The 57,671-nt window shown below is 49.3% G+C and carries 50 protein-coding genes and 2 tRNA genes (1 of these 52 running past the window's edge); 35 read left to right on the top strand and 17 right to left on the bottom strand.

Features of this window, described 5'->3' with window-relative positions; translation table 11 throughout:
• Both fadJ and fadI read right to left on the bottom strand, forming a co-directional pair.
• Nucleotides 1-1,171, bottom strand: the 5' portion of a protein-coding gene (gene fadJ / locus C6Y40_RS23260; protein ID WP_105936774.1) for a fatty acid oxidation complex subunit alpha FadJ. Its footprint begins 959 nt before the window's first position; only the first 1,171 of its 2,130 coding nucleotides appear in the window; it begins with the start codon at nucleotides 1,169-1,171; the stop codon falls past the left edge of the window.
• Nucleotides 1,171-2,481: an acetyl-CoA C-acyltransferase FadI gene (gene fadI, locus C6Y40_RS23255; RefSeq protein WP_105936773.1), complete on the bottom strand. Its 1,311-nt coding sequence runs from the start codon at nucleotides 2,479-2,481 to the stop codon at nucleotides 1,171-1,173. The genes fadJ and fadI overlap by 1 nt, the downstream gene beginning before the upstream one ends.
• Nucleotides 2,482-2,617: 136 nt before the next feature.
• On the opposite strand from fadI, the gene C6Y40_RS23250 reads away from it, so the two are divergent.
• The 15 genes from C6Y40_RS23250 (at nucleotide 2,618) to C6Y40_RS23175 (ending at nucleotide 19,145) form a co-directional block, all read left to right on the top strand.
• Complete coding sequence (locus tag C6Y40_RS23250) at nucleotides 2,618-2,806, top strand: hypothetical protein (RefSeq protein ID WP_105936772.1); 189 nt, start codon at nucleotides 2,618-2,620, stop codon at nucleotides 2,804-2,806.
• 18 nt (nucleotides 2,807-2,824) lie between these two features.
• Nucleotides 2,825-3,781, top strand: a complete 957-nt coding sequence (locus tag C6Y40_RS23245; RefSeq protein WP_105936771.1) for an AAA family ATPase — start codon at nucleotides 2,825-2,827, stop codon at nucleotides 3,779-3,781.
• On the top strand, nucleotides 3,782-4,747 hold the full coding sequence (locus tag C6Y40_RS23240; protein ID WP_170308572.1) for a DUF58 domain-containing protein: 966 nt from the start codon (nucleotides 3,782-3,784) through the stop codon (nucleotides 4,745-4,747). It abuts the gene before it with no gap.
• A complete protein-coding gene (locus C6Y40_RS23235; protein WP_105936769.1) occupies nucleotides 4,735-5,241 on the top strand; it encodes a DUF4381 domain-containing protein in 507 nt (168 codons plus the stop codon). Before C6Y40_RS23240 ends, C6Y40_RS23235 begins: the two co-directional genes overlap by 13 nt.
• Complete coding sequence (locus C6Y40_RS23230) at nucleotides 5,234-6,247, top strand: vWA domain-containing protein (RefSeq protein WP_105936768.1); 1,014 nt, start codon at nucleotides 5,234-5,236, stop codon at nucleotides 6,245-6,247. Before C6Y40_RS23235 ends, C6Y40_RS23230 begins: the two co-directional genes overlap by 8 nt.
• On the top strand, nucleotides 6,244-8,163 hold the full coding sequence (locus tag C6Y40_RS23225; protein ID WP_105936767.1) for a vWA domain-containing protein: 1,920 nt from the start codon (nucleotides 6,244-6,246) through the stop codon (nucleotides 8,161-8,163). The genes C6Y40_RS23230 and C6Y40_RS23225 overlap by 4 nt, the downstream gene beginning before the upstream one ends.
• Complete coding sequence (locus C6Y40_RS23220; protein WP_105936766.1) at nucleotides 8,163-9,830, top strand: BatD family protein; 1,668 nt, start codon at nucleotides 8,163-8,165, stop codon at nucleotides 9,828-9,830. The genes C6Y40_RS23225 and C6Y40_RS23220 overlap by 1 nt, the downstream gene beginning before the upstream one ends.
• A 140-nt stretch (nucleotides 9,831-9,970) precedes the next feature.
• The gene (locus C6Y40_RS23215) at nucleotides 9,971-10,480 is read left to right on the top strand and encodes a sigma-70 family RNA polymerase sigma factor (RefSeq protein WP_105936765.1); all 510 of its coding nucleotides are present in this window, start codon (nucleotides 9,971-9,973) and stop codon (nucleotides 10,478-10,480) included.
• Nucleotides 10,473-11,174 carry a DUF3379 family protein gene (locus C6Y40_RS23210; RefSeq protein WP_170308570.1) on the top strand — a complete coding sequence of 234 codons (702 nt, stop codon included), beginning with the start codon at nucleotides 10,473-10,475 and terminating at the stop codon, nucleotides 11,172-11,174. The genes C6Y40_RS23215 and C6Y40_RS23210 overlap by 8 nt, the downstream gene beginning before the upstream one ends.
• Before the next feature lie 668 nt (nucleotides 11,175-11,842).
• Nucleotides 11,843-13,363 carry a sodium/proline symporter PutP gene (putP, locus tag C6Y40_RS23200; RefSeq protein ID WP_105936762.1) on the top strand — a complete coding sequence of 507 codons (1,521 nt, stop codon included), beginning with the start codon at nucleotides 11,843-11,845 and terminating at the stop codon, nucleotides 13,361-13,363.
• A gap of 326 nt (nucleotides 13,364-13,689) precedes the next feature.
• Nucleotides 13,690-14,604 (top strand): sulfate adenylyltransferase subunit CysD, encoded by a 915-nt coding sequence (gene cysD, locus C6Y40_RS23195; protein WP_105936761.1) that lies wholly within the window; start codon nucleotides 13,690-13,692, stop codon nucleotides 14,602-14,604.
• The gene (cysC, locus tag C6Y40_RS23190) at nucleotides 14,604-15,197 is read left to right on the top strand and encodes an adenylyl-sulfate kinase (RefSeq protein ID WP_105936760.1); all 594 of its coding nucleotides are present in this window, start codon (nucleotides 14,604-14,606) and stop codon (nucleotides 15,195-15,197) included. The genes cysD and cysC overlap by 1 nt, the downstream gene beginning before the upstream one ends.
• Nucleotides 15,197-15,985: a 3'(2'),5'-bisphosphate nucleotidase CysQ gene (gene cysQ / locus C6Y40_RS23185; protein ID WP_105936759.1), complete on the top strand. Its 789-nt coding sequence runs from the start codon at nucleotides 15,197-15,199 to the stop codon at nucleotides 15,983-15,985. Before cysC ends, cysQ begins: the two co-directional genes overlap by 1 nt.
• 2 nt (nucleotides 15,986-15,987) lie before the next feature.
• Nucleotides 15,988-17,403 (top strand): sulfate adenylyltransferase subunit CysN, encoded by a 1,416-nt coding sequence (gene cysN, locus C6Y40_RS23180; RefSeq protein WP_105936758.1) that lies wholly within the window; start codon nucleotides 15,988-15,990, stop codon nucleotides 17,401-17,403.
• 17 nt (nucleotides 17,404-17,420) lie between these two features.
• Nucleotides 17,421-19,145 carry an SLC13 family permease gene (locus C6Y40_RS23175; protein WP_105936757.1) on the top strand — a complete coding sequence of 575 codons (1,725 nt, stop codon included), beginning with the start codon at nucleotides 17,421-17,423 and terminating at the stop codon, nucleotides 19,143-19,145.
• Between the two features lie 159 nt (nucleotides 19,146-19,304).
• On the opposite strand, the gene C6Y40_RS23170 is transcribed toward C6Y40_RS23175, so the two are convergent.
• Together C6Y40_RS23170 and C6Y40_RS23165 are read right to left on the bottom strand one after the other, a co-directional pair.
• On the bottom strand, nucleotides 19,305-20,498 hold the full coding sequence (locus C6Y40_RS23170) for an ABC transporter permease (RefSeq protein WP_105936756.1): 1,194 nt from the start codon (nucleotides 20,496-20,498) through the stop codon (nucleotides 19,305-19,307).
• Nucleotides 20,499-20,500: 2 nt separating this feature from the next.
• Entirely contained in the window at nucleotides 20,501-21,280 is a 780-nt protein-coding gene (locus C6Y40_RS23165; RefSeq protein WP_105936755.1) for an ATP-binding cassette domain-containing protein, read from the bottom strand.
• A gap of 147 nt (nucleotides 21,281-21,427) precedes the next feature.
• Here C6Y40_RS23165 and C6Y40_RS23160 point away from each other — a divergent pair, with 147 nt between their 5' ends.
• A complete protein-coding gene (locus tag C6Y40_RS23160; RefSeq protein ID WP_105936754.1) occupies nucleotides 21,428-22,132 on the top strand; it encodes a Yip1 family protein in 705 nt (234 codons plus the stop codon).
• On the opposite strand, the gene C6Y40_RS23155 is transcribed toward C6Y40_RS23160, so the two are convergent.
• Complete coding sequence (locus C6Y40_RS23155; RefSeq protein WP_170308569.1) at nucleotides 22,129-22,929, bottom strand: DUF3025 domain-containing protein; 801 nt, start codon at nucleotides 22,927-22,929, stop codon at nucleotides 22,129-22,131. The genes C6Y40_RS23160 and C6Y40_RS23155 overlap by 4 nt on opposite strands.
• A 122-nt stretch (nucleotides 22,930-23,051) precedes the next feature.
• Between C6Y40_RS23155 and C6Y40_RS23150 the strand changes: the two genes are divergently transcribed.
• Both C6Y40_RS23150 and asnB read left to right on the top strand, forming a co-directional pair.
• Nucleotides 23,052-24,695, top strand: coding sequence for a M28 family metallopeptidase (locus C6Y40_RS23150; protein WP_105936752.1), 1,644 nt, complete (start codon nucleotides 23,052-23,054; stop codon nucleotides 24,693-24,695).
• Between the two features lie 218 nt (nucleotides 24,696-24,913).
• Nucleotides 24,914-26,581, top strand: a complete 1,668-nt coding sequence (gene asnB, locus C6Y40_RS23145; RefSeq protein WP_105936751.1) for an asparagine synthase B — start codon at nucleotides 24,914-24,916, stop codon at nucleotides 26,579-26,581.
• A gap of 56 nt (nucleotides 26,582-26,637) precedes the next feature.
• Here the strand turns inward: asnB and C6Y40_RS23140 are convergent, their stop codons facing one another.
• Together C6Y40_RS23140 and queE are read right to left on the bottom strand one after the other, a co-directional pair.
• Nucleotides 26,638-27,561, bottom strand: coding sequence for a type 2 periplasmic-binding domain-containing protein (locus C6Y40_RS23140; protein WP_105936750.1), 924 nt, complete (start codon nucleotides 27,559-27,561; stop codon nucleotides 26,638-26,640).
• Between the two features lie 10 nt (nucleotides 27,562-27,571).
• A complete protein-coding gene (queE, locus tag C6Y40_RS23135) occupies nucleotides 27,572-28,219 on the bottom strand; it encodes a 7-carboxy-7-deazaguanine synthase QueE (RefSeq protein ID WP_105936779.1) in 648 nt (215 codons plus the stop codon).
• A 114-nt stretch (nucleotides 28,220-28,333) separates the two neighbouring features.
• On the opposite strand from queE, the gene queC reads away from it, so the two are divergent.
• Both queC and C6Y40_RS23125 read left to right on the top strand, forming a co-directional pair.
• The gene (queC, locus tag C6Y40_RS23130; RefSeq protein ID WP_105936749.1) at nucleotides 28,334-28,990 is read left to right on the top strand and encodes a 7-cyano-7-deazaguanine synthase QueC; all 657 of its coding nucleotides are present in this window, start codon (nucleotides 28,334-28,336) and stop codon (nucleotides 28,988-28,990) included.
• Between the two features lie 45 nt (nucleotides 28,991-29,035).
• Nucleotides 29,036-29,737 (top strand): hypothetical protein, encoded by a 702-nt coding sequence (locus tag C6Y40_RS23125; protein WP_105936748.1) that lies wholly within the window; start codon nucleotides 29,036-29,038, stop codon nucleotides 29,735-29,737.
• A gap of 46 nt (nucleotides 29,738-29,783) precedes the next feature.
• Here C6Y40_RS23125 and C6Y40_RS23120 read toward each other — a convergent pair whose 3' ends face one another.
• The 3 genes from C6Y40_RS23120 to C6Y40_RS23110 all read right to left on the bottom strand — a co-directional run bounded on the left by C6Y40_RS23120 (nucleotide 29,784) and on the right by C6Y40_RS23110 (nucleotide 34,186).
• On the bottom strand, nucleotides 29,784-30,713 hold the full coding sequence (locus tag C6Y40_RS23120) for a LysR family transcriptional regulator (protein ID WP_105936747.1): 930 nt from the start codon (nucleotides 30,711-30,713) through the stop codon (nucleotides 29,784-29,786).
• 143 nt (nucleotides 30,714-30,856) lie between these two features.
• Nucleotides 30,857-32,875: an excinuclease ABC subunit UvrB gene (uvrB, locus tag C6Y40_RS23115; protein ID WP_105936746.1), complete on the bottom strand. Its 2,019-nt coding sequence runs from the start codon at nucleotides 32,873-32,875 to the stop codon at nucleotides 30,857-30,859.
• 12 nt (nucleotides 32,876-32,887) lie between these two features.
• Nucleotides 32,888-34,186, bottom strand: a complete 1,299-nt coding sequence (locus C6Y40_RS23110) for an MATE family efflux transporter (RefSeq protein WP_105936778.1) — start codon at nucleotides 34,184-34,186, stop codon at nucleotides 32,888-32,890.
• A gap of 1,135 nt (nucleotides 34,187-35,321) precedes the next feature.
• Between C6Y40_RS23110 and C6Y40_RS23105 the strand changes: the two genes are divergently transcribed.
• The 11 genes from C6Y40_RS23105 to C6Y40_RS24860 all read left to right on the top strand — a co-directional run bounded on the left by C6Y40_RS23105 (nucleotide 35,322) and on the right by C6Y40_RS24860 (nucleotide 43,924).
• Nucleotides 35,322-35,398, top strand: a tRNA-Asn gene (locus tag C6Y40_RS23105).
• A gap of 31 nt (nucleotides 35,399-35,429) precedes the next feature.
• A tRNA-Asn gene (locus C6Y40_RS23100) sits at nucleotides 35,430-35,506 on the top strand.
• Nucleotides 35,507-35,625: 119 nt separating this feature from the next.
• Nucleotides 35,626-36,741 (top strand): M28 family metallopeptidase, encoded by a 1,116-nt coding sequence (locus C6Y40_RS23095; RefSeq protein ID WP_105936745.1) that lies wholly within the window; start codon nucleotides 35,626-35,628, stop codon nucleotides 36,739-36,741.
• Between the two features lie 220 nt (nucleotides 36,742-36,961).
• Complete coding sequence (rsxA, locus tag C6Y40_RS23090) at nucleotides 36,962-37,543, top strand: electron transport complex subunit RsxA (RefSeq protein WP_105936744.1); 582 nt, start codon at nucleotides 36,962-36,964, stop codon at nucleotides 37,541-37,543.
• Complete coding sequence (rsxB, locus tag C6Y40_RS23085; RefSeq protein WP_105936743.1) at nucleotides 37,543-38,109, top strand: electron transport complex subunit RsxB; 567 nt, start codon at nucleotides 37,543-37,545, stop codon at nucleotides 38,107-38,109. Before rsxA ends, rsxB begins: the two co-directional genes overlap by 1 nt.
• A 1-nt stretch (nucleotide 38,110) precedes the next feature.
• The gene (rsxC, locus tag C6Y40_RS23080) at nucleotides 38,111-40,579 is read left to right on the top strand and encodes an electron transport complex subunit RsxC (protein ID WP_105936742.1); all 2,469 of its coding nucleotides are present in this window, start codon (nucleotides 38,111-38,113) and stop codon (nucleotides 40,577-40,579) included.
• A 2-nt stretch (nucleotides 40,580-40,581) separates the two neighbouring features.
• Nucleotides 40,582-41,673: an electron transport complex subunit RsxD gene (rsxD, locus tag C6Y40_RS23075; RefSeq protein WP_105936741.1), complete on the top strand. Its 1,092-nt coding sequence runs from the start codon at nucleotides 40,582-40,584 to the stop codon at nucleotides 41,671-41,673.
• Complete coding sequence (gene rsxG / locus C6Y40_RS23070) at nucleotides 41,673-42,323, top strand: electron transport complex subunit RsxG (protein ID WP_105936740.1); 651 nt, start codon at nucleotides 41,673-41,675, stop codon at nucleotides 42,321-42,323. The genes rsxD and rsxG overlap by 1 nt, the downstream gene beginning before the upstream one ends.
• The gene (locus C6Y40_RS23065) at nucleotides 42,319-43,014 is read left to right on the top strand and encodes an electron transport complex subunit E (RefSeq protein WP_105936777.1); all 696 of its coding nucleotides are present in this window, start codon (nucleotides 42,319-42,321) and stop codon (nucleotides 43,012-43,014) included. Before rsxG ends, C6Y40_RS23065 begins: the two co-directional genes overlap by 5 nt.
• A 5-nt stretch (nucleotides 43,015-43,019) precedes the next feature.
• Nucleotides 43,020-43,655 (top strand): endonuclease III, encoded by a 636-nt coding sequence (nth, locus tag C6Y40_RS23060; protein ID WP_105936739.1) that lies wholly within the window; start codon nucleotides 43,020-43,022, stop codon nucleotides 43,653-43,655.
• A gap of 119 nt (nucleotides 43,656-43,774) precedes the next feature.
• Complete coding sequence (locus C6Y40_RS24860) at nucleotides 43,775-43,924, top strand: hypothetical protein (RefSeq protein WP_170308568.1); 150 nt, start codon at nucleotides 43,775-43,777, stop codon at nucleotides 43,922-43,924.
• Between the two features lie 64 nt (nucleotides 43,925-43,988).
• Here C6Y40_RS24860 and C6Y40_RS23055 read toward each other — a convergent pair whose 3' ends face one another.
• Complete coding sequence (locus C6Y40_RS23055; RefSeq protein ID WP_170308567.1) at nucleotides 43,989-45,107, bottom strand: RNA polymerase sigma factor; 1,119 nt, start codon at nucleotides 45,105-45,107, stop codon at nucleotides 43,989-43,991.
• Nucleotides 45,108-45,513: 406 nt separating this feature from the next.
• Here C6Y40_RS23055 and gloA point away from each other — a divergent pair, with 406 nt between their 5' ends.
• A complete protein-coding gene (gene gloA, locus C6Y40_RS23050; RefSeq protein ID WP_105936737.1) occupies nucleotides 45,514-45,897 on the top strand; it encodes a lactoylglutathione lyase in 384 nt (127 codons plus the stop codon).
• A 6-nt stretch (nucleotides 45,898-45,903) separates the two neighbouring features.
• Complete coding sequence (glpQ, locus tag C6Y40_RS23045) at nucleotides 45,904-46,905, top strand: glycerophosphodiester phosphodiesterase (RefSeq protein WP_276309533.1); 1,002 nt, start codon at nucleotides 45,904-45,906, stop codon at nucleotides 46,903-46,905.
• A 60-nt stretch (nucleotides 46,906-46,965) separates the two neighbouring features.
• Here glpQ and C6Y40_RS23040 read toward each other — a convergent pair whose 3' ends face one another.
• A complete protein-coding gene (locus tag C6Y40_RS23040; protein WP_105936736.1) occupies nucleotides 46,966-47,847 on the bottom strand; it encodes a flagellar protein MotY in 882 nt (293 codons plus the stop codon).
• A 206-nt stretch (nucleotides 47,848-48,053) separates the two neighbouring features.
• Between C6Y40_RS23040 and rnt the strand changes: the two genes are divergently transcribed.
• Nucleotides 48,054-48,695: a ribonuclease T gene (gene rnt / locus C6Y40_RS23035; RefSeq protein WP_105936735.1), complete on the top strand. Its 642-nt coding sequence runs from the start codon at nucleotides 48,054-48,056 to the stop codon at nucleotides 48,693-48,695.
• A 106-nt stretch (nucleotides 48,696-48,801) separates the two neighbouring features.
• Here the strand turns inward: rnt and C6Y40_RS23030 are convergent, their stop codons facing one another.
• Complete coding sequence (locus C6Y40_RS23030; RefSeq protein ID WP_105936734.1) at nucleotides 48,802-49,407, bottom strand: peroxiredoxin; 606 nt, start codon at nucleotides 49,405-49,407, stop codon at nucleotides 48,802-48,804.
• Nucleotides 49,408-49,664: 257 nt separating this feature from the next.
• Between C6Y40_RS23030 and C6Y40_RS23025 the strand changes: the two genes are divergently transcribed.
• Nucleotides 49,665-49,859 (top strand): (2Fe-2S)-binding protein, encoded by a 195-nt coding sequence (locus tag C6Y40_RS23025; protein WP_105936733.1) that lies wholly within the window; start codon nucleotides 49,665-49,667, stop codon nucleotides 49,857-49,859.
• A 22-nt stretch (nucleotides 49,860-49,881) separates the two neighbouring features.
• Here the strand turns inward: C6Y40_RS23025 and C6Y40_RS23020 are convergent, their stop codons facing one another.
• The 4 genes from C6Y40_RS23020 to C6Y40_RS23005 form a co-directional block, all read right to left on the bottom strand.
• Nucleotides 49,882-52,704 carry a TonB-dependent receptor plug domain-containing protein gene (locus tag C6Y40_RS23020; RefSeq protein WP_170308566.1) on the bottom strand — a complete coding sequence of 941 codons (2,823 nt, stop codon included), beginning with the start codon at nucleotides 52,702-52,704 and terminating at the stop codon, nucleotides 49,882-49,884.
• Nucleotides 52,705-52,845: 141 nt separating this feature from the next.
• The gene (locus C6Y40_RS23015; protein ID WP_105936731.1) at nucleotides 52,846-53,880 is read right to left on the bottom strand and encodes a FecR family protein; all 1,035 of its coding nucleotides are present in this window, start codon (nucleotides 53,878-53,880) and stop codon (nucleotides 52,846-52,848) included.
• Between the two features lie 13 nt (nucleotides 53,881-53,893).
• Nucleotides 53,894-54,436: an RNA polymerase sigma factor gene (locus C6Y40_RS23010; protein WP_105936730.1), complete on the bottom strand. Its 543-nt coding sequence runs from the start codon at nucleotides 54,434-54,436 to the stop codon at nucleotides 53,894-53,896.
• 86 nt (nucleotides 54,437-54,522) lie between these two features.
• The gene (locus tag C6Y40_RS23005; protein WP_105936729.1) at nucleotides 54,523-57,102 is read right to left on the bottom strand and encodes a TonB-dependent receptor plug domain-containing protein; all 2,580 of its coding nucleotides are present in this window, start codon (nucleotides 57,100-57,102) and stop codon (nucleotides 54,523-54,525) included.
• Between the last annotated feature and the right edge of the window lie 569 nt (nucleotides 57,103-57,671).

Raw genomic sequence — 57,671 nt, 5'->3', positions numbered from 1 at the left:
CTGAGTAATCCAGCGTACCGGTTAACAAGGCCATCTGCTTTTGCATCTCAGACTTACGCATAAAGCGGCGCTTAACCTTTTTATTGAGTAAGTCGTAACTGTACTTCATTGCATTGGCAATACCGGCCGGCTGAATATCTTTAATCCGCACCGGAACGCCAGCTTTAGTGGCAGTGACGTATGCGATACCGCCGCCCATTAAACCGCCGCCAAGCACACCTACTTTATTTACTTTCTCCGGAGCTACGTCAGCAACGCCCGACTCTTTTTTCATCGCGGTGGTAGCAAAGAATATTTGCCGCAGCTGTTTTGACTCAGGCGTCATCACCAACTGGCCAAAAGCTTTAGCTTCCGCTTCCAGACCCGCCTGCATGCCCTTATTAATGCCAATAGCCACCACGTCGAGTATCTGTTGTGGCGCCGGGTAATTACCGCGTGTTTTGGCCTGTGTTTGCTCACCCGCTTTTTTAAATACGATATTGCGACCCGGAGCGGTGCCCTCAAGAAATTTATTGACCAGCCCTTTAGGTTCAGCCTTGCGAGAAGGTTTCGACTTGCCCGCAAATTGAGAGGCTACATCTACTAGTACAGAACGAGGCACCACATCATCAACGATGCCGTATTTTTTAGCTTGTTTGGCGCGTACAGAAGAACCTGTCAGCATCATTTTTATAGCTTGCTGAATGCCCGCCAGTTTGGGTAAACGTTGCGTGCCACCACTGCCCGGCAACAGCCCGAGCTGCACTTCCGGCAGGCCCAGCTGAGTCGCTGAGCTTTCGGTACAAATTCGGTAATGGCACGCCATGGCCAATTCCAGGCCGCCGCCCAGCGCAGGCCCGTGAATGGCCGCTACAAACGTCTGGCGCATATTTTCAATGCGGTTAAAGATATCCTGCCCGCCTTTGGCCAGTGCCATGGCTTCGTCTGCCGTAGAGCAAGCATCCAGCATGGTGATATCGGCACCGGCAACGAATGAATTATCCTTACCGCTTACCAACACAACGCCCTTAATACTGCTGTCATTTTCAATTTCATCCAGCAGGACGGTCATTTCTTCGCCAAACGCAGCCTTCAGGGTGTTCATCGACTCCCCCGGCACGTCCATGGTTAATATGGCAATACCGTTATCCTGCTTGGTCAGCGTAAATGCGCTTTGAGTTTGTTCTGTCATTATGCTGTCTCCACAATCATCGCTGCACCTAATCCACCTGCCGCACAGGCAGTTAACAGGCCGGTTCCACCGCCCCGGCGGTTCAGTTCGTTAAGCATTTGAGTGATCATTCGGGTGCCGGTAGCCGCAAACGGGTGACCGTAAGCTATAGAGCTCCCCATGACATTAAACTTATCCATATCGATTTCGCCGGTAGCTTTACTACGACCCAGTTTTTCCTGAGCAAACTTATCACTGGCGAACATTTTAATATTGGCCAGCGTTTGCGCAGCAAAGGCTTCGTGCATTTCGATTAAGGTTAAATCGTTCAGCGTCATACCCGCTTTATCCAGCGCCATCGGCGTTGCGTAAGATGGCCCCATCAGCATGTCTTCCCACACGTCGATAGCGGCAAATGCATAACTCTTAATGTAACCCAGTGGCGTATAGCCCAGTGCTTTTGCTTTGCTTTCGGTCATCATCAGTACGGCAGAAGCACCATCGGTAAGCGGCGTGGCATTCGCAGCCGTCACTGAGCCGTACTTTTTATCGAACACCGGGCGCAGCTTTGCATACCCTTCGATTTTAGAGTCAAAACGAATGTTGTTATCCTGCTCCAGCGCCCCTTTGTAAGGTTCGGCATAGGCAGTCATTACTTCGTTGGCCAGCTTACCCGCCTGCCAGCTTTCAGCCGCCAGGCTATGAGAACGGTGCGCCAGTTCATCCTGAGCCTTGCGGCTGATGCCATGGCTTTTAGCCATTTGCTCTGCCGTCTGCCCCATGGATAAGCCGGTTGAGTATTCTGCTACTGCTGGAGGTACCGGCAGCAGGTCTTTCAAACCCAGCTTTTTAAGCACTGCCCATTTTTGCCCCAGCGTTTTAGTTTTCTGCAAATCCACCAGCGCTCTGGCCAGCTTTTTCGATACCCCGATGGGCGAAACAGACGTTGAATCGGCACCACCGGCAACGCCCACTTCGATATTGCCCGCCATCATCGACTCGGCAATATTCACAGTAGACTGAAAACTGGTAGCACAGGCGCGGGAGACGCTGTAGGCATCGGTGTGTACGTTCATACCAGTACCCAGCACAATTTCGCGGGCAATATTGGGCGCTTCAGGCATTTGTACAACCTGGCCATACACCAGTTGTTCAACCAGCTTAGGATCCACCGCATTGCGAACCAGTAGTTCGTTTACCACCATTTTGCCCAAATCAACCGCGGGCACACCGTGAAAATAGGTCGCCATTTTTGCGAACGGCGTTCTAAGGCCGGCAACGATAGCGATCCTGTCGCCGTTGCGCGTTGTGACTGATTGTTGTTTAGCCATGCAATTCAACCTGTATTTGCGACCATCAAGTGGTCTGACCTGTAGTTAGTGGGCAGATTTTTACAAACTATTAAACAAATAGCAAATGTGCGGCGGAATATTTTGCAACATTTATTCACTTGAGGACGGACATCTCTTGAAACAAAATAAAGCGACCCTATTACAGATTGTTGATATAACAACAATTGAACACGCAAAAAATGGCTTTCTGCCCATTTTAGCGGGAACCTTTAAGACCCTGAAAAGTCATATCGGTTCAGTGCCGGTACCGGCCAACGGATATCGCGCAATTTTTACCCATTATTTTGCATTTTCAATAACATAAAGAAGGTAAGATTCTCCTATGGCAGCTGAGCAGTTTAGACAGTTACACGCATACCTCGACTCACAGATAATTGGTCAGTCTCAACTTACGCTCAACATGTTAATTGCATTACTTGCTGATGGTCACCTGTTGGTAGAGGGGCCTCCGGGGCTGGCAAAAACCCGCGCTATCAATGCGCTGGCAAAAGGCATTGATGGTGATTTTCACCGCGTGCAGTTTACTCCTGACTTACTGCCTGCCGACCTCACAGGTACGGATATCTACCGCCCGGAGACCGGTGAATTTGTTTTCCAGCAAGGGCCACTGTTCCATAACCTGGTGTTAGCCGATGAGATTAACCGGGCGCCAGCCAAAGTGCAGTCGGCACTGCTTGAAGCCATGGCAGAACATCAGATTACCGTGGGAAACAAAACCTACAAGCTGCCAGAGCTGTTTTTGGTGATGGCTACCCAAAACCCGTTGGAGCAGGAAGGCACTTATCCGTTGCCGGAAGCCCAGTTAGACCGTTTTTTAATGCACCTGGAAATTGATTACCCGGATGCTGATACTGAACTGCAAATCTTGCAGCTTACCCGCAACGAGGAACTGAGTGCACCGCAGGCGGTACCGCCTAGTCTCAGCCAGGCCGATATTTTTGCGGCCCGTAAAGCCGCCCTGGCATTGCATATGGCCCCGGCTCTGGAAACTTATCTGGTGCAGCTGATCATGGCTACCCGGCGCCCGGAAAACTATGCGCCGGAACTGGCCGAATGGATTGAGTTTGGTGCCAGCCCCCGTGCCACCATTGCGCTTGACCGCTGTGCCCGGGCACACGCCTGGTTGGCTGGACGTGATTTTGTAGGGCCGGATGATATTCAGGCGGTATTCCACAATGCCCTGCGCCATCGTATTATTTTGTCTTATCAGGCAGAAGCCGAGGGCGTAAACACCAATCAGGTGCTCGATAAAATTTTAAATCTGGTGGCCGTACCTTAAATCATGACTGCGCAATCCTATTTAGCACGATTGCAGTCGGATGGCATTCACTTGGGTGTCAAAGAACTACTGCAGTACCGACAGTTTGCCAATCTGCTGGACTTAACCCCGCGGCGCACGCCACAGGCGCGTTTGGCGGGCAGTTACCTGACCAAGCATAAAGGCCGGGGGATGGAGTTCGACGAAGCCAGGCATTACCAGCCCGGCGACGACATCCGCGCTATTGATTGGCGGGTAACAGCGCGCACCGGTAAAACCCATACCAAGGTTTATCGGGAGGAGCGCGAACGCCCGGTGTTTATTTTGTGCGACATGTCTTCTTCCATGCAGTTTGGCACTCAATTGTTACTAAAGTCGGTCCAGGCGGCACATTTAACGGCGTTAATCAGCTGGGCCGCGGCTCAGCGCGGCGATAAAGTGGGGGCGCTGGTCTATTCCGATTATATGCACGCCGAGTGTAAACCGCTTAGCCGAAAACGCGCTGTGCTGTCAATTTGCCATGAACTCATGCGCTGTCAGAATGATGCCCGTAGTCAGCAATCTGCTCAGCCTGATACCAATATGGAAAGCGCCCTGGCCCGCCTGCGTCGTCTGGCAAAACCGGGAAGCCTGGTATATGTGATCAGTGACTTTCTGCAATTAGAAGAGCGTGCTTTGCAGCATTTAATGCAAATCAGCCGTCATTGCGAAGTGAGTGCGCTGGCTATTACCGATCCGCTGGAACGGGAACTACCAGTAACGCATCGCTTACAGCCGGTGAATGTTACCAATGGCACGCAGCAACAAACCTGGCTGTTAGGCGACAGCAACCTGGCTCGTCATTATTCATCCAGTCAGCAGGCTCGCTGGCAGGCGGTTGAGTCGCACCTCAAGCAATGTAAAACCTCTTTGAGTTTCATTGATGCCGGCCTGCCGCTTACTGAACAGTTTGAACGCTTACGGAGGTTGTCACAGTGGACCCGTTAGCTCAGTTAAAAGATATTCATACACCGCAAGGCGTAGACTGGTGGCCACTCGCCTGGGGATGGTGGGTTGCTGCACTGCTTGTGGTAGTGCTACTGTGTGGCCTGGTTTATAGGATTGTCCGCCACATCAGATTTAACCGGGCCCGCCGTGAGGCCATCGCGTTACACAAAAATTTGAGTGTAGATGCCCACTACCCTGCAAAAGCCAATCAATTGCTCAAGCGGGTCACCCTGCATTATTTTGATGCCGGATATTCCGCTGCAGCCTACGGTAGCGCCTGGCAACATTTACTTTTGAACTGCCTGGCCGACAAGCATCAGGCTAAAGCAAAGCCGGGTCTTGAAGCCCTGTGCCAGAGCCCTTATCAGCCGGCTGCACCGGATAGTGAACAACTATCTGAAATGCATCAGGCTGTGAGCCTCTGGCTGCAACAAGCCAGGTTAAAGCATGTGCCTGAATCTGTGAGCACGGCGGAGGTAAACCACAATGTTTGAGTTTGCCTGGTGGTGGATACTTTGTATTTTACCTTTGCCGTGGATAATCCGGCTACTCAGCCGCAGAACCCAGAGTGCAGAAGTGGCCTTACGCGTGCCAACGCTGTTGAACAACTTACCAGAAACGCGGTCCTCAAAAGGCTCAACGGTGTGGCTACACTTATTGGCAGCCGTTATCTGGGTATGCCTGGTATTGGCGGCTGCACGTCCTCAATGGCTGGGTGAGCCGGTGAGTATTCCCAGCGAAGGCCGGGAGATGATGCTAGCGGTGGACCTTTCCGGCAGTATGAAAATTGAAGACATGCTGGTTAATGGCCGTCAGGTAAACCGCCTGACCATGATTAAATCAGTGCTGCATGATTTTATTCAGCGGCGCGTCGGCGATCGCCTTGGCCTTATACTGTTTGCGGATACCGCTTATCTGCAGGCCCCCCTGACTTACGATAGAGAAACCGTTGCCACCTTACTCGATGAGGCCGTTATTGGCCTGGTGGGCGAGCAAACCGCCATCGGCGATGCCATCGGTTTAGGGGTAAAGCGTTTTGAGCTTAAAACCGACTCAAACCGGGTGCTGATATTACTCACCGACGGACAAAATACCGCGGGTAACATCTCGCCGGAACAGGCCAAAGAACTGGCTGTGGATGCTGGTGTTACGGTGTATACCATTGGTGTGGGTGCCGATGTTATGACGGTGAACAGCTTTTTTGGCAGTCGCCAGGTCAATCCTTCACAGGAACTGGATGAAACCATGCTGACCGATATCGCCAAAGCCACCGGTGGTCAGTACTTCCGGGCCCGGGATGCCGCCGAGCTGGAACAAATTTACGCCATGCTCGACCAACTGCAACCTATTGCCGGTGATGAACGCAAAATGCGTCCACTCACCGCCCTGTATTATTATCCGCTGGCGCTGGCACTGATTTTAAGCCTATTGCCGGTTATTGGCCTGCTGTTTAGTCTGCTCTGGCGCCGACTCTTTGCAATGAGGATGTCAGCCGAATGATGTTACTGCCTGCTGATTTTCATTTTTTACGTCCGGAATGGTTCTATGCGCTCATTCCCCTGCTAATAGCAGTGTGGTTTGTTAAACGCTGGCGCGCAAAAGCCACTGGCTGGCAGGGCGTGATTGCCAGTCACCTTTACCAGCATTTAATTACCGGAAAACAACAATCTGTTACTTCGCTGTTTGTGCCGTTTCTGGCGCTTACCTGGCTGTTAGGCGTTATTGCCCTGGCCGGGCCTACCTGGGAGCGCATCCCGCAACCGGTATATCAGGTTAAAACCGGTCATGTGCTAGTGCTGGATATGTCGCTTTCCATGCGCGCTACCGACATAGCGCCCGACCGCCTGTCCCGCGCTAAATACAAAGCTATCGATCTGGTTAACCTAATCGATGAGGGCGATATGGGCCTGGTGGCTTATGCCGGTGATGCCTTTGTGATCAGCCCGCTTACCGAGGATGCCAATACCCTCAACGCGCTGCTACCGGGTTTGAGTCCGGAAATTATGCCGGTTGCTGGCAGCGATCCGGTACAGGGGTTACGCCTGGCTGAAACCCTGCTAACCAATGCCGGCTTTCAGAATGGCATGCTCTACTGGATCACCGATGGCGTGGAAATTTCACAAATGAAAGAGTTAAGCGACTTTCTTTCTGAAACCCCGTTTAAGGTGAACATTCTGGGTGTCGGCACCGCAGAAGGTGCACCTATCAAGCAGCTCAACGGCGAATTGCTTAAACGGAATAATGGCTCGATTGTGGTACCCAAACTGAATGCTGGCGCACTACAACAGCTTAGCCGGCAAGGTGGTGGCACCTTTGCCGAGTTAACTGCCAATGATGCCGATATTCGCCAGCTCTCAGCAACGGGCCGCTTTGAAAATCGCGAAACCGAGGATAATGACAATAACAACCAGGGTGATGAGTGGCGCGAGGCCGGCCCTTATTTATTACTACTGTTATTACCCATTGCCGCCTTTGCGTTTAAGCGTGGTTTGATCTTTGCTCTGTTAGTCTCAGTCACACTGACCCTACCCACGCCGCCAGCCAGCGCTCAGGAACAACAAAACCAGCCGGCAGAAGCACCCGAAGGTGCACCACAAAACGACATGCCTGGCCTGCCATGGTGGAAGAAGCCCTTCTTAAATGCCGATCAGCAAGGTTTGGAGGCATACAACGCGTCGCAGTTTGACGCCGCAAGCAGTAATTTTGAGGACCCAGCCTGGAAAGGCGCAGCCCAGTACCGTGAAGGTGATTATGCCGCAGCTGCCGAGACCTATGCTCAGTTTGACACTGCCGACGGTTATTACAATCAGGGCAATGCACTGGCCAGGGCTGGTCAATTGGATGCCGCAATAGCCGCTTATAATAAAGCGCTGGAAAAACGCCCGACATTCCCTGATGCCAAAGACAACAAAGCGTTGATCGAAAAGCTCAAGGAACAGCAGGACCAACAACAGCAGAATCAACAAAACCAACAGGACCAGAATCAACAGGATCAGTCGCAGCAAGACCAGCAACAGTCTGACCAGCAGGAGGGTGAATCCGGGCAGGATCAACAAAACGCTGAACAGCAAAATGGTCAGAATCAGCAGGATTCACAGCAAAACTCGCAACAAGATCAGCAAAATGCCGATCAACAGTCTGAGCAGGAGCAACAGGAAGGCGAGCAACAGGACGACCAGGATGCACAGTCCGAAGAACAACAACAGCAGCAAGGTGAGCAAGAGGAACAACACGCTCAGGCCCAACAAGGTCAACAGGAACAAAGCGAGCGGGATAAGGAAACCCAGCAGCGGTTGAACAATTTGTTGCGCCGGGTTCCTGATGATCCTGCTTTCTTACTTAAACGCAAAATGCAACTGGAAGCCCAGAAGCGGCAGTATCGCCGCCCACCAGATTCAAACCGGAGTGATTGGTAATGCTTAAACAACGCCATTGGTTTATATGGTTACTGTTACTGACTTTTTCTGCCCACGCTGAAGTAACCAGCGTCACTGCGACCGTGGATAAAAACCCGGTGATGCTCGATGAAGCCATCACCCTGACCGTTACCGCCGAAGGCGATGCCGAAAGAGAAGCTTTCGACAGCTCAGTGTTGCTCAGTGACTTTGTTGTGGGGCGCACTTCGGTAAGCTCGCAAACCTCCATTATCAATTTCGATACCCGGCGTACAACTACCTGGAGCACCACCTTGTTTCCGCGTAAGGTCGGAACATTTACCATCCCTGCCTTTACCATTGAAGGACAAAAAAGTGCGCCGGTGGAGGTAAGAGTTATTCCGGTTCAGCAAGGGGATAATGCCCCTGCACGGGATTATTACGTGAGTACCGAAGTAAACAATGATTCGGTGTATTTACAGCAGCAGTTGCGTTATACAGTAAAGCTATATCTGTCTTCGCAAATTGAGCGCGGCAGTCTGCAAGCACCAGAACTGGAAAACGCGCAAATCCAACAGCTCGGTGATGACAAGCAATACACTGAGCTGGTGAATGGCCGTCGCTACCAGGTAGTGGAGCGTAACTTTGCCGTATTACCCCAGCAATCCGGTACCTTTACCATTCGTGGCCCAGTGTTCTCCGGCGAGGTAATTGCCCCTAACACCAATCAGCGCTTTGGCTTTTTTAACCGTACCCAAACTATCAACCGGGTAGGGCCGGATGTGCAGGTAGAGGTGAAACCCATCCCCGCTGAAGTGAATTATCATTGGTTACCCAGCGATTTTGTACAACTGGATGAAGAATGGCAAAGCGATACTTTTACGGTGGGTGAGCCGGTCACCCGCACTCTTACGCTTACCGCGGTAGGCGTGGTAGAGGAGCAACTGCCGGAGATAGAACAAATCTATCCGCCGGATTTTAAACTGTATCCGGACCAGGCCAACAGTGCATCGGCAGAAAAGGATAATCGCCTGATTGTGCAGCGCACCGAATCGGTTGCCATGATCCCAACCAAAGCAGGCAGCTATATTATTCCTGAAGTGAGAGTGCCCTGGTTTAACGTGTCTACCGGTAAAACCGAATACGCAAAGCTGCCCAGTCGCACGGTAAACGTGATAGCCGCAGCCGGACAATCAACGCCAGCGCTAACTCCGGCCCCAATGCAAACAGAACAGCCACAACCGGCAGAAGAAGAACAAACACCAGCTCAGCCAGGAACAGCTGAGACCGCACAAAACGAATGGGATAATCTGCACACCATCATGTTAGCGCTGTGGCTGCTGACACTTATTGGCTGGCTTTTTACCTACGTTCAGCTTAAAAAACGAGGCCCGCGCAACCTTCCCTCTTCGCAAGCAGAAGCGGTCCAACCCACAGCGTCAGTCAATCAGTTACAGCAAATTGTTCGTCAGGGCGATATCCGGAAAATCCAACCGGCCCTTACCCAGTGGCTTAGTCAGTTCTCTGCGGCTAAGCGCTGGCAAATAGAGCAACAGATAAAGCCTGAGGTTGACGCGATGATGGCCGCAGGCTACGCGTCGCAGCCAGGAAAGTGGGATCCATCTGCCCTGCTTAATAAGCTGAAGAGCCTGCCAAACCGGCAAAGCGCTTCCGGGCAGGGACTATCCCCCCTCTACCCTGCCAGTTAATGCTAATTTGGTCGCTGGTTAACTGACTTTGGATAAATGGATAAATGGATAAATAAAGGAGCGTTTTAGCTCCTTTATTTTTTTTGAAAAATTTTATTCTTTTGTGAAATTAATTTATTTAATGTCAGGTCTGGTTAATCATGAAAGAAAAAACGCTCCGCTACGAAGCTTTGGTACGTGCTCTTCACGGTGATATTTATCGCTATGCGTACTGGCTCACAAACGACAAGAGTACTGCCGAAGATATTGTGCAGGAGACTTTCCTGCGCGCCTGGCGGGCATTGGATAGTTTACAGGACGAAAAGGCCGCAAAATCCTGGTTGATCACCATTCTGAGACGGGAAAACGCCCGGCGTTTTGAACGCAAGCAATTCGATTTAGTCGACTTCGACGAAGTGTCCGTTGCTGGCAATGAGGATCAGGACAGTGACGCAGAAGTTCGTCAGGTCCGACGGGCAATCGGTAAGCTGGCACCGGATTATCGCGAGCCTTTGATGTTGCAAATCATCTTTGGCTTTAGTGGCGATGAAATCGCCCAGCAACTGGAACTCAATAAAAATACCGTTATGACAAGGCTGTTCAGAGCGAGAGCGCAATTAAAGGATGCACTGACATCATCGTCGCAACAAAGAGGTTTTCATAGTGGATGAATTAGAATTTCGCCGTCGGGTCTATACCAACCCCGCGGATAACGAGAAAGATTTACTCGAAGCTGCTGCGCAAAATCCAGACAACGATGCATTTTGGCAGGACATCAAGCAACTTGATGAGAAGCTCAAAACTGCAGCTAGCGTGCCCGTGCCTGACGACTTAGCTAACCGATTGATCCTCAAGCAAACGATGCGGGAGTTTAATCAGCAAAAACGCCGCAACCGCTGGTATATTGGCCTTGCAGCCAGTGTTGCCTTTACCTTTGGTATTGCCCTCACTGCCTGGCAGCAACAACACGTACAGCTGGATCAGGCCGCGTTGGCGCATATGTACTATGCAGAGACTGAACAACCTCACGCGAATACAGAAGTAACACCACAGTTAGTTAATGCAAAGCTGGCTCAGTTTGGTGCCGAGCTTGATACATCCATTGGTCATATCGCTTCGGCGAATTACTGCATACTTGATGCGATCCGTAGTTTGCACCTGATTATCGAAACCCCAGAAGGGCGTATGTCGGTTTTCCTGGTGCCAGATCACGATAAGCCTATGAGCAACGACTTTGCTGACGAAGTGTATCAGGGCAGCAGTTATGCCCTACATAAAACCAACATTCTGGTTGTAGGTGATAAAGATGCCAATATCCCGGCATTTAAAACAGAACTTAAGCAATATTTAAAATTCTCGGCTTAAACGCCCCCTAATGTAAAACGCCGGGCAGGAATTGCCCGGCTTGTCCACCCATTCCTGTAAATCACAAAACTGTTTTGACGTTCAGTTAAACTGAAATGCGATTAAGGCCAAAATAGGTTTAAGACACAAAGGTGCACTGAATACCAAGTGCATGTGCACTATGAATATATGGCCAGGTAGCGGCCCGGATATACAGGAGTTTGATATGAGACTCAGCAAAGAAATACTGTTCGTTTTTATAAGTTTGCTATCAGGAGTCGCTCTGATCATTACCGTGGAGCAAGTAATCAGTGCCGAGGGACAGATAGTGATAATTGCGAAAAATTTTAGTGCGGGCGCGACTACAGCCGCCGTTTATCTCACTCTTAAATGGCTCAGCAGAACACGTCTACACCCCTGATTTATTATGCCAGACGCTATCGATTACAACTCAGTATGCCACCACAACCTTGTTGAACTTACATATCTGATAGAGCTTATCGTTATAAACGATTAACTTGCATAAATTCCTCAGCTTCACTTAAGGGCTTTCAAGCCCTCGCCTTACCTATTGGCTGTCATCCTGTTATAGTGGACCAACACGAGATGCTTTAGGGGCAAACCGGCTTAAGCAACGCATCCCCGTAAAAAGCACACTTAAATCAAACAATAATGAGAAGGGAACGCTAATGGCAGTTGGCACAATGATTTCTTTGGGACTGTATTTTCTGGTTATGCTGGGTATAGGCTGGTATAGCTTTAAAGAGTCCGATACCAGTGTAGAAGGCTATATGCTGGGCGGGCGTAAACTTGGCCCTGCCGTAACGGCGCTATCGGCCGGCGCCTCGGATATGAGTGGCTGGATGTTAATGGGCTTACCCGGTGCCATGTACGTAGCGGGAATATCGGCCATGTGGATAGCGGTAGGCCTGACCATCGGTGCGTTTGCCAATTACATTCTGGTAGCGCCGCGCTTGCGGGTATACACCGAGATTGCCAATAACGCTATCACCCTGCCCGATTACTTTGAAAACCGCTTTGCCGATAACTCGCGCATGCTGCGGGTGATTGCTTCGGTAGTGATTGTTATCTTTTTTACCCTTTATACCTCTTCTGGTGTGGTGGCCGGCGGCAAGCTGTTTGAGTCATCTTTTAACCTGAGTTACGAATTAGGCCTTTATGTTACCGCTGGCGTGGTGGTTGCCTACACCTTAATTGGTGGCTTTATGGCGGTGAGCATGACCGACTTTGTCCAAGGCTGCATTATGTTTCTGTCTCTGATTCTGGTGCCTATTGTGGTGATCATGAACCTCGGCGGTTTATCGGATGCCAATGCCATTATCACCGATATTAACCCCAATTTGTTCGCCCTGTTTACCGACGCCTCTACCAACACAGCGCTTTCGACTATCGGGATTATTTCTCTGCTGGCCTGGGGCTTAGGCTACTTTGGTCAACCCCATATCATTGTGCGCTTTATGGCCATTCGTTCGGTAAAAGATGTACCGGTTGCCCGCCGTATCGGCATGAGCTGGATGATCATGTCCATCATTGGTGCTTTGTTTACCGGCTTGTACGGGATGGCTTATGTGAGTCAACAGGATGGCGTTAGCATCGACCCGGAAACCATTTTTATTTACTTGTCGCAACTGCTGTTCCACCCGTTAATCGGCGGCTTTTTACTGGCTGCCATTCTGGCGGCAATTATGAGTACCATTTCCTCTCAGTTACTGGTGACCTCCAGCTCGTTAACCAGCGACTTCTATCAGGTATTCCTGCGTAAGGATGCATCAGAGAAAGAACTGGTTATCGCCGGGCGGATATCCGTCATTGTGGTAGCGGCAGTAGCCATCGCGCTGGCTTATGACCGTGACAGCACAATATTGTCGCTGGTCAGTAATGCCTGGGCAGGTTTTGGCGCGGCCTTCGGTCCACTCGTAATATTCAGCCTGTTCGACCGTCATATGACCCGGGCGGCGGCATTTGCCGGCATGATCACCGGCGCAGTAACGGTACTGCTATGGATTTACCTGCCAATTACCATTGGTGGACAGTCACTCAGTGCCTGGATGTATGAAATTGTGCCGGGCTTTATTTTATCGAGTATTGCTATTGTGGTGGTGTCTAAACTCACCCAACCACGGGAAAGCGTTAAACAGACCTTTGAAAAGTTTGAAGACGCGTTACACCACCAGCAAAAAGTGATTTAACTAACACATCGGAGCAGCAATGCGGGGTTCGTTCTCACCCTGTGTTGCTGTATATTTTTAAAGCAACTTGGCCTGATGACTTCTTGTTTTACCCTTCCCTTTCCTCGCAGGTCCATACAAATCAACGGCTCATCGCTGGTTCATCTATGCACCTTCTTATTCCCATTAAACGATAATCAACCCGCTTTTATGACGGCTGAATTACAGTGGAATAAAAACGTAATTTCAAATAGCAAAATAACATAGCACTTTTGTTTCTAAATATGTTAGGGTTCTATGCATATAATCATTTCGTATATAAACCAAAACAACTTCGGACTCGATAAATGACTGATAGTATCCCGTCAACCACCCACTTGAAACAACTCGAAGCCGAGAGTATCCATATCTTTCGTGAAGTCGCCGCAGAATTTGAAAATCCGGTGATGCTTTATTCCGTAGGCAAGGACTCTTCGGTGTTACTTCATTTGGCGCGTAAGGCATTTGCTCCTGGCAAAATCCCTTTCCCATTACTTCACGTTGATACAACGTGGAAGTTTAAAGAAATGATAGAGTTTCGTGACCAGCAGGCCAAAAAGCACGGCTTTGATCTGCTGGTACACATCAATCAGGAAGGCGTTGACATGGGCATGGGCCCATTCTCTCACGGTAGTGCCAAGCACACTGATGTGATGAAAACTGCCGCTCTCAAACAAGCGCTGAACAAATATAAGTTCGACGCCGCTTTCGGTGGCGCTCGTCGTGACGAAGAGAAATCACGCGCCAAAGAGCGTGTTTACTCATTCCGTGACAGCAACCACCGCTGGGATCCAAAGAATCAACGCCCGGAGTTATGGAATATTTATAACTCACAGGTAAACCGCGGCGAAAGCATTCGGGTATTCCCTATGTCGAACTGGACTGAGCTGGATATCTGGCAATACATCTACAAAGAAAACATCGACATTCCACAACTGTACCTGGCGAAGCCTCGTCCGGTTGTTAAGCGTGATGGCGTGCTGATTATGGTTGATGATGACCGTATGCCACTGGAAGAAGGCGAAGTACCAGAAATGAAATCGGTGCGCTTCCGTACTCTGGGTTGTTACCCGCTTACCGGCGCGGTGGAATCGACTGCTGCAACCCTGCCTGAAGTTATTCAGGAAATGCTGCTGACCAAAACGTCAGAGCGTCAGGGCCGGGTTATCGACCATGACAGCGCAGGCTCCATGGAGAAGAAGAAAATGGAAGGTTACTTCTAATGGCTACCAATATCGTTTGGCATCAACACGAGATCAATAAAGATACTCGCGGCGAAAGCCTTGGCCAAAAGCCGCGCGTATTGTGGTTAACCGGTTTAAGTGGCTCGGGTAAATCAACCCTGGCTAACCTGCTGGAGAAGAAACTGCACGAACAAGGTAAGCATACTTACCTGCTCGATGGCGACAACGTACGCCACGGTCTATGCGGCGATCTGGGTTTCAGTGATAAAGACCGGGTAGAAAATATCCGTCGTATCAGCGAAGTGGCAAAATTATTTGTCGATTCTGGCATGGTGGTATTAACCGCGTTTATTTCACCGTTTCAGGCTGACCGCGACTTTTGTCGCAACCTGTTAGCCGACGGCGAATTTATCGAAGTATTTGTTGATACCCCACTGGAAGTATGCGAACAGCGCGATCCGAAAGGTCTTTATAAAAAGGCCCGTAGCGGTGAAATTAAGCATTTCACCGGTATCGACTCTACCTATGAAGCACCGCAGTCTCCGGAAGTACATTTGCAGTATCAGGATGAACCAGCGGAACAAACCGCAGAGCGACTGTTCAACCTGCTTGAAGAAAAAGGATTATTATAATGGCGATTACGGATCCACTGGCGCTTCAGGTGCTGGCCATCGCAAAAGAAGCTGGCGACAAGATCATGGACATTTACGACCGTGACTTTGCCATCTACGAAAAACAAGACACCAGCCCGTTAACCGAAGCCGACTTAGCCGCCCACAAATCCATTGTGGCCGGTCTTGAAGCAATGTCAGAGCTGCCTATCCTGTCTGAAGAGTCTGCCGATATCAGCTGGGACGAGCGTAAGACCTGGGATAAATACTGGTTGGTAGACCCACTCGATGGCACCAAGGAATTTATCAAGAAAAACGGTGAATTCACGGTAAATATCGCCCTGATTGACGGCGGCAAGCCAATCATGGGGGTGGTATATGCCCCCGCGCTTGGCAAGTCTTATGTGGGTGTGGTTGGCCAGGGTGCCTGGACAGAAACCGCTGCAGGTGTAAACCCCATCAGCGCTCAGCCGCATCAACCCGGCGAACTTTGGAAAGTGGTAGGCAGTCGCTCACACCAAAGCCCTGAAATTCAAAATCTACTGGCTCAGCTTGAAGGCGAAACCGAACTGGTTGCCATGGGAAGCTCATTAAAATTATGTCTGGTTGCTGAAGGTGAAGCCCACCTTTACCCACGCTTAGGCCCAACGTCTGAATGGGATACCGGCGCGGCGCACGCGGTAGCATTAGCTGCCGGGGCCGACGTTACCGTACTGGACGCAGCTGACCCGCTGAACTCTGACGCCGAGGCTCTTACTTATAACCAGAAAGAGTCTGTGTTGAACCCTTATTTCCTCGTGAGTGCATAAGCATGAATAACGAAAACGCATTATTAAAAGAAGACATTCTGTCTTACCTAGAACAACACGAACAAAAAGATCTGCTCCGCTTCTTAACCTGCGGTAGCGTAGATGATGGTAAAAGCACCCTGATTGGTCGCCTGTTACATGACTCAAAAATGATTTTTGAAGATCAGTTAGCCGCTATTACTCAGGACAGTAAAAAAGTCGGTACTACCGGTGACAAAGTCGACCTGGCTCTGTTGGTAGACGGCCTGCAATCTGAGCGTGAGCAAGGTATTACCATTGACGTAGCCTATCGCTACTTCTCTACCGACAAGCGTAAGTTTATTATTGCGGATACCCCGGGACACGAGCAGTACACCCGTAACATGGTAACCGGTGCTTCTACCTGTGACCTGGCGATCCTGATGGTTGATGCCCGTGCCGGCGTAAAAACACAGACTCGTCGTCACTCATTCCTGGCTTCGCTGTTAGGTATCAAGCACGTGATCGTTGCGGTAAACAAAATGGACCTGATGGAGTATTCCGAACAGGTTTACAAAGATATCCAGGCTGACTTCCTGGAGTTTTCTAAGCAGCTTAATATCACTGACATCCAGTTTGTGCCCATTTCGGCGCTCGAAGGTGATAACGTGGTGAACGTAAGCGAACATACTCCGTGGTATACCGGTGAAACGCTGATGACCATGCTGGAAAATATCGAAATCCAGAAAGATGCTAACACCGAAGACTTCCGCTTCCCGGTGCAATACGTTAACCGCCCTAACCTCGATTTCCGTGGTTTTGCCGGTACCGTGGTATCTGGCTCGGTTAAGCCTGGTGATGAAATCACTGCGCTGCCGTCTGGCAAGAAATCCAAAGTAAAATCGATCGTCACCTTCGACGGTGACTTAGACGTTGCGTATCCACCACTGGCTGTAACGCTGACACTGGAAGATGAGATTGATATCTCACGTGGTGATATGATTGTAAAATCTGACAACCTGCCACTGTTAAGCACTCAGTACAAATCGCACCTGGTATGGATGGCCGATGAGCCAATGATGCCTAACAAGCAGTACCTGTTTAAATTTGCCAGCCAGATGACCTCGGGGTCAGTGGCAGAAGTTGATCACCTGATCGACGTAAATACCCTTGAGAAAACTCAGGGTGTGCACATGAACTTAAACGAAATTGCGGTGGTAGACCTTAAGTTTACCCAACCTGTGCCTTGCGACAATTACCAAAAGAACCGGGCCACCGGTGCGTTTATCGTGATTGATCGCCTGACCAACGGTACCGTTGGTGCCGGTATGATCATTGACGAAATCGCCAAAGATGCCCAACACAAAACCCAGGAATTCTCAGCGTTTGAGCTGGAATTTAACGAGCTGGTACGCAAGCACTTCCCGCACTGGAATGCGCTCGATATTAGCAAGCTGTAGGAGCAGGTTCTCGCAAGATGGAACTTAACCAGCTACTGGTACTAATGTTTTTCTTTGGTACCATCGGGGCGCTGATTTTTACAAATCAGCGCCCTTCTACTGTATTTGCATTAACGGTGCTGGGGTTACTGACTACCCAGCAGATTACCTTTGATCAAATTCTCGATAACCTCACCAATAAGGGATTAATCACGCTTATTTTGCTGCTATTGGTTAGCAGCGCCATTGATAAAACCGCGTTTATTAAGCGCCTGGGTCGTAAACTGGTCACGGCCAGTTTCACCAAATCTTACTGGCGATTGTTCGGTCTCACTTTTTTCTCTTCGGCGTTACTGAATAACACGGCTATTGTGGCGAGTCTTATCGGCCCGGTAAAACAAAACCAATACCACCCCGCTTCCCGATTACTGATCCCGTTGTCCTACGCGGCCATATTAGGCGGCACCGTTACTTTAATTGGTACGTCAACCAACCTTATCGTTGACAGCTTCTTACAGGAACATGGTCATCCTGGCTTTGGCTTTTTAGACTTTACCTTGTTTGGCTTAATCGCTGGATTAAGCTGTGGTCTGCTGATGTTTACGCTCTCACCGCTGCTACCCGACATTGCCAGCAAACAACGGGATTACCGTGAGTACATCGTCGAAGCCGAAGTGAGTGAAGACTCAGAATTGGTGGGTAAAACCGTTGAGCAGAATCATTTACGTAATCTGCCGGAATTGTTTCTGGTGGAGGTTGTTCGCCAGGGTAAGCTCATTACGCCGGTCAGTCCTGATTTAAGTATCCAGGCGGATGATAAGCTTATTTTCTCTGGCAATGTAAAGAACCTGGACACGCTGAGCCACATCAAAGGGCTTAAAACCTTTGCTGAGACAGACGGCATTTTGCGTGAAAACCTCACCGAGGTTATCGTTTCCAACCGCGCACAAATTATTGGCCAGACGATAAAAGCACTGGGCTTCAGAGCGCTGTTTGATGCTGCCGTGGTGGCTATTCGCCGTGACGGAGAGCAGCTTTCTGGCAAACTGGGAGAAATTAAACTGCAGGCAGGTGACTTTTTATTACTCGCAGCAGGCCCGGACTTCCACTGTCGGCACAATATCTCGAAAAACTTTTTTATTCTTTCTGAGCAGCGCATCGCGCGCCCGCTTTCCACGCCTCAGGAATGGATCACCGTAGGTGGCTTTTTGCTCACTGTATTTCTTGCTGCCACCGACATGGTGCCGCTCGGCATCGGCTTACTGTTTTTTGCCGCTGTTCTGCTTGGCGCAAGAGTCACCACAAACGGGGAAATAAAGCGTAACCTGCCATTAAACCTGATTGTGGTAATAGTGGGGGCATTATCGCTGGCGACCGGGCTGGAACAGTCTGGCGTCATCGATTTAAGCACCGAACTGCTGCTGCCCTATCTGGCCGATACCAACTGGCTTATGGCACTCATTGTCGTATATGTACTTACTCTGCTACTCACCGAGTTTGTTACCAATAACGCGGCTGCTGCATTAATGTTCCCCTTTGCCTATGGCCTGGTTGAAATCATTGGTGCGCCGTTACTGCCATTTGCTCTGGCGGTTGCCTTTGCAGCCAGTGCCAGCTTTATATCGCCCTATGGATACCAAACGAACCTGTTGGTGTTTAACGCGGCCAATTATAAATTCAGTCATTTTATTCGGTTTGGTTTACCCATTTCGATAGTGTACTCATCTATCGTTATTGCATTACTCAACTGGGTCTATTTTTAAGTTAGCTGTGGCGAATTTATTCTATAACGTTGTTGCGCCCGGTTCAGGGCGCAATTTATTGGTAAGAGTTAGCCCATCCACTACTAGATTTATTAAGTGAGCCAGCCTGATAAGGAGGGCCCCGATACCACCTCTCGGGCACTACCGGGGTATCATTTGCTATCGGAATAACACTTTTTCTTTATTAAACCAGTACACGCAGAAGTACAGCAGTGCACCGGCAATAACTGCGGTGGAAGAGAAGATGGCGAACAGTTGGAAGTAATCCATGGTGCCTTTAATCAGCTCTTTGATGGCCAGGGCTACATTCGTTAATGGTACCCAGGCCCAACCACCTTTGAGTTCGACGCCGGGTAGCATTGCCAGCATAACCGGTACGATAACGGCAAACACCAGCGGCGTCATATAGCCTTGCGCTTCTTTAAAGCTGCGAGCGTAAATAGACAGACTCAATAATACCGCGGAGAAAATCGCCACCACGGGTACCAGCATTAAGAACATCAGCACAAAGTCGATAGCGTTGATGGCGCTCATAAACTCGCTAACCATTTTAATTGCCATTCCCTGACTGATTACCAGCCCCCACACAGCCATACTTGATACCGTAATCAAAGCCGAAGTGGCTCCTGCCAGCGCAATGGTGAGGAATTTACCTAACACTAATTTGTGGCGTTCAATAGGCGAAATAAGCAGGGTTTCCAGTGTGCCGCGCTCTTTCTCACCGGCGCCTAAATCAGTTGCCGGGATCATGGCGCCTTGTAAACACAACATAAAGATAAAATACGGGATCATGCCGCCAATCTTTTCACCCCAGTTCTCGCGTTTGTCAGCCACATCGACTTTCTTAATCACAATTGGCTCAATCAATGCCTGTTGTTGTGATTCATCAAGCTCCAGTAAGGCGAAGGCTTTCTGCTGACTGCGCTCGGCATACACATCAACGATTTTGTCGAGTCGGCGGCGCACCATGTTAAGGCCAGCATCATTTAAGTAAAGGCTCAGTTCAATCTGGCCACTTTGCAGCGCGTCCTCACTAAAGTTGTCCGGAATAACCAACACGAAATCAGCCTGTTCAGATTTTACAAAAGCCGCGATATCCTCCCCTTCATCAATCATAACCTGATTGAACAAATCAGATGCAGCTAAGTCTTCAACCAAAGCAGGTGCATATTGAGCCCCCACTACGGCATAATCGAGGACTTTATTTTCGGCTTTATCCACCGCCTTACCGGCAAAAAACATCACCACACCAATCAATAGCGGAAACACCAGGATTGGCAATGCCACCATGAAAAATAACGTTTTTCTGTCGCGCAGCAGTTCTTTTATTTCTTTCAGCATGACTTTCCACATAACTACGCTCCCTGATTGATGACATGCATAAATGATTTATGAAGTGACCCTTCCGCCTGCGCTTTAAACGCATCAAAGGAGTCAGAGAAATGGGTCTTGCCATGATGAATAACGGTTACCCGATCACACAATTCCGCCACCTCATCCAGGTGATGGGTAGAAAAAATTACCGGCACGCCCTGATCTTTAAGGCGACGGATAAAATCCAGCACCGTTTGCGCGGCCATAATATCCAGGCCAGTTGTGGGTTCATCCAGAATAACCACTTTCGGGTCGTGCACCACCGCACGGGCAATCGCGGTTTTTTGTTTCATACCGGTCGAGAAATTCTCACTGCGACGGTCCAGAAAGGTGTGCATATCCAGAATATCCGCCAGCTCGCTGATTTTCGCATCTATCTGTTCTTCACTCATGCCATGCAGTTGACCAAAGTAGGCTATGTTTTCGCGACCAGTCAAACGCCCGTATAATCCGGTGGAGCCTGACAAAAAGCCAATCATCTGGCGAGCAACAACGGGTTTGGTTACCACATTGGTGCCATTAATAATGATTTCGCCACTGTCGGGAGTGAGTGCAGTGGATAACATCCGCAGCGTGGTGGTTTTACCGGCGCCATTCGGGCCTAACAACCCCAGCACCTCACCGGATTCACAGTAAAAGGATACGTCCTGTACAGAATGGAAAAACCGACCTTTCAACCGGGGATCCTTTTTTTCCTGATCGCTGAGTTTTTTAGGATTCTCAACGGCGAATTTTTTTGCCAGATTTGAGATTTCTATCATTATCCTTCCCTAAGTTATTGTTATTGGTCCGTTTGGCTTGTGAAACTTCGTTACATTTTTTCACGCAAACCGATGGTAATTATGAGTATACTGGCATGACTAAAAATAATAATCTGCAGAAATGTTACAAAATATAAGGAGTCAGGGATGTCGGAAGTCACCAATCCGTTCCAGGCATGCAATAACATCTTTTTTAAACCTAACGGCGTGTTCAAAGCCATCGACGAAAAAAACAACTGGTCCTGGATACCATTTTTCGTTGTCATTTTGATGAGTGTGTTACCCGCTTACCTGTATATCAACTTTGTTGACTTCGAGTGGTATAAAAATATGTTGGTAGACACTCAGTATGGCGAGTTGAGCCCTGCTGAACAGGATAACATCCGCGGTAACATGGCCCAGCCCCAGGTCATGGTAGCCATGATAATGTTCGGAATTCTGGGCCCTATTGTGTTTAACGCTATTCTGGCACTCTATCTGAACCTGACAACGAAGTCCGACGAAGAAAATCTAAACGGTTACACCGACTGGTATGGCTTTACCTGGTGGGCAGGCATGCCGGTTGTGGTTAGCACTTTACTGGGTATTGCACTAATCTCCATTGAAGATAACCATCAGATATTACCCACTATACTCAGCCCTTTATCCGTAGCCTATGTCTTTAATGTGAGTATGGAATCAGACTGGTTCGGTTTCGCTCAGGCATTGCGGCTGGAAACGTTATGGTCGGTCTATCTGATAACGGTTGGAATTACCCAGTGGACCAGTTTCGACACCAAAAAGTCTGCTATTATCGCAGCCGCGCCCTTTGTGATTATCATGGGCGTCTGGGCGCTGATGAAGCTTTTCTAAGTTCGCCGAAGCGGCAATTGAACGGTAGCTGGCGCGTTAGGCGCCAGTGGCCGAAAATATCCTGTATCGGCATAAAATGCCTCGGTCTGTTCAGAATACCAGCCTGGTATCCCCAGCAATGGAATGGGTTTTAAGGTGTTTTTTGCCGCCAACCCGTCAAGTTTAGTAAGCCGCTCAGACAATGCCACATCTATCATCTTATAGCGGGTTTTCTCATCCATTTTCTCAAACCCTGCAGGCACAATCACCGCAAGCCATTTTGCCGTTAAGCCAATAAACGGGTCCAGCAACATTTCGTAAAGGGCATGACCAATAATCACTGGAAACAACGTGTTGCCCCATTCGTGCTGATTATCAACCAAACATTCCTGCCACTGATGGTTTGCCAACCTTTCCAACAGTTGATTACCTTTTTCGAGTTTGTCTTGTGGCAGGGCAATCACCAGCCCGCATTCATCAAAATGGGTAATGCGATTACGTTTAGGGGTTCTGGGGTGAATGCCAAACTGCGCAATTTCCTCACAGTGCAGTGTATTAATCAGCTTTTTGCTGCGCGGAAATGCTATCCACATCATCGCATTAAAGGTGTCATGCCAGTTGGTGCGTGTTGGCACCTGATTTTCCTCAGCGATAAACACTTCATAATAGCGCTTTGCTAAATCGGCCTGGTCATCATCAATGAAGTCCGGACCTGCCCAGCCTTCGTCCATCAGTCTGGCATAGTCATTAAGTTGTGGCGCACTAAGCGGATTGCGGCCTGCCATCCTGAAAGTGGAAAATAAAGTGTCTAGTGGCAAAGAGGATGATCTTGCTGAATCGGGGTGTGAAGACATGAGAAAACGAGGATATCTTAGCAGTTCAATTTTGTACTGAATTCTCTATACTGGAAAGCTAATGTAAAGCAATCAGAGAAAAATAAATGAAAAAAATCCTCCTGTTGCCGTTAGTTGTTTCCTCAGTAGCGTGGTTATCTGCCTGCTCACAGGAACCTGCGGCCACAACTTCGACAGAACAAAACAACTTTGATGCGGTATATAACAGCATTACTGCCGACAAAATTGCGCCGCCTCTTAAGACCCTGGCGTCTGATGAATTTGAGGGGCGTCTGCCAACGACAGCAGGGGAAAAGAAAACCCTCGATTTTCTGGTTTCAGAATTTAAACGACTTGGCCTTGAACCGGGCAACGGCGACAGTTACCTGCAAGCGGTGGAGTTGATGGAAATTACCGCCGATCCGGGCATGACCATGACCATTGGCAATCACACTTTTGACTACAAAACCGATATGGTTGCCGGCTCCAAACGTGAGCAGGATGTGGTAACACTTACCGATTCAGAGCTTGTTTTTGTCGGTTATGGCATTAATGCTCCGGAATACGAATGGAATGACTACGAAGGCCTGGATGTAACCGGTAAAACCGTAGTAATTCTGGTTAACGACCCAGGATTTGAAAACCCGGAAGGCGGTAAATTTCAGGGCACTACCATGACCTATTACGGTCGCTGGAGCTATAAATACGAAGAAGCCAGCCGTCAGGGCGCCGCGGGTGCCATTATTGTTCATGAAACAGCTCCGGCTTCTTATGGCTGGTCGGTGGTGGCTAATAGCTGGAGTGGCCCGCAGTATGGCCTGGTTAGCCCGGATAAAGGTGCCAGCCGCGTAGCCGTTGAAGGATGGTTAACCCTGGACGCGGCTACCCGTGTTTTCGCCGATGCCGGCCTTGATTTCGAGGAAGAAAAAGCTAAAGCCATGCAAGGCCCCTATTCCGTGCCACTCGAGCAGAACATGTCGGTAACTGTGCAAAACACCTATCAGGCCTCAACCAGTTACAATGTGCTGGCTACCCTGCCCGGAAGCGAAAAACCGGATGAGCATGTGATTTACACGTCGCACTGGGATCATCTGGGCAAGGATGAAAGTCTTGAGGGCGATCAGATCTATAACGGCGCACACGATAATGCTACCGGTACTGCCGCCGCATTGGTTATGGCTGAGGCCTTTAGTAAACTCACTCCCGCGCCAAAACGCTCTGTGTCATTTTTAATTGTCACCGCCGAGGAACAGGGCTTACTGGGATCGAAGTACTACGCCGACAACCCGATTATCCCGCTTAATAAAACCGTGGCCAATATCAACATGGATGCCATGAATGTGCTGGGTAAAACCAAAGACATCGCGGTAATTGGCATGGGTAAATCCGATCTTGAAGAAGAGCTGACTATTGCAGCGACTCGTCAGGGTCGTACTGTCACTCAGGAAGATCGTCCTGAGGCGGGCTATTACTATCGTTCCGATCATTTCAGCTTTGCCAAAGTGGGTGTTCCGGCGCTCTATGCCAAAGGTGGAAGCGAGCCCTTTGACGAAGAAACCGCGAAATATCGTAAACGTACCAGCGTGATAGTGACCGGCTGTTATCATCAGGTCTGTGACAAGTTTCGGGACGACTGGGATCTGAGCGGGATATCTCAGGATACCCAGCTATTAATGGAAGTTGGTTATTTAGTCGCCAACAAAGACAGTTGGCCGCAATGGCGTGAAACCAGTGAGTTTCAGCGCAAATAATCAGCCCCCTTCAGAAAACCGCCGCTTTCGGCGGTTTTTTTTATCTAAATGTTTAAATAGACCAGATTGTACTTGCATTTTTTGCTCATGCTGGCACATTCAGTAGTCGCGAGTGTAAAGGTTTTATCCTGCAAAAAAATAATCCACCGCTGTACGTCAATTCGAGCACCGACAGAAAACATTATCCTTTAACTATGTGACAAGAGAGAACGCTTCTTATGTGTGGTATTTTCGGTATCTTAGATATCAAAACCGATGTGTCTGAACTCAGAACCCAAGCTTTGGAACTAACCAAAACGCTGCGTCACCGCGGCCCTGACTGGTCGGGTATCTGGAATAATGACAATACCATTTTGTGTCACGAGCGTTTAGCAATCGTCGATGTTGATACGGGTGCCCAGCCACTGATCAGTGACAACGGTCACCAGGCTCTGGCTGTAAATGGTGAGATCTACAACCACAAGCAGCTCGCTAAAGAGCTGGACACTCCTTACAACTTTAAAACCCGCTCTGACTGCGAGGTCATTCTGCCGCTGTATCAACAGCGCGGTGTTGAGTTTATTGATGATTTACAAGGCATGTTTGCGTTCATTCTGTATGACGAAAAAGAAGATGCCTATCTGATTGCCCGTGACCATATTGGTATTATCCCGCTGTATACCGGTTACGACGAACACGGTAATTTCTACGTGGCTTCCGAGATGAAAGCGCTGGCCCCGGTTTGTAAAACGATTAGTGAATTTCCTCCGGGCCACTATATGTGGAGCAAAACCGGTGAAATGGTGAAGTACTATAAGCGCGACTGGATGGAATACGACGCCGTTAAAGACAACGAGTCGAACATCGAAGAACTGCGCGTAGCCTTCGAAAAAGCGGTTAAATCTCACATGATGTCAGACGTACCTTACGCCGTGCTGTTATCTGGTGGTCTGGACTCATCACTGGTTTCTGCTGTCGCCGCCAAATACGTTGCCAAACGGGTTGAAGATGAAGACAAATCCGATGCCTGGTGGCCGCGTTTGCACTCATTTGCTGTAGGCCTTGAAGGTGCCCCCGATTTAGTGGCTGCCCAGAAAGTTGCAGAAATGATTGGTACGGTGCACCACGAAATCCACTTTACTATTCAGGAAGGTCTGGATGCCATTCGTGATGTGATTTATCACCTGGAAACCTACGACACCACCACTATCCGTGCCGCTACGCCAATGTACCTGATGACCCGTAAGATTAAAGCAATGGGTATTAAAATGGTACTGTCGGGCGAAGGCTCTGATGAAATCTTCGGTGGTTACCTGTACTTCCACAAGGCACCGAATGCTAAAGAGTTTCATGAAGAGACGGTACGTAAACTCGACCGCCTGCACATGTTCGATTGCGCCCGTGCTAATAAAGCTACCTCGGCGTGGGGTGTTGAAGCCCGTGTCCCCTTCCTGGATAAAGAATTCATGGACGTGGCCATGCGCCTCAACCCGAAAGACAAAATGTGTGGTAACGGCAAAATGGAAAAGTACATTCTGCGTGAAGCCTTTGATAACGGTGAAACGCTGCCGCCAGAAGTGTTATGGCGTCAGAAAGAACAGTTTGGTGACGGTGTAGGTTACTCCTGGATTGACTCAATTAAGGATTTTGTTGCCAACGAAGTAAGCGATCAACAGCTGGCTTCTGCGGAGTTCCGCTTCCCAATCAATACCCCGGATACCAAAGAAGGTTACTACTACCGCACAATCTTTGAAGGTTACTTCCCGCAAGAAACTGCAGCTCGCTGTGTACCTGGCGGTAAGTCAATTGCCTGTAGTACGGTTGAAGCCCTTGAATGGGATGAGAGCTTTAAGAACAATGCTGACCCGTCTGGCCGCTCCATGCAGGGCGTACACGGCAAAGCATAACTTTTGCTTACCTACTAAAAAAAACAGCACCTTTAGGTGCTGTTTTTTTCTACTGATTATTCTTTATTAGGGGCGCTTTGGGGCGTATGGATCTGCGGATCAAACCATAAGGCTTTATCATCCAGCGGCGTTTCTTTAGGGAGTAATGGATTCTCCAGGTGAAATACCTTGCGCTCAGCTACGTTGACTTTAAGCAACGCCTCACGATGATGGCTGACAAAGATATTATCGAAAGAGCCGTCTTCCAGGGCTCTTCGTAATCCCGTTTCAATCAGCCTCGCCATGGTAGGATTGGAACGATTCACAAAGAAATACATTGCCGCCGGATAATGCATAACCAAAGATGGCTCGAGTACAATATCGTCATCCAGTGAAAGGGCATTTAATTCTCCCAGTACTTCACTAACGGCCCGTGGGAAAAAGTCGCCCTGTTTTAACTCCAGGCGATTAAATGCCTCGGGAAACTCAGACACAGTGAGCACATTAAACCCGTTAGACTGCAATATTTTAGTATCCGGCCACTCGGCACCCTGTAACGCCGTTAAAGGGGTTAAATTCCGGACTTCGCGGATGTTATGAAACTTGGCGGACAAGTCCTGGTTAATTAAAAACACGCGCCAGCCAATCAACCCTTTATGAATAGGGATACGAATCGGTAGCAGCTCCTTCTCGCGCTGTATATCCGTCATCACCCAAACGATGTTGATTTCGCGATTTTCCTTTAACTGCCGAATGGCCTTGCCCTGCAGCAAAATGCGTTCAGACGGCGTAAGTGTATAACGCACTCCGGTTTTACTAAGCGCCAGTTTGAGCAGCGTTAACGGATAATCGTGACGACTGTCGCTTTCATTTATGGGGCGCGGGTAATGAATAGACCAGTTGGCAGCACTGACGTTTAGCGTCCACAGTAACAGTATAAATACCAGTCCAATACCGTGATAAGTCCTGCCGCGCAGTAGGGTAAAAATGTGCTTTTTCATTGGCCCGGCCTCAAGCGATGCCGACGTACTTATGCGTTTGCAATGACAAACGCCAGTTACGTTCGATACAGGTTTTAATGGCCAGTTCTGTGGCTCTGGGCTGCTGGCTGATGGGCTGCAGACAAATGATGTCTGGTACCGCGTCCAGGCGCGACAGTAGCGCGTCCAGCTCATCAATGTGCTTTTGCATGGCGATGGGGTGTTTGATTTCGTTTGCGCGTTCAAGAGCGCTGGTCAGAATATCGAAGCCCCCTTTCATATTGATTTTTGGCGAAACCGTTACCCAGGTGTCTTTGGCACAGCGCACTTCAAACGCGCCACTGGTTTCAATTTGGGTGGTGTAACCATGCTCATGAAGTAACTCAGTGAGCTCTGTTAAATCGTACATGCAGGGCTCTCCGCCTGTCAGCACAACATGTTTGGCCTGATAGCGCTGCTGCTCAAACAGAGCCAGTAAACCCAGTTCTGAAATACCGAAATAGCGCTCTGACTCAGCGGCTTTATTTATCACTGCATCAACGCTGTCTATCATGTTCTCGTTCAGTTCCCAGGTGTGTTTAGTGTCACACCACGGACACCCTACCGGGCACCCTTGCAGGCGCACAAACACCGCTGGCACGCCGGTATATACACCTTCGCCCTGGATGGTTTCGAACATTTCATTGATATTGAGTCGTTGATCTGTCAATTGTTTAATCCTGTCGTGATTCTTGTTGGGATTCTAGCAGGGATAGCATAAAATTCCGTTATCATTTATTAAATTATACCTGTTATGTCTGAAAAAGTGATTGTTATCTATTCCGGCGGCATGGACTCGTTTACCGTGCTTAATAAAGCGCTGGAAGATGGAAAGTCGCCCATGGCACTGTCTTTCAATTATGGCCAGCGCCATAAAAAAGAGCTCGATTATGCTGCGCGGGTGTGTGCCGAATTATCGATCCCCCATAAAATTGTCGATATCTCGGCTATCAACGACCTGATAGGTGGCTCAGCGCTTACCAGCGATATTGAGGTACCTGAAGGGCATTACGAAGAGCCCAGCATGAAAACCACCGTTGTGCCTAACCGCAATATGATCCTGCTTTCTATGGCAGTGGGTTATGCTGTGAGTGAAGAGGCCACGAAGGTTTACTACGGAGCCCACTCAGGTGACCACGCAATCTATCCGGATTGCCGTCCTGAATTTGTCGAGAAAATGAATGATGTGTGTGCCATCGCCAATTACGAGGCGGTTGAGATAGTCACCCCTTACCTTAAAGTAAGTAAAACGGCTATTCTCACTGACGGCCTGAGAATGGGTCTGGATTACGGCAAATCCTGGACCTGTTATAACGGCCGGGAAAAAGCCTGTGGCCAGTGTGGTGCCTGTCAGGAGCGTCTTGAAGCGTTCCGGGATAATGGCAGAACAGACCCGTTGGACTATGAATAAATAAACGTTTACCTTATTGACTAACCCCATTAAAGGAGTTTTACCATGCAAGTAGTCCTGTTAAGCCTTGTCGGTTTAGCTCTGGGGTTGGCTTTACCCGCCCTCGCTAACCAACGCATTGCGGTGCAAATTAAGGGATATGATGACGGCGTAAAGTCCACTGCCGGGCAGGATTACAAAGAAGCGGTGCTGTTTGCTAAGCGTGAAGCCATTGAACGTGCTGGCGTTTCCGTAAAATCGCTCACCACCATGGAAGATTATCTTATCAAATCTGATTACATTGAAAGCCAGGCTGAAGCAGTGCTGGAACCTGGTTACGATGTTCTCGACATTGGTTATCAACCTGATGGCAGCTACCTGGTTGTATTAACCGGAAAAGTAAGTCTGATGACAAAAGCCAGTGAGGCTGATAAACAGCCTCCTGCTCCTGAGTCAATGCTGTTGACGGCGTTAAGCCGCTTATCGGCATCGCCACAGGAATTTGAGCTCAGCCTGGGCGACATTGGCAACTACCCGATTGAAAAAGCCTATTTTGCCAACGACGAGCAGTTTGTTATCCATTATGATTTCCGCAATGGTGTGATGACCTTAAACAATATCAATAAAGGCATTATGCGCCTGGCAGGTACCTATCGCACCGATACGGACTCCGGCAGCGTTGAACTGGATTTTAATCCTGACGGCAGTGCAGAAGGACACTGGAAATTCTTTCTGGCCAGTGGTGCAATGACCATCCGCAAAAAATAAAGCGCCTGATGATTTCTCATTAAGGCGCTTATTTAACCGCGTAATCTTACTTTTGGCTTTCGGTAATAAAGTAGCTGAGCTCTTTAATACAGTGGCGCAGTACCGGGTTTAACCGGGTATTCTTGCCATTCATCACAAACAGCTCATGGCTGAATTCAAACAGATTACCGTTAGCAATAGACACCAGTCCTAACGCGACACCCTGCTCTTTGGCCATGTAGTCTGGCAATAACGCGACATACTCACCGGTCATCATGGCCGACATCGCGGCATCAAATGAATCAGAGAATGTCTGAATAGCCAGGCGACGATCGCCATCAATGTAATTGGCCGATGATAAGCCCGAAATGCCGATGGCCGGGTAATCTTCGATTCTGACGTTTTCAGGTAAAGCATCCACATCCCGGTACTTGGCCAACGGATGAGAAGGCGCACAGTACAACCGGCCTTTACAAGACGTACCAATGGGGTGGAAAGTCACCGATTCCGGTTTCACCATGTCGTAGGTGGAGATCACCAGATGACATTCACCCGACAGCGCCACGTGTTCAACTTCGTTATAGAGACGGGTTTGAATATTCACATGAATATCATCAAACTTTTTCATGGTGCTTTTTACAGCCCGGCTTACTGCAAGATGCATAGACAGCGGCAGGCCAGCCATCAATACCAGAGTAATGTGACCAGAATAGTCGTCGTGCAGTGATTTTAAATTAAAAACAAAGTTATCGAAGGCATTAAAGATACGTTTGGTTTCCTGAAAAACCACCTCGCCTTCTTTGGTCATCTGAAAGCCACCGCGACCACGATGACAAAGCACGAGATCCAGCCGTTCCTCAAGCTTTTTGATGGCAGCACTGATATTGGGACGCTGCATTCTTAATACCGGCTCAGCTGCCGTGAAGCCATTACAACTGGCTACCGCATAGAATACCCGCAGTAGTTTGATATCAGATTCTTGTAATCGGTTTAACATGATTGCACCCAAAATAGGTATAGTTATCAATACTCAAACCATAATAGGCACAGTACACAATATTTACAATCATATTTTTCGTGTTCAATAGCCAAAGCAGGAAAATACTGCTCTGGCGGGCCGTGCCGGCAACACTTCAATTGTTAAGAGAGGGCAACTACCTGCTTTCTTAGTTGCTCAATTTCATCCCGTAACGACGCCGCTTTTTCAAACTCCAGCTCTTTGGCACATTCGAACATTTGCTTTTCCAGTTCGCTCACCTGCGCCATCAGCTCGGTGGCCGAAGCCGCTTTAGCAGCCTTCTTAGACTCCGCCACTTTGCGCAACTTAACCTGACCGGAACCCGGTGCTACCGAATCGCCCAGGTCCATTATGTCAGTGATTGGCTTATTCAACCGTTGTGGGGTTATGTTATTGGCCGTATTGTGCTCTATTTGTTTCGTGCGGCGACGCTCAGTTTCATCAATCGCCTTGCGCATGGAGCCGGTAATGGTATCGGCATACAAAATGGCTTTACCATTAACATGACGCGCTGCCCGGCCCATGGTTTGAATGAGGGATTTTTCAGCGCGCAGGAAACCTTCCTTGTCGGCGTCAAGAATCGCTACCAGCGACACCTCAGGCATATCGAGCCCTTCCCGCAGCAGGTTTATTCCCACCAGAACATCAAATTTACCCAGTCGCAGGTCGCGGATGATCTCAATTCGCTCTACCGTATCGATATCCGAGTGTAAATACCGTACTTTTACGCCATGCTCGTTAAGGTACTCACTTAAATCCTCGGCCATGCGTTTTGTCAGCGTGGTGATCAGTACCCGTTCATCCACCGCTACCCGCAGTTGAATTTCAGACAATACGTCGTCTACCTGCGTGGCCACCGGGCGTACTTCAATAACCGGATCCAGCAAGCCGGTAGGCCGCACCACCTGCTCAACCACGTCGCCGTCAGATTTTTCCAGTTCATAGTTGCCAGGCGTTGCTGACACATAAATGGTTTGCGGTGAGATATGTTCGAACTCATCAAACTTGAGCGGCCGGTTATCCAGTGCTGACGGCAACCGGAACCCATACTCCACCAGAGTTTCCTTGCGCGAGCGATCGCCTTTGTACATTGCACCGATTTGTGACACGGTAACGTGGGATTCATCAATGAACATCAAACCATCGGCCGGAAAGTAATCCAGCAATGTTGGCGGTGGCTCGCCCGGCGCTCGGCCAGAGAGGTAGCGTGAATAGTTCTCGATACCGGAGCAATAGCCAAGCTCCAGCATCATTTCGATGTCGAACTGAGTGCGCTGCGAAATACGCTGTTCTTCCAGTAGTTTATTGACTTCCAACAACTGCTTTTTGCGATCGGCGAGCTCTTCTTTAATGCGATCCACCGCGCTGAGAATCTTTTCCCGGGGTGTCACATAATGCGTTTTAGGAAATACGGTAGCCCGCACCACGTTTTTTTCAACGGAGCCGGTTAACGGATCAAACAGACTGATGCGATCAATTTCTTCATCAAACAGTTCTACCCTCACCGCCTGTTTCTCAGAGTCCGCCGGAAAGATATCAATCACATCGCCGCGTACCCTAAAAGTCCCCCGCTCAAAAGCCAAATCGTTACGCTTATATTGCAACTCTGCGAGTCGTCTTAAAATATCCCGCTGGTTAATGGTATCGCCAGTGCGCAAATGCAGCAGCATTTTCATGTAGGATTCCGGATCACCCAAACCATAGATGGCCGAGACACTGGCCACAATCACTACATCACGGCGTTCCATGAGGGCTTTAGTCGCCGACAATCGCATTTGTTCTATGTGGTCGTTTATCGAGGCATCTTTCTCAATAAAGGTATCGGTGCTCGGCACATAAGCTTCAGGCTGATAATAGTCATAGTAAGACACGAAATACTCTACGGCATTATGCGGGAAGAATTCCTTCATCTCACCGTACAACTGCGCAGCCAGGGTTTTATTGTGTGCCAGCAACAATGTGGGGCGTTGTACCTGGTTAATAATATTGGCCATGGTGAAGGTTTTACCTGAACCGGTTACCCCTAACAGCGTTTGATGAGCAAGACCGCTTTCCAGTCCGTCCACCAGCGCTTCAATCGCTGTGGGCTGGTCGCCCGCAGGCTGATATTTGGAAACAAGCTCAAAGCCTTTATCTGCCATGTTATAAAACCTTTATTCGTGTGTTTGTACAGAGACTACCCGCAAAGACCGTCGGAACCAGTACACCGATACCACAGCCATTAATAAGTTCGCTATCACCGCGCCGGTAAAGATACCCTGCAAGTCATAAAATACGCCCATGGTTATGGTGATCGGCACAAAAAAGACGAACAGCCGAATCACACTAAGTACCAGCGCCGACATAGGCAAATGAATCGCATTTAGCGAGGAATTGGTGAGGATAACGATGCCCTGTAAACCATACCCTAAAGGTACAATAACCAGAAACATCTGGATCAATTCAGCCACCTGTTGCTCTTTGGCAAACAGCGATGCCAACAGGCCAGAGCACAGCCATAACACCACACTGATAAACAATTGCCACGCCAGCACAAATTTTACTATCAGCCAATACGCGTCTTTGACGCGACCAATGCAATTGGCGCCCATGTTTTGACTAATGAACGGCGGTAATGACATCGATAGCGCCAGCACCACTATGGTAGTGAATGACTCCAGCCGACTCCCTACCCCCCAGGCAGCGACGGCTTCTTCGCCATACCCTGCAACAACGCGGGTCAGAATGGCACCGGCAATAGGCGTAAGCATATTAGCGCCGGCAGCCGGCAGCGCAATATGCAAGATAGAGCGACTACGTTCAGCCAACTCTTTGACTGTTAACAGACGGGGTAAAATATAATTACGTTGCCTGGCCAGCAAATACAGAATCCACACTGAACAAACAATCCAGGAAATAAGTGTAGCCAGGGCTGCACCACCAATGCCCATGGCTGGCACCGGACCCAAACCAAAAATAAACAGCGGATCCAGCAGCGCATTGATGCCACCGCCCGTGGCCATAATAATGCTCGGTGTTTTGGTGTCGCCGCGGGCGCGTAGTATGCTATTCCCCACCATCGGCATAGCGAGAAACACCGAAGCAAAGTACCAGATTTCCATATAATCATGAATATGCGGCATCAAATGTTGCTGAGCGCCCAGTAACTGAAACACAAAATCAATACTGAAGCCACCGCACAAAGCAAGAATGCCTACCATAATGAAAGACAGCATCAGTGCCCCGGAGCCAGTCTCCCGGGCGCCATCCTGCTTGCCCTGTCCGGCCAGGCGGGCGATCACGGCTGAGGTCCCGATACCGAGACCAATGTTCAAACTGATTAGTGTAAAAGTTACCGGAAAAGTAAAACTGATTGCAGCCAGTGGCTCAGTACCCAGCAGGCTTACAAAAAAAGTATCAATAAGGCCAAAGCTCATCATCATGATCATGCCAATGATCATGGGAACGGTCATGCGTTTTAACGACTCGGCAATATCACCATTGATTAAATCTCGTGATTTATCCTGCTTCACTCTGCTCACTTATAACTTTAATAGACTGACGTTACTGACTGCCTGCCCGGCATCATGTGGCAAACAACGAGGTAGTTTAAGATTACTACGTAGCATCTTGCCCGGAATGGTTAATTAATTTGGCGATTTTTAAAGCCAATAGATGTAATGTCCAAGTGTAATCGACCGCGTCAGTGAACAACAGGGATTTATCAAATAAAAACGCTAGAACATAAACCGGCAACATTTCCGCTCTTTTTATCAATTTCACGATTAATAACGGAAACTTATTTGTTCATATTTCACCCAGATACTATTGTGACAACCTATACATAAGCAATCAGGCGCTTAGAACGTGTATCTAAGCAAATCCGGTCCTTCATCCTGTAAACCGAATAACTTTTAAACAGCGTACAAAATTGTGTATTAAGTGAATTTATTGTTAACAAAGCGTTACCACACCCATTACCTCAGCGTTTAACACACAAGAAAAATCATGTCTATCCCCAAAATTAAAAAAATGACATACATTCGTCTATTACCCAATAGATTTAATATAAATTATTGTTTTTATTAAATTTTAAACCACCACAATGTGACAACTATGTGACAATAAATTGACTTACGTGCAGTGCTCTCTCTCTTCCGACAATTCTATCAACATAGTTATCCACAGATTTGGTGGATAACTAATTAAGAGCCAGTATTGGCGCGGCTTAGACGTTAATCGACAGCATTTTTTGTAAGTAACGACTAACCTTGTGAGAATACCTCAATGGTTACATATTTATGAAAATCTGTATATAAAAACAGTATTCAATAGTTTTTTAATAGCTTTTAGTTATAAATTTATTTATTTAAATTACTAAAGTAACACAGAGCATCCCTGTTTCTTCCACAACTGACATTAACCTAATAATATTCAATGAATTAGCCTTGTAAGCCTGAGTAAAGTCGAAAAAACATGCGTTTCGTTTGTTTTTTGAGCTGAAACAACGCTACATGACATTTTTTGTCCAAACGAAAGAAAATTTTCACGAAGTTTGTTGACACAAGAATCTTACGTCATTAATATTCGCCTCCGTTGAAACACAGGTCCCCCTTAGCTCAGTTGGTTAGAGCGACGGACTGTTAATCCGCAGGTCCCCCGTTCGAGTCGGGGAGGGGGAGCCAAGTTTCAATAGTAAGTAGTAAGATATAGTGTTCCCCCTTAGCTCAGTTGGTTAGAGCGACGGACTGTTAATCCGCAGGTCCCCCGTTCGAGTCGGGGAGGGGGAGCCAACTTACTGGCTCCAGCTCTATTTAAGCAATCCCCTCTATTACCCAAACAATCTTAATTTCAATGCATAGTAGCGTTATGTTTGTTATATGTGTTTTTCAATTTCGATTGCTAACGAATTATGACCCGCATTGTTTTTCTTGTTCAGCTCCTGGTTGTTACTCAACTGCTGTTTAGCAGTTTCAGCCTGGCACAAACCGTATCCACCCCGTCGCCATCGGCCCAGGTATCTGCGCAAAGCTGGCAGATTCTGCAGGAAATCGTAAGTGACGTTGGCGCCCGCCCTGCAGGCAGTTCTAATGAACGCAGGTTGCTGCATGACTTTACCAACCGGTACTGGAGCCAAAGCACAGGAGTTCCCGTTAATAGTCAGCCGGTAACGTTTACTGTACGGGGCAGCAAAAAGCGCAGTGCGAATGTTTGGCTCACGTTTCCAGGCAAATCAGGGGAGCATCTGGTCATCGGTGCTCACGCCGACTCTACGGGAGAAGATGAAGGTTCTCAGGGCGTAACAGATAACGGTATCGCCGTAGCGTTGCTGTTAGCTCTTGGCCAACAGCTCAGCACCATGGAACTTGAAGACTCTGTAACTCTGGTGCTGTTTGGTGCCGAAGAAGTGGGTTTGTTTGGTTCGCAAGCTTTTACAACAGCCCTGCAGAACGACCGTCGTTTCTTAACCGGCGCTCCCTTCCCCACTGCAATGATTAACCTGGATACTATCGCAGGTGGTGATTACCTGTATGTCCACAGTCCGACTAAGAAAGTTTATAAACGATGCGATAAAGTCGAGAGCTATAATTCGTCTGCGTCGGTGCGCGATGCATTGATGAGCGTTGCCAGCGCCAACTCCCTGCCATTTCGGTTACATCCTGCTTATCCTGGTTATCGGGAAGGCGAGACCGGTGAATGGTCAGATCATGCGCCTTTTGCCTGTGCTGGTATTCCTGTCGGTTATATTGAAGCCACCAATTTTTCGATTAATGGGCGTGATGGTTACGACGGCTATTCACAGGCACTGCATCCATCACTGTGGGATTGCTTCGACCGTAGTGAGAAAACCGCCTGTAATCCCGAACAGGAACAACGGTGGGGTTATATCTGGCATACCCAGGCTGATCGCCTGGACAAATTAAATCAACTTTACCCCGGACGACTGCGAACACAATTAAATGCAGTCACTGAACTTCTGTTCAATTTTCTTACCGGCGATAAATCACTTCAGTCAGCCAGTGACTGATCTTCACCCGCCTGTTCCGCATACAAAGGCGCAATCGGTGTAATACATCGTCAATCAATCGGTTAGCCAATCGGTTAGCTAGCAAAAACTAAGTCGAACAACATTGTTAATTGCAGGCAAAATATTAGATAATACGGAGCTAATATTTATGACCTGTCCGGCATCTTAGTCAAACAGGCCCTGATGGCAAAATTCTGAATAACGGTGTAAGCAAAACCTGATGACCGAATTTCTACTGTTACTGATCAGTACAGTCCTGGTAAATAACTTTGTTCTGGTGAAGTTTCTCGGACTCTGCCCGTTTATGGGTGTGTCCAGTAAGCTCGAAACCGCCATAGGCATGTCAATGGCCACCACTTTCGTGCTAACCCTGGCATCCGTGTGCAGCTACCTGGTTGAAACCTACCTGCTGCAGCCTTTGGGCATCAGTTTCTTGCGCACACTAAGCTTTATTCTGGTTATTGCTGTAGTGGTCCAGTTTACTGAAATGGTCGTTCACAAAACCAGCCCGACGCTGTACCGGTTGCTGGGTATTTTCCTGCCTCTGATTACCACCAATTGTGCAGTACTTGGGGTGGCTCTGCTCAATCTCACCGAACAGCATAATCTGGTAGAGAGTATTGTTTATGGTTTCGGCGCCGCAGTGGGGTTTTCACTGGCCATGATATTGTTCGCCGCTATGCGCGAAAGGCTGGCAGCAGCCGACGTGCCTACGCCATTTAAAGGCGCCTCTATCGCTATGATCACGGCCGGATTAATGTCATTAGCTTTTATGGGCTTTAGCGGACTGGTTAAGTTGTAATGTTATTATCTTCATTAATTGCGCTGGGACTCCTGGCGTTGGCATTCGGGCTGGCCCTTGGTTATGCAGCAGTTCGCTTTAAAGTGGAAGGCGACCCGCTGGTTGATCAGGTCGATGCTATTCTTCCGCAGACCCAGTGTGGTCAGTGTGGTTACCCTGGCTGTCGTCCCTATGCAGAGGCCATTGCCAATGGTGATGATATCAACAAGTGCCCGCCAGGCGGCGAATCCACCATTAAGGAGTTGGCTGAGCTGATGGGCGTAGAAGCCAAACCGCTGGATGCCGCGCACGGTGAAGACGCCGCGCCTAAAGTAGCCTACATCCGGGAAGACGAATGTATCGGCTGTACCAAGTGTATTCAGGCTTGCCCGGTAGATGCCATCGTTGGCGCAGCAAAACAAATGCACACGGTAATAACCGATGCCTGCACGGGCTGCGATCTCTGCGTGGAGCCCTGCCCGGTAGATTGTATAGATATGGTCACGGTGGACCCCACTACTGCCTCCTGGCAGTGGGATTTTAATCAAACACCCCGTGGCGACATTCCGGTTAAAGTGATTTCCTGATATGCCGTATGATTTTGAGCAGATAGTCGAGCGCATCGAGCAGCAAAAATTCTGGGCCTTCCCCGGTGGTGTACACCCGGACGGGCGTAAGCACCTGTCCAATCAAACGGCAATCAACACGTTGCCAGTCCCCAAACAGCTGGTTATCCCGATAAAACAGCACATCGGCACCGCAGGCGCTTGTCTGGTGTCAGTTGGCGATAGAGTATTAAAAGGGCAAACGCTTACCAGCAGCCCGCATCCTTTTTCAGTGCCGGTACATGCGCCGACATCTGGATTGGTCACCGCAATTGAAGAGCGCACCACGGCTCATCCCAGTGGTCTGCCAGAGCTTTGTGTGGTTATCGAAGCTGACGGCAACGACACCTGGACAGCACTCAAACCTATCGCTGATTACCAGCATCAGACTAAATCATCGCTGATCAGCGCTATTTGCGAGGCCGGTATTGCCGGCATGGGCGGCGCGGGCTTTCCCACCCATATTAAATCCACCGCGCGCAAAAAAGTTGAGTTCCTGATCATCAACGGGGTGGAATGCGAGCCGTATATCACTGCCGACGACCGTTTAATGCGTGAGTTTGCCTGGCAAATTCGCCAGGGAATCGACATTCTGAGTCACCTGATTGAGCCGAAGGTGGTGATCATTGCCATTGAGGATAATAAGCCTGAAGCTTTCAAAACCATGCAGCAGGTGTGTGACGACACGCCTGCTATTCGCGTTGTGCAAATCCCCACAAAATATCCGGCCGGAGGCGAGAAACAACTTATTCAGGTGTTGACCGGGCGCGAAGTGCCCAGAACCGGTCTGCCGGCAGACATTGGTGTGATGATGTTTAACGTGGGCACCTGCTACGCCATCGCCGATGCCATTTTACACGGTAAGCCATTAATACAGCGGGTGGTTACCGTAACCGGTGAGGCTGTGCAAAAACCACAGAATGTGTGGGCACTGATTGGAACTCCCATAGAGCACCTGCTCAGCCAGGCTCAGTATCAGCTAAAAAAGCAAAAATTGCCCACGGTGATCATGGGCGGCCCGATGATGGGCTTTACACTGCCCACCGTTGAGGTCCCCGTAGTAAAAATCACCAACTGCCTGCTGATCCCCGCCAAGAAGGAATTAAACCTCAGTCAGCGGGAGCTGGCGTGTATTCGCTGTAGTGCCTGTGCCGATGCCTGCCCGGTAAGTCTGCTGCCACAACAAATGTACTGGCACAGTAAGGCGCTGGAGCTTGATAAAGCTGAAGAATACAACCTGTTTGACTGCATAGAATGCGGTGCCTGCGCTTATGTTTGTCCCAGTGAAATTCCGCTGGTGCATTACTACCGTAAGGCGAAAGCACAAATCAGAATACAACGCGACGATAAAGACAAAGCAGAAAAATCCAAACAGCGTTTTGAAGCCCGCAAGGCCCGCCTTGAAAAAGAAAAGCAAGAGCGTGAAGCCAAGCACAAAAAAGCTGCCGCAGCTCGTAAGCAGGCCACGCAACCGGCCACTGGCGAAAACGGTGGAGCAAAAGATAAAGTAGCCGCTGCACTGGCCAGAGCAAAAGCTAAGAAGGCTGAACAGGCTCAGGCAACGGAAAGTCCGGCAGGTGCTGAAACTAAACCTGACGACAACAAAGCTAAGGTCGCCGCTGCGATTGCCCGGGCAAAGGCTAAAAAAGCCCAGCAAGCCGAAGCTCCCGTAGCTGATTCACAAGGTAGTGCTGAAGACGACCGCAAGGCAAAAGTAGCAGCAGCCGTGGCCAGAGCGAAAGCCAAAAAAGCCGCTCAACAAACAGAGCCGGACGACACTGCAAACACAACTGATTCAACACCTGCAGAAAGCGCTGAAGACGCACGAAAAGCCAAGGTAGCCGCAGCGGTTGCCAAAGCCAAAGCGAAGAAAGAAGCAGCGTCAGGGGCGCCAACAGAAAGCTCGGCCGAGACAGGCGATGACAGCGATAGCCGGGAAGCCCAGCGCAAGGCTAAAATCGCCGCCGCTGTCGCCAAAGCAAAAGCTAAAAAACAAGCGGCTGAGCAAGCTGAGAGCGAGCCTCAGGCAACTGAACTGGAACCGCAAGAGCCCGCGCAGGAAGAAGATTCACCGGAAGCCCAGCGCAAGGCTAAAATCGCCGCTGCTGTTGCCAAAGCAAAAGCTAAGAAACAAGCGGCTGAGCATGCTGAGAGCGAGCCTCAGGCAACCGAACATGAACCGGCAGAGCCCGCGCAGGAAGAAGACTCACCGGAAGCCCAGCGCAAGGCTAAAATCGCCGCTGCTGTTGCCAAAGCAAAAGCTAAGAAACAAGCGGCTGAGCATGCTGAGAGCGAGCCTCAGGCAACCGAACATGAACCGGCAGAGCCCGCGCAGGAAGAAGACTCACAGGAAGCCCAGCGCAAGGCAAAAATCGCCGCTGCGGTTGCCCGCGCCAAAGCGAAGAAAGCACAGCGAGAAGCCCAGCAAAGCGGTTCAGAGGATAACGAATAATCATGAAGTTAGTACTATCGAGCTCTCCTCACCAGCATGTGCGTCGGCGTACCGATCAGGTTATGCGACTGGTCATCTACGCCATGGTGCCCGGTGTTATAGCCCAGCTGTACTTTTTTGGCTGGGGCGTGCTGGTACAAATGCTTATCGCCCTGGCTACTGCACTGGTTTCAGAAAGTGCGATTGTGGCCTTACGAAAACGTCAGATTGGTCAGGCGCTACAGGATTACAGTGCCGTGGTAACCGCCCTGCTCTTAGCGGTTAGTTTGCCGCCACTGTTACCATGGTGGATGACTGTTATCGGGACGTTCTTTGCCATTGCAGTAGTCAAGCAACTGTATGGCGGTCTTGGCTTTAACCTGTTTAATCCTGCCATGGCAGCCTATGTGATGCTGCTGATCTCTTTCCCGGCCGCGATGAGCAGTTGGTTGCCTCCCGGCGAACTGGCCGCTCACGCCGTTACCTTCGGCGATGTTGTCAGCGTGATTTTTACCGGGTTTAGTCAAAGCGGGTACGATATTAACCAGCTCAGAGCCGGTATAGACGGCGTCACCATGGCAACGCCGCTGGACTATGTCAAAACCCAGGTGAGCCAGGGTTACACTTATACCGAGGCCATTAATCACCAGCAATTTACCGATAGCTTATGGTCGTCAGCCAGTCTGGGATGGAGCGAGGTGGCGCTGGCCTATTTGCTGGGTGGTCTGGTGTTAATTCAACAGCGGATCATCAGTTGGCATATCCCCGCTTCGCTTATCGCAGGCGTTGCCGTCACCGCCACTTTTTTATCTATGATTAATGGTGATGTTTATGGCTCGGCATTGTTTCACTGTGTTAACGGGGCAGTATTGTTTGGCGCCTTTTTCATTGCCACCGACCCGGTTTCAGCATCCACTACACCCCGCGGCCGGCTTATTTTTGGCGCTGCTATCGGCTTTTGGACGGTTATTATTCGCACCTTTGGGGGTTATCCCGATGCTATCGCGTTTAGTGTAGTGATCATGAACATGGCGGTACCGCTTATCGATTATTACACGCAGCCCAAGGTTTATGGCCAGCAGCGCCCGGTTAAGCAAACGGAAGGAGAGCCCTGATGCCGCTAAACAGCATTACCAAAAACGGCCTTATTCTTACCGGTTTTGCCCTGGTTACCACTGGCCTGATTGCCATTACCTTCGACGGTACCAAACAGCGTATTGATGAACAGCGGGCTAAAAAAAAGCTGGCAACCCTCAATGAGGTGGTTCCGCCAGCACTGTATGATAATCAGCTTTACCTGGACTGTATTACTATTGACGCCAGCGCTCTGGGTGATGAGCCCAAATCCGTTTACCGAGCACGTCAAGGCGGTAACGACGTGGCCCTGGCGTTAGAATTTACCGCCCCCGATGGCTACAGCGGCGATATTGACCTGATAGCTGGCGTTGCTATTAACGGTGAGGTACTCGGCGTAAGAGTATTATCGCATCAGGAAACCCCGGGGCTCGGTGATAAGATTGAAATGAGCGTCAGTGACTGGATGCTGTCATTTAATGGTAAATCGTACGATGAAGACCAGGCCAAGCGCTGGCAGGTAAAAAAAGACGGTGGTCAGTTTGACCAGTTCACCGGCGCCACCATTACCCCCAGAGCTGTGGTTGGCAGTGTAGCGCGCACATTGGCTTATGTTGAGGCCAACCAACATAAGCTGTTCAACACGCCAAGCAACTGTCAGGCTGCAGCGCCGACCGGAGGACAGCATTAATATGTTTAAGCAGCTCACTATTGATGGATTATGGAAAAACAATCCTGCACTGGTACAGCTTCTCGGGCTCTGCCCGCTGCTTGCGGTTACATCAAGCGTTATTAACGGCCTGGGTCTGGGTCTGGCTACGGCACTGGTTCTGATTGGCTCAAACGCAACCGTGTCGATCATTCGCCACTGGGTTACCCCGGCGATTCGTATTCCGGTATTTGTCATGATCATCGCCGCCTTCGTGACTATCATTCAGCTGTTGATGAACGCCTTCACCTACGAGCTTTACCTCGCTCTGGGGATATTTATCCCTCTTATTGTGACGAACTGCGCCATTATCGGTCGCGCTGAAGCCTTTGCATCGAAGAATCCTTTACCGGTTTCGGCCTTTGATGGCCTGATGATGGGGTTAGGCTTCACGTTTATTCTGGTGGTGCTCGGCGGGCTAAGGGAACTGCTGGGTAACGGCACCCTGTTAAATGGTGCAGAGCGACTTTTTGGGGCTGGCGCAGAGACCTGGAAAGTCACTGTATTTACCACTGAACATCCCTTTTTACTGGCCATTTTGCCGCCCGGCGCATTTCTGGGCATGGGCCTGCTGATTGCAGTGAAAAACGTTATCGATAAGAAAATGGCAGAAAAAGCCGCTGCCAGTGAAACCAAAACAGTTGTCCGCGCGCGGGTAACTGCAGAGAGTTAGAAGTAATGAATAAAGCCAAACGACTGGAAATTTTAACCCGTCTTCGTGATGCCAATCCGCACCCGACCACCGAGCTCAATTTTTCCAGCCCGTTTGAGCTGCTGGTTGCGGTAACCTTATCTGCTCAGGCCACCGATGTAAGTGTCAATAAAGCGACCGATAAGTTGTTTCCGGTAGCCAATACGCCAGAGGCCATTTATGCACTGGGCGTTGACGGTTTAAAAGATTACATTAAAACCATTGGCCTGTTTAATTCGAAGGCGCAAAACGTCCATAAGCTTTGCCAGATCCTGATTGAACAACACAACAGTGAAGTACCAGAAAGTCGCGAAGCCCTGGAAGCTCTTCCCGGCGTGGGCCGTAAAACCGCTAATGTGGTGCTTAACACCGCCTTTGGCTGGCCTACTATCGCGGTAGACACCCACATTTACCGCGTTTCCAATCGCACCAAGTTTGCCATGGGCAAAAATGTCGACAAGGTCGAAGAGAAGCTCCTTAAAGTCGTACCGAAAGAGTTTAAGGTTGACGTTCACCATTGGCTGATCCTGCATGGCCGGTATACCTGCCTGGCCAGAAAACCTCGGTGCGGCTCCTGTATCATCGAAGATTTGTGCGAATACAAAGACAAAATCGACGACTGATCCTGAAACTCATTGCTATCCGGCTGCACCTGAAGGTAAATTTCATCCGGCGTAACACCTAATCAGTTGTCAGCTTGAGCATCCGGTAGTGGTTAAGCAGCCTTCCATAAAGCGTTATCTTGACCCTGACGTCAGTCAGGTTAGAAGTCGACTTTGCTTTTAGTAAGGGCGTCAACTACGCCGGCCAAAGCCTGATAGTAGCCAATCAATACCACTATCAGGTACTTCCCCATCAGCACAATCGCATAGAGCTGTTTGATCAGAGATAAGGATACGATCTTCTCTCAAATGTCTGCTTACACCGCCAGGTCGGCTGCTGCCGGCCTTTTATCATTACAATCGGCCGCTGCCTATCAGCCCGATAATCATACTGGCAAAACCAACCAGCAGCGCGCCGTACAGGCCAATGTTACCCCAACACCGTTGCCAGAAGGCCTGACGCTCTGAATCAGCCGATAAGGTTTTACTATCGAACAGGTCATACATTATCACCCGCTGCATTTTCTTCACCTGTACGCTTAACCCTCCGGCAAATAAAGTATAAGCCAGTACCGGCATTACCCAACCGGTGGTTAACTCATAAGCGGCAGCCAGCAATACGCCAGTGGCCAGTACCCAGATAACGGTAATTTTGCGCAGCTGTTTAAGGCGTACTTTCTGACTTTCCATGGTCATATTCTTAAGCGGTAACCGGGTACTCCAGAACACACTCAAAGCTCCCAGTAAAGCGGCAAAGAATGCGCCGCTTAGCAGAATTTTCAGCACACCAGCACCGCCAGATTTCGCTAACACCGTACCACCAGAGGCCTGGGCAGGCGCGCTGACACTGGCTCCGGCCAGCAGTATAGAAGTAATAGTTAACGTGGGTGCAGTGGTTAAAATAAGCTGGCCGTAGCGTTCCATCAAACTGGCCTTTAATGCTTTGCGCGCCCGGCTTAGCCGCTGGCGAACCAGCTCCGGCGAAACAGAAAGTAACTCTGCAACCTGACTGGCAGACTGATCTTCCCGGTAGTACAGCAACACCATTTCGCGGCTTTCTTCAGGCAGTTCATCCACCACTTGCTTAAGGAGCAATCCTGTTTGTTCGCGGCTCAGGCGGGTCTCTGGCGGCAATTCGTCATCACAATAGGCGGCGAATAAGGCATCGGCCTCCTCACCGCCCACGCGGTCTGCCAGACGATTATCGCGCAGGTAATTATAGGCCGCATAGCGCGCCGACTGACGTACCCAGGGTAAAAAGCTGGCCGCATTTTTAAGCGTGTGCAGCTTTTGCCAGCAATTGATAAACACCTGCTGGGTAATTTCCTCACTGGCATCAAGATCGCGGGTAATCGCCAGCGCGATGCTGGCTATGGTATTGCGACTGGCCGCCACCAGCCGGTTGAATGCGGACTCATCGCCATGCTGTGCGGCAATCACATCGTCACTTGAAATCACGCCTTGTGCACTCATTCTGTTGCTCCTTGCTGAGAGGTGGTCTCTCCCTGACACACTGCACTTAAAACATGTGGTTCTGCGTTTGCCACCCATACCGCAACTACAATGGCAACAATGTCTCCTAAGGTGGGATTACGAGTCTTACTGCACAACCTGATTAGTTTATTCTCCATTGTACTGGCTTCCTTTAAGCATCCATTTTATATAAGGAAACTGCCAATCACCAAAGTGTGACACTACTGCGAAAAAAATCACAATTCCTTTAAACGCCCGGGCGCGACGTTCAAACCAGCTATTTAGGCTGCTGGTCACAATTTACTTTAATCTGCTTTGCAGATTAATTACAGTGCCACAATAAACGCTGTCACTGTCATACTCTTGAAAAACAGCTGAATCATAATATCTGATTAAGGAGCTTTTTATGCGAATGTTACACACCATGTTACGGGTCAAAGACCTGGATGCTTCCCTGGCGTTCTACGTGGATACCATGGGCATGAAGTTACTGCGCAAAAGCGAGAATACTGAATACGAATACACCCTGGCATTTGTAGGTTATGCCGATGAGTCTGAGCAAGCGGTCCTGGAATTAACCTACAACTGGGGAGATAACGAGTATGATCTTGGCAATGCCTATGGTCACGTTGCTTTCGCCGTTGAGGATATCTACACCTTTTGCGAACAGCTGGAAGCGAAAGGTGCAGATGTTTATCGCAAACCGGGGCCGGTAAAAGGCGGTAAAACCGTGATTGCCTTTGTTCGCGATCCGGACGGTTATGCCATTGAATTAATCCAACCTGAGTAACCTTTTGTGTTAAAACTCTCTGTAAAAACACTGCGTATCCTGTCACTGACTGCTCTGGTGTCATTTCAATCCATGGCGTTCGATATTATTGCTCATCGCGGCGCGTCGGGTTACCTGCCGGAGCATACACTGGCGTCCACGGCTATGGCCTACGCCCAGCAACCAGACTATATTGAGCAGGATCTGGTGATGACCAGCGATGGTCATCTGGTAGTGTTACATGATATTCATCTGGAAACGATTACCAATGTGGAAACGGTTTTCCCCAACCGGCACCGCGAAGACGGCCGTTATTATGCGCTGGACTTTACCCTGGCTGAACTCAGGTCATTAAACGTCCACGAGCGCACCGATGCAAAGGGCAAGCAGGTCTATCCAAATCGATATCAGGGCAATGGTCAGTTTACTGTTGCAACATTTGAGGAACATATCAGCACTATCCTTTCTCTTAATGCGACTACCGGTGGTTCCGTGGGTTTGTATGCTGAAATCAAATCCCCTGCCTGGCATCGGGAACAGGGCGTGGATATCAGTAAAGCGGTGCTTGAGGTATTGCGCGAACATCATCTCGATGATGCCAGTGCCAATATTTATATTCAGTGTTTTGACTTTGAAGAAATCAAACGGCTTCGTCAAACGCTTGGCGCAAAGGTTAAGCTTATCCAACTCATTGCAGAAAACAGCTGGCAGGAAACGCCAACCGACTACGATGCACTGAAAACGGCAGCTGGTATGCAGGAGGTTAGCAGGTACGTTCAGGGGATAGGCCCGTGGCTCGGTCACGTTACCCGTTACGAGCAAAATCAGCCTACCACCGAACTCACCACCTGGGTACAGGCGGCTCAACAGGCCGGTCTGTTAATACATCCCTATACCTTCCGAACTGATGCCCTGCCACCGGGTATTTCTGCCACACAGCTGCTGATGCTGATGGTAAAAAAATGGCAGTTTGACGGCGTCTTTACCGATCAGGTGCCGCCGGTGAAACGCTTTCTTCAAAGCCAGTAACCACCAACCCTATAAAAAAGCCGCGAAAAGTTATCGCGGCTTTTTTATGCTTCATCTGATTCAGGATTTCGCCATTCTGACCACTACTCTACGGTTTGTTGCCCGCGACTGACTGGTGGTATTGGGTGCAATATGACGTTTCTCACCGTGCCCGGTGATTGCAATACGATCCTCACCTACACCTAAGTCGGTAAGGAAGTTTTTTACTTCGTTGGCGCGTTTTACCGATAGTTGCTGATTATTCCAGGAACCGCCGTAGCTATCGGTATAGCCATCAAGCAGTACCAGTTCCAGCTCGTTATCCTCACGCAAATAGTCACCAATCATTTGCAGGCGTCGTTTGGAGTATTTAGATAACTCGGTAGAGTTTTTCTCATAGCTCAGCACTGTGTAGCTGATGTCGTCAAAGCTGTATGGCAGTAAGTTAGCTACGCAGCTGACAAACTCCTGATACACCGGCGCAAAGTTACTGGCATTCAGCCCTACAGCAACTTTGTCATTCGGGTTGTACCAATCCTGATAATAAATGGTTGGCCAGAACCCTTTTTCCAGCTCACTGAGCATGGTCCAGGCGGTATCTTCGGGCAAGTCACCATCGTACTGGGTGCGCAAGGTCATATCAGCAATTTGCCGGGCCCTGACGCCGGGCATCCACTTCGGGGGGACCGCATAAACCGCCGCCGTGCCAAACTTCTTAGGCAGCAGATTCATATCCAGCACAAACTCCATGTTGAGCTGCTTTGACGCCTCACTGGTAAACTGGGCTTCACCGTATCCGGGTAATGCATGGCTGAGAGTACAGCTGAGCCGGGTTTGCTCGCTGAGTTGCCACTGTGAGCTTTCTACCGTTGAATGGTACTGACGCAGCGATGCCTGCACAGGCGTAGCAGCCATCCCTAACAATCCAATGGAAAATGAAATAAGCGAAACCGATTTCAACATGTATAGCCTCAGCAATCGATAAACCTGTTAACCTTCGTCTCTATCTTATCGTCAACGAACAATAAAAGTTTAGCACCGGGTAGATAGTCAGCGCTAATATTGACATAATTCTCCCCCTGATGAGAACTGAAGTTTGCTTAACCGAACGCCGGGTCCATTCACCATTACCGTCAGGTTTACTATTCAACCACCAGATTTAGAGTGATATGTCACAAACAATTCCCCCCTTGTCACAGCGCTTCAGAGGCTACTTTCCGGTCATTATTGATGTCGAGACTGCGGGCTTTAATGCCGCCACCGATGCCTTGTTAGAAATTGCAGCCGTGACTCTGAGCATGGACAGCGATGGTATGCTGGCGCCGGCCGAAACCTTTCATGCGCACATTACGCCGTTTGAGGGGGCAAACCTGGAACAGGCCGCACTCGATTTTAATGGTATCGATCCGGACTGCGCGTTACGTGGCGCAATTAGTGAAGATGAAGCGATGAAAGGATTATGCAAACATGTTCGCAAGCTGCAAAAAGCCGCTGACTGCCAACGCAGCGTGATTGTGGCGCATAATGCCACGTTCGATCAGGGATTTGTGAATGCGGCGATTGAACGGTGCAATATTAAACGTACGCCATTCCACCCGTTTGTTTCATTTGATACCACCACACTTGCCGGGCTTGCGTTAGGACAAACCGTACTGGTAAAAGCCTGCCAGGCCGCCGGCATCAGCTTCGATCAGAACGAAGCTCATTCTGCCCTCTACGATGCCGAAAGAACCGCCGAATTATTCTGCTATATCGTTAATCGCTACGCCAGTCTGGGCGGCTGGCCATTGCCCGTACCTGACGAAAACTAAGTTTAACAACTAGCACTATAAACATAGTCATGGCTCGTCTGGCCGATAAAATCAAAAGCAAAAAAAAGAGGCACCGGAGTGCCTCTTTTCATTAACTAAATCTTGATTAAAGTTCTTCTGACTTCTCAGACAGATACTTAGCAACACCTGCAGGGCTTGCGTCCATACCCGCTTTACCTTCAGTCCAGCCAGCCGGGCAAACTTCACCGTGCTCTTCGTGGAAATCCAGCGCATCAACCATACGTAACATTTCATCGATATTACGACCTAAAGGCAGATCGTTAACTACCTGATGGCGTACCTGACCTTCTTTGTCGATCAGGAAAGAACCACGGAACGCAACACCTGCTTCCGGATGCTCAACGTCATAGGCCTGACAAATTTCGTGCTTGGTGTCAGCAACCAGCGTGTATTTAACCGGCCCGATACCGCCTTCATTTACAGGGGTGTTACGCCATGCGTTGTGCGAGAACTGAGAATCGATTGATACACCGATAACCTCAACGCCACGCTTAGTGAATTCTTCGTAACGCTTATCAAAAGCAATCAGTTCTGACGGACATACAAAGGTAAAGTCCAGTGGATAGAAAAAGACAACTGCTTTTTTGCCTTTAATGGCTTCGCTCAGGGTAAAGCTGTCAACAATTTCACCACTGCCTAACACGGCTGCTGCAGTAAAATCCGGGGCTGGACGTCCAACAAGTACGCTCATATCTATTCTCCATTTTCATTATGTGAATGGCAGTAGTTGTGATCTATATCACATCAGTATCTGCTGCTGCCTGATATAGTGAGTGCAATAAATGAAAATACAATTGACGTTACAGACTTTTTTAAACTCATCAGACCAGATGGCCTGTATATTTCCTCAATATGTGACCGAACCATCATAAATCTGCACAAAATATTTGCAATAACCTCAAATAACAATTATTATCATTTGCATATTGTTATTGGAGTTTATGTTTTATGTATGTCTGCATGTGTTACGGTGTAACAGATACCGCGATACGCAAAGCGGTAACCGACAGTGGCGTTGGCAATATACGTGATCTGCGTGAACAGCTGCAATTGGGCTCGCAATGTGGCAAATGCATACAAATGGCCCAACAGGTCATCGACTCGACAATCATTAACGAAAGTTTATTTAAGGACGTTGGCTAACGTCCTTTTTTGTCCCACATTTTTACCAACCCCCTATAAACGCAATAAACCCATAACGCCCATCAAATCCCCCCGGACTCGTCGACGGGTATTTCGCTCCGGCAACAAAGCGATGTGGATTTAATTCAGGCTGGGTATTAAAGACATTATTGATCCCCATCGTTAACTTCCAGTCTTCTGCAAGTTTATAGGACCATCGCGCATCCATAGTGAAACGCCCTGGCGCTTCGATATCGTAGCCGGCCGAAGCGTCGAGATGATCTTCATAAAAGGCACCAAAATAATGAACTTGCCAGGCTAACTGGTGCGCACCGAATGATTGCGTCAGGCTGATGTTAGCCCGGTAAGCTGGCAGGTTGTCCTCGAGCATTCTGATCCGCTGGGTTGTGAGATTTACGGCGCCGTCCCGCTGCTCGTAATCCTGCGCAGTTACACGGATCACCTGGGTATCAGTCCAGTTTAACGTGGCTAATAACTGATGCTGCCAGCCCTGCCAGTCGAACTGCCAGTTAAACACCAAGTCAAGCCCCCGGGTGCGGGTATCAAAATCATTGGTGAAAAACTTCGCGCTGCGATACGTTTCAGCCTCTTCAAACCCCTGTTCAAGTAATAGCCCGACGGTTTGTTCATCCAGTTCTATGGCCGACGTTGTGCTAATACGATCCGCTAAATAGATCTGATAGAAATCCAGTGTAAGTTGCGCAGCAGGCGACAGACTGGCCATCAGGCCCACACTAAAATTAACCGATTCTTCCGGCGTTAATTCGCGGGCTCCCAGCTTTACCGCCACACTGTTGGTAGGTGGTAAAGTGATCTGATCTTCCAGTCCATTAAGACCAAATTTAGTACTGATATTAATGATATTGCTCTGCCCGACAGTAGGTGCCTTAAACCCGGTACTTACCGAAGAACGATACGCAAGGGTTTCAGTGGCCTGCCAGCGAAGGCTTAGCTTACCATCTACGTGAGTACCAAAATCAGAAAAGTCTTCCGCTCTGAACGCCGCCGTAGTGAACCAGGTATCACTTAAAGGCATGGTTAAATCTACATAAACAGCCCGTGTTTCTCGCTGCCACTCACCGGATGTTTCTGGTCGATAGCCCGGAAAGCCGTTAGCGCCCACCGAAAACCCGGCGCTCACCCCCTGGCGATTTTGCGCAAAACGTCCTACCTCGTAGGAAGCCTGTTCGCCAGCAATTTGCCGGTAACGCTCGCTACGCCATTCCAGTCCCAACGCCAGGGTAAATGGCTCATAGAAGCCGGTAGGCAGACTTTTGAGGAGCCCGATACTGGCATTACGCTCAATTTGCGCAGCCCCTCCGGGCCGAAATGTGGTGGGCGAATCAGGCCCAAGCGAGGGGTTAACCGTGTTATTAATGTAATAACGAATACCGGAATAGCCCGCTCCTACACTTACATCGTACAGCCAGGCATCACCAAACTCACCGCGACTGCCGGCGTAAAATGTGCCATCTTTCACCCGGCCACCAAAGCGCGGCGTAAACCCGCCTGGAAACCATTCGTTAAACGCAAAACAGTTACGCCCCACCGCACTTTGTTCATCGGCAATTTGTTGGTATGTAGCACTAGCCAGTACATTATCACCCGTTAACAGAATGGTTGGGCATTCAATGCCTTCACCTAAGCCGTCCAGGTCGGCAATTAGCAGTTCACCAGGCTGGCTCGCACCAGCGACGAATACGCCCTGCCGACGCTGCGGATTGCGGAAATAAAACTCCCCTTCCATATCCCGACTGGTGCCCAGCGCAAAAGCGTATACTTCATGCTGGCGGGAAACAGGCACAACTAGATTTGCCGCTAGCTTAACATCTCGATCCATGGCTGCACTGCCCCACTTTTGCGCGGGTATCGCGATAACTTTATTGCCGGCATCAAGCAGTGCCTGGGCATCCTCGCGCTGAACACTGCGGTCGGTAGGATTTTGCTGTTGATACTCGGCACTCAGCTGCAGAGCCCCCTTCTGGCCAATAGCCAGCCCCTGACTTACCTGCACGCTGACCTGCTCTCCATCACCGGCTGAATACTGACCGCCAGTGAATGAAATACTGCCCTGCCCCGGCGTACTTTTCAGTTTAAAGTTCATCACTCCGGCAATGGCATCAGAACCATATTGGGCCGCTGCACCATCGCGAAGTACTTCGGCCTGTTCTATAGCACTCACCGGCAATACCGAAATGTCCGGCCCCTGGGCACCATCAGACAAACCGCCGCCCAAAAATGTGATCACGGCCGAACGGTGGCGGCGTTTACCGTTTACCAGCGTTAGCGTGTGATCAGATGCCAGCCCGCGAAGATTTGCCGGTCGCACCAACATAGCCGCATCGTTGGTGGTTTGCGCACTGACATTAAATGATGGGAGCACCTGAGTTAACGCATCGAGCATGGTCTGACTGCCGGCAAAAAAAGGATTATCGGTAGCAATAATATCCAGTGGCACCGCCGAATCGTATGCTCCACGTGCTGATGCCCGGTTACCCAGCACTGAAATACGCTCGTATACGGGCCCTTCATCAATGGTTATTTTGGAGCTTTCTTCGCGGAGCGCGTTAACTGGAGGCTCAGTCTGTCTGGGAACAATGGTCAGATAACCTTTATTATCCCTATGAATGGTGAGAGGAGAGTTTTCTAATAAAAGGTTAAGCGCTTCCTCCAGAGTATATTGCCCCTGGATCCCCGGCAACACAACCTGCTGGGCCAGCTCAAAGGGAAACAACAACGTCGTTCTGGCCTGACCGGCCAGTTCGATAAGGGATTTATCGGCGGTTTGTGGCCTCACTGAAAAGTCATACTGTGGCGCTGTTGAGTATTCTTTAATAGCGCCCAAAACGGGTGGTACCGGCCAGGCAGCCACCAGCAAAAAAGTAAAAAGCCAACAATGAGAACAACGTTTGCGCAATGTTACTTGTTAAAGTTAGGTAAAATTCCGCTAATAGTTACACAAAGCGGCAGGTCGTGCACTTTTTTATCACGCCCCCGATTTGGTATGCAGATGAATAGTCTTATCAGACCCTTCATAGGAGCTGATAGCAAAACTATTTTCCAGTGCGGCCAGCAAGCCTTTTATATCCCCTACCCGGAAATAGCCCGCTACCCGGGTAGCCTTAAGTGCTTCATCATCAATCACAAACTTAACCTGTGTATAGCGGCTGATTTCCTGTAACGCCTGGGGTAGTTGCTCGCCGGTAAAGACAATCTGGCCATCTTGCCAGGCAAGACTCTGGGCAATTTCTGATTGCGTCAGCGACTCTCTTGGCGAAACTTTATCACTGACCAGCACTTTTTCGCCGGCGAACACCATTACGCCTTCCCGAGCGAACACCGGTTGCGGTTGTTGCTCTGAAGCCGCCTCATTTGACTGCCTGGAAACCCTGACTTTACCTTCAGTCACAGTCAGTTCAAATGCCTTGGCTCGGGTAAACTGCATATTAAACGCGGTGCCTACCGCCGTTACTGCATTGTTACCGGCTGATACCGTAAAAGGTTTTGCCGGGTCTTTGGCAACCTCAAAATGTGCCTCGCCTTTAATTAGTGCTACCTGACGGGAGTCGGCGTAAAAGGCCACATGAATTTCGGTATCGGTGTTTAAATAGACTCTTGAACCATCAGCCAGAGTAACGGTTTTCTGTTCGCCTACCAGTGTCTGGCTATGCTCCGTTAGCATTACCTGCTGCGCAGGTTCACCGGGGCTGCTCAGCCACTGCCAGCTAATTAATCCGCTGAGCATAAACACAGCCGCAGCACTGATAAGCCAGCGCCTGGATGGTGATGATTTCGTGGGTTTTTGCACCGGTGCCAGTTCCCGTACCGTGTTCATCACACTTATCTCATCCCACAATGCTGCCATCTCTGCCAGTACTTTCTGATGAGAAGGATTGCTGGCGATCCAGTCTTTCAGTACTTCGGTTTCCTGCACCGTGAGCCCACGATCAATAGCGGCTATCCAGTCACATGCGGTAGCCTGTATGGTTTCTTTACTGTTAAATTGACTTACATTACTCATAACTACTATTGACCTACCCCAGATTTGACTGACTGTCGTCAGCGCGCTGAGGCTGCTGTTGGCGAGCCAGGAACTGAGCGCATTGCATAAGCCCTTTAGCCACATGTTTTTCCACTGTACTTTCACTGAGTTGCAGCAGCTCGGCGATATCGCGCTGACTCATATCGTACACTTTCTTCAGCAAAAAAACGCGCTTAACTTGTGCCGGCAAACTTTCCGTTGCCTGGCAAAAATGAATAAAACGCTGTTTACTTTCAAACTGTTTTTCCAGTGACGCATCCATATTGCTGTGTGACAACAGATCCATATTCTCAACCTGGTCATTCAGCTTATGCGCCGCCCGGGACACATGATTAAGGGCGAGATTACGCACCGTTCTTAACATGTAAGTCCGCTCGTACTGAATTTCCTGATTTAATTCAGCTTCATAACTTTTAACAAAGGCATCCTGCACTATATCTTCAACGTCGTTATCGTCCACAATATTTGCCACCGCTCGCATCAGACGCAGGCGGTATTTCAAATAAGTTGCGGCAATTTTAGAGTGTCCGCTCATTGTTCGGTATCTGGCAACATGGCTACTATTACATTAAACAAACAACCGGCCGGGCTACCCCGGCCGGCCAGTGGCATTATTCTACCTTAAAAAGTATAGATACCTCTTACATAATAAAAGCCACCGTTGATACCGATTGGCGATGTTGTCGGGTATTTAGAACCGGCAATTTCGTTATCCCACATCACGTTGCGATCAGGACGCTCATCAAACAGATTCTTGGCACCGACCACCAGTTGCAGGTCATCAGTAAAGTGATAGCCCACTTCCATATCAAAGGTAAACTCAGCGCTGACATTATCGATAGGCAGCCCGGAATCCAGGTGATCTTCATAAATGCTGCCAGCATAGTTCATGCGACCTAAGATACGCCAGTCACCATTAGTATGATTTGCTGTCAGGCTATAACGAATGGCCGGCAGGTTGTCTTCCAGCATATGGATCCGTTCGGCTGAGATGTTATCTGACGCATCATCGACGGTAGTCGATGTCCAGTTATAAGCCAGCGCAAGCTTGGTTTCACCGCCGTACATGTCGAAAGAATAGTTAGCGACGATATCCACACCTTCAGTGGTGGTATCAAAATCATTGGTAAAGAAACTGACTTCAGAGAAGCTCGAGGCATCCTCTACGCCCTGAGCAAGCAAGGCTTCAATGTCTTCTTCCGTTAAGCTGATACCCGAAGTGGTGCTGATCCGATCGGTCACCTCAATGTTGTAGTAATCCACTGTCAGGAACAAGCCGTTGTCAAACTCAGCGACCATACCAACGCTCATGCTTTCAGACTCTTCCGGCGTTAACTGTGTACCGCCCTTCTGAACAGAAATCGGATCGGTAGGTGGCAGGGTTGCACGGTCGATAAGGCGACCATCAGTACCAAATGCGGTAGTTACGTTACGCACGTTACTCTGGCCAATGGTTGGCGCTTTAAAACCCGTGCTGAAAGCACCTCGGAATGCAATGGCATCAGTTGCCTGATAGCGCAGTGATATTTTCCCCTTGGTGGTGTCACCAAAGTCTGAAAAGTCTTCATAACGAACGGCCGCCGTTAACAACAGATCGTCAGTCAGATACGCTTCTGCATCCAGATACAGCGCAATATTGTGGCGCGAGGCTTCACCGGCACTACGGGTAGACAAGCCAGGAAAACCATTTGAGCCAATACCAAAGCCTTGTGACGCCAACGGTCCAATAGCAAAAGATGCCGGATCGCCTGCTTCACTCTCGTAAGTCTCATGGCGGTACTGGAAACCACCGGCCAGATAAACCGGCTCAGACAGCCCCATATCGATGGGCTTGGTTAGGTCGATATCCAGTGATTTTTCGGTTTGGGTGTACATACCCGGTTTGAATGAGGTGGGTGTATCCGGCCCGAGGGAAGGGTTGATGGTATTGCTGATAGCAAAGTCAACGGAATTCTGACCGAAGTTCAGGCTCACGTCATAACCAATTTCATTGCCCAGTTCGCCGCTCGTACCAAACACCAGTGACATGTCTTCCACAGTGCCGCCAAAACGCGGTGTAAAACCGCCCGGGAACATTTCGTTAAAGGCAAAACAGTTAGCACCTACAGCGGTAGAGTTATCCGCTATCAGGCCGTAATCTGCGTCATCCAGCACATTACCATCGGTAATGCGCACTAACGGACACTCAACGCCGGTACCAACGCCATCCAAATCGCCCACCAACAACAATGGCGTGCCGTCTTCATCCGTGCCGCCATCGGCAACACCGCCACGGGTATGTGGGTTACGATAATAGAATCCGCCTTCGACTTCACGCTCTGCGTAGTTACCAAACAGGTACAAACGGGAATCATCGCTTAAATCCATTCCGAGATTGGCAAATAACTTAAGATCATCTTTGATTTCCGGGCTACCCCAGATTTGGGCTGGATCGGCAACAGCGGTATTGCCAGCAGCAATTAGTGCGGCAGCATCGTCACGCTGAACACTGCGCGAGGTTGGATTAGCGGTACGGTACTCACCGGTGAAGTTAGCGAAACCATCGTCACCCAAAGGTAAACCGATATTACCGCTTAACTGCATCATGTCACCATCGCCTTCATAGTATGAACCGTAGCGGGCTTCAAATATGCCACCTTCAGCACTGTCTTTGAGCACGAAGTTGACCACACCGGCAATAGCATCTGAACCGTACTGAGCTGCGGCGCCGTCCCGCAGTACCTCAACCTGCTTTAAGGCAGCTGCCGGGATCGTTGAAATATCAGGCCCCTGAGCACCGTCAGACAGGCCGCCGCCTAAGAAAGTAATTACCGCAGAACGGTGACGACGCTTACCGTTAACCAGCACCAGAGTATGATCCGACGCCATACCGCGCAGGTTAGCCGGACGCACCAGAGTGGAAGCATCATTGATTGGCTGGTCGTTAACGTTAAACGAAGGCACAACCGTTTGCATCATGGATACCATGTCGGTAGAACCCTGATTAACAAACTCTTCTTCGGAAATAATATCGATAGGTACCGCAGAATCACCAATCGAACGCGGCGCGGCACGGGTACCGACAACGGCGATTTTCTCAACCGATTTAGCGTCGGCATCATCCTGAGCCAGAGCGGGGGTAGCAACAACACTGGTGGCGGCTACAGAAGCTGCCAGCACCAGACGAAGTTGTGCTGAAATTCTCGTCAAACTTGTTTTCATAATGGTTTCCCGGATTGTTTTTTTTGGTCGGTACTGCCATCTGTTATTTTCAAACAAAATACCGGCCTTTTTATCTGTTTACTTTTACCTTCAACACTGCCTGGGCAAGCCCCGACAGCAACCGTTTTATAGACTCTAAACAGTTAATAAACAAACAAAAAATGCCAAATTAAAAATATATTTTCAGGTGATAGAGGATCGGGTTTTGTGACTTGTCTATAGGTATTTGGCCAGCTAAAAAAAGTACTGATCCGGGGTGTTTTTCAGGTCCATTTTCGCTTTAGCGGGATCGAGTAGGAGGCGGGATTACTCCCGCCGTCCTCTCACACCACCGGGCATACGGTTCCGTACCACGGCGGTTCCTGTCTGTATTGACCATAGCCAATACCTGAGTCTGTTTCGTGCATCGTGTCGCCGCTTTATCGTTTAGAACTCCGCAAACACCGCCCAGGTTTCCGACCCTTCTTGTATATTTGTCCCGGAGCAATGATTCTTCATTGCCTTGTGTTCCGATAACGCGAGAGCACGCGTGACTTGCCGCTCGTGACAGGTTCAGCCCTTCGTGCTAT

It is taken from the genome of Marisediminitalea alba (assembly GCF_002993365.1).
GTDB lineage: Bacteria > Pseudomonadota > Gammaproteobacteria > Enterobacterales > Alteromonadaceae > Alteromonas > Alteromonas alba.
This window is presented reverse-complemented; position numbering and strand designations above follow the sequence as displayed.

Coding starts and splice junctions, on each gene's coding strand:
- fadI (WP_105936773.1), bottom strand. CDS start 2,481: ATGGCTAAACAACAATCAGTCACAACGCGCAACGGCGACAGGATCGCT.
- C6Y40_RS23245 (WP_105936771.1), top strand. CDS start 2,825: ATGGCAGCTGAGCAGTTTAGACAGTTACACGCATACCTCGACTCACAG.
- C6Y40_RS23230 (WP_105936768.1), top strand. CDS start 5,234: ATGTTTGAGTTTGCCTGGTGGTGGATACTTTGTATTTTACCTTTGCCG.
- C6Y40_RS23225 (WP_105936767.1), top strand. CDS start 6,244: ATGATGTTACTGCCTGCTGATTTTCATTTTTTACGTCCGGAATGGTTC.
- C6Y40_RS23220 (WP_105936766.1), top strand. CDS start 8,163: ATGCTTAAACAACGCCATTGGTTTATATGGTTACTGTTACTGACTTTT.
- C6Y40_RS23215 (WP_105936765.1), top strand. CDS start 9,971: ATGAAAGAAAAAACGCTCCGCTACGAAGCTTTGGTACGTGCTCTTCAC.
- putP (WP_105936762.1), top strand. CDS start 11,843: ATGGCAGTTGGCACAATGATTTCTTTGGGACTGTATTTTCTGGTTATG.
- cysD (WP_105936761.1), top strand. CDS start 13,690: ATGACTGATAGTATCCCGTCAACCACCCACTTGAAACAACTCGAAGCC.
- cysC (WP_105936760.1), top strand. CDS start 14,604: ATGGCTACCAATATCGTTTGGCATCAACACGAGATCAATAAAGATACT.
- cysQ (WP_105936759.1), top strand. CDS start 15,197: ATGGCGATTACGGATCCACTGGCGCTTCAGGTGCTGGCCATCGCAAAA.
- cysN (WP_105936758.1), top strand. CDS start 15,988: ATGAATAACGAAAACGCATTATTAAAAGAAGACATTCTGTCTTACCTA.
- C6Y40_RS23175 (WP_105936757.1), top strand. CDS start 17,421: ATGGAACTTAACCAGCTACTGGTACTAATGTTTTTCTTTGGTACCATC.
- C6Y40_RS23170 (WP_105936756.1), bottom strand. CDS start 20,498: ATGTGGAAAGTCATGCTGAAAGAAATAAAAGAACTGCTGCGCGACAGA.
- C6Y40_RS23165 (WP_105936755.1), bottom strand. CDS start 21,280: ATGATAGAAATCTCAAATCTGGCAAAAAAATTCGCCGTTGAGAATCCT.
- C6Y40_RS23160 (WP_105936754.1), top strand. CDS start 21,428: ATGTCGGAAGTCACCAATCCGTTCCAGGCATGCAATAACATCTTTTTT.
- C6Y40_RS23150 (WP_105936752.1), top strand. CDS start 23,052: ATGAAAAAAATCCTCCTGTTGCCGTTAGTTGTTTCCTCAGTAGCGTGG.
- asnB (WP_105936751.1), top strand. CDS start 24,914: ATGTGTGGTATTTTCGGTATCTTAGATATCAAAACCGATGTGTCTGAA.
- C6Y40_RS23140 (WP_105936750.1), bottom strand. CDS start 27,561: ATGAAAAAGCACATTTTTACCCTACTGCGCGGCAGGACTTATCACGGT.
- queE (WP_105936779.1), bottom strand. CDS start 28,219: ATGTTCGAAACCATCCAGGGCGAAGGTGTATATACCGGCGTGCCAGCG.
- queC (WP_105936749.1), top strand. CDS start 28,334: ATGTCTGAAAAAGTGATTGTTATCTATTCCGGCGGCATGGACTCGTTT.
- C6Y40_RS23125 (WP_105936748.1), top strand. CDS start 29,036: ATGCAAGTAGTCCTGTTAAGCCTTGTCGGTTTAGCTCTGGGGTTGGCT.
- C6Y40_RS23120 (WP_105936747.1), bottom strand. CDS start 30,713: ATGTTAAACCGATTACAAGAATCTGATATCAAACTACTGCGGGTATTC.
- uvrB (WP_105936746.1), bottom strand. CDS start 32,875: ATGGCAGATAAAGGCTTTGAGCTTGTTTCCAAATATCAGCCTGCGGGC.
- C6Y40_RS23110 (WP_105936778.1), bottom strand. CDS start 34,186: ATGACCGTTCCCATGATCATTGGCATGATCATGATGATGAGCTTTGGC.
- C6Y40_RS23095 (WP_105936745.1), top strand. CDS start 35,626: ATGACCCGCATTGTTTTTCTTGTTCAGCTCCTGGTTGTTACTCAACTG.
- rsxA (WP_105936744.1), top strand. CDS start 36,962: ATGACCGAATTTCTACTGTTACTGATCAGTACAGTCCTGGTAAATAAC.
- rsxB (WP_105936743.1), top strand. CDS start 37,543: ATGTTATTATCTTCATTAATTGCGCTGGGACTCCTGGCGTTGGCATTC.
- rsxC (WP_105936742.1), top strand. CDS start 38,111: ATGCCGTATGATTTTGAGCAGATAGTCGAGCGCATCGAGCAGCAAAAA.
- rsxD (WP_105936741.1), top strand. CDS start 40,582: ATGAAGTTAGTACTATCGAGCTCTCCTCACCAGCATGTGCGTCGGCGT.
- rsxG (WP_105936740.1), top strand. CDS start 41,673: ATGCCGCTAAACAGCATTACCAAAAACGGCCTTATTCTTACCGGTTTT.
- nth (WP_105936739.1), top strand. CDS start 43,020: ATGAATAAAGCCAAACGACTGGAAATTTTAACCCGTCTTCGTGATGCC.
- C6Y40_RS23055 (WP_170308567.1), bottom strand. CDS start 45,107: ATGAGTGCACAAGGCGTGATTTCAAGTGACGATGTGATTGCCGCACAG.
- gloA (WP_105936737.1), top strand. CDS start 45,514: ATGCGAATGTTACACACCATGTTACGGGTCAAAGACCTGGATGCTTCC.
- C6Y40_RS23040 (WP_105936736.1), bottom strand. CDS start 47,847: ATGTTGAAATCGGTTTCGCTTATTTCATTTTCCATTGGATTGTTAGGG.
- rnt (WP_105936735.1), top strand. CDS start 48,054: ATGTCACAAACAATTCCCCCCTTGTCACAGCGCTTCAGAGGCTACTTT.
- C6Y40_RS23030 (WP_105936734.1), bottom strand. CDS start 49,407: ATGAGCGTACTTGTTGGACGTCCAGCCCCGGATTTTACTGCAGCAGCC.
- C6Y40_RS23025 (WP_105936733.1), top strand. CDS start 49,665: ATGTATGTCTGCATGTGTTACGGTGTAACAGATACCGCGATACGCAAA.
- C6Y40_RS23015 (WP_105936731.1), bottom strand. CDS start 53,880: ATGAGTAATGTAAGTCAATTTAACAGTAAAGAAACCATACAGGCTACC.
- C6Y40_RS23010 (WP_105936730.1), bottom strand. CDS start 54,436: ATGAGCGGACACTCTAAAATTGCCGCAACTTATTTGAAATACCGCCTG.
- C6Y40_RS23005 (WP_105936729.1), bottom strand. CDS start 57,102: ATGAAAACAAGTTTGACGAGAATTTCAGCACAACTTCGTCTGGTGCTG.